We start from the raw sequence: 48,435 nt of genomic DNA, 5'->3' as shown, positions 1-48,435 counted from the left end.
AGAAGGAAGCAGAAGGGACTGGGGAAGTTGACCCCCATCGCCTACGAGGAGAAACTGCTCACACAGGCGCTGACATTAGCGGCCTGAACAGGAAACCCAACCTGTCACCAGTTCCTGCATCAGCCCCACTGATCGCCGCATACGCCTGTATCGTCCGAAGACAGAGCACCACTATCGCTACAAGCCGTCAACGCCAACGACACCGCCACAGCCAGAGCCGGCCCGAACTTCAGACGGTGCGAGTTCCTCATGGTCATCACCGCGCATCCTACTGAACCCCTCATGGCCGGAACTGAACGAAGTTCTTCTGCGACGGGCCCCGCTGCCTCGCCAGTCCCATCAGATCCCACGCTGAGAGCACGTCAGACAGGCCCGCGATACGGACCCTCAACCTCTTCGATCGTGCCCTGACCTGCCTCCCGTATGCATGCGTCGATAGCTTCGCGGTCCGCTGACGCCCCGAAATCCTCCAGGGTCGCCTCAATCTGATCGGCGCGCTCCCCAGCGACATTCGGTGAAGTTTCTGAGACATACAGGAGCACCGGTTCTCCGTCACGGGAGTCAGTGGTTGCCCAGTCCGGCAAAGACTCAACGAGCGTATCCAGGTCGATATCTTCTTCCACGATCACGCGGCGCGCATCCTCCACCAGGCAGAAGAGTGAACAGTGGTATCCCCCGTAGTAGGCGCCTTCGACCTCCCGAAGCGGCACCAGCCATCGAAGCAGTCAGCTTCAGTCCCGTCCGGCTCTGGTTCTGGCTGCCCCTCGCCGCATGCCACCAGACCAATCCCGAGCAGCACTCCGACAGCGACCCCTGTGTGCGATGACCGCGCATCACTCCACCGCGTCGAAGCGCTTGGGACTGGGATTACGCACTAAATTGACATCCAGGCAAGATCAAACACAATTATGAACCTTGGAGGTCCTTGCTAAATGATTTCGCTACACACAAGCACACTCTTCACTCACCACTACCATATCCAGGCAAGTGAGTAGGTGCATTCTCCTCCATTTGCTCGGCATGCTCATCGGCAAACTCCTGAAACTTATCCTGCATTGTCTGGTGATCTGAGCAGCGACCCTTATAGATAGCACTCAACTGACCACCTTCCGTAGTGACACTGAATAGTCGATCTTCGTCCAACCCAGCCCCATACAGCATGGGGCCGCCATCTGCCCCTTCACCGTTGTTCTCGTTCTCACTGAGACCTAGCTGATTAGCAACCGCCTCAGCTCGCTCATAAAGTTCCGAGTTATCCCGATCCTCAATATCAAAGCCAACGCGGTACCGATAATGATTGTCACCACAATCCTGTGGCCTGACCTCCGCCTCAAAGTCATCTATTCCGGCTTGGCTTCCGAGATCCACAAAATGCGCCTCGCCAAAATGCTCTTGCATTGCACTAAGAACGATCTCAACTTCACGCAGCTGCTCCTGCTGGGTGTAGCCTTCATCCGCTATTAGTTCCTGACCCTCTACGTCACCGTGGTAGGCCATCGAACCCTCCTGTTCAGCCTCGGGCATCTCGTCACTGCAACCAGATATGGAGGCAACCGACAAAATGATCAGGCAAGCCATCCAGCTTTGCTTCATTGACAAATCACTCACCACGGCCAATTCGGCCCATCTGGGCTATATTCATACGAAAAATCAATAGTATCAGCTTCACCTTGAGAGATCCTCAAAATCGAGTTGAAGGACTGAGAATCCTCATCCAAGTAGCCGAACTCGCCTGAGCCATTCAAAGTCTGCTCATGACCAGTAGTTGGGTAACCCATAACATTGCCTTCACCGTCTGAAGAAAAGACATAGGCCCCGAAATCTTCCTTCGTTGGGTCATTCCGGCCAGTTCCCCAAAGACGACCCCCCTGTGCATACCAGTCCTGGCTCGCCTCTGTCGCGTACACGGCAGGCCTACCTTCAGCCGTCTGAGCGACCTCCAGATCATCAGCAGTTTCTGCAACGTCCTCAGGAATGCCCGCTGACCCGAACATAGTCAAGCTATCTACAGCATTGCCCTCGGGGATGCGTGTCAACGCGTGCGCAGCCGTGTTAGTTCCATATGAATGAGCATTTATTCGAAGCTCAGGGTCACGCCCCTGCCCTTCTGCTGTGTTATTGAATCCATTGATAGTGTGCGCTAGGTGCCACCCTCCAACATCAGCATGTTGGTCACTCAGCACATCCCCCTTGCCGATTCTCTCATCCGACCACTGAGGCGCTTCATAACCCAGCCAAGACACTACTGCATGGTCATCTCCCAGCTCCCCCTGCATGTCGTCTGCGCGATCCACTTCAGCATTCGTGTTATGCGTTCCGCTGTCCATACCAGGCACGTTGACACTTGTCGTATCCGCCTCATCTGGATTTCCCACCGAGACTGCCGCAAGCGGATCAGGATTGTCCTCTGATCGCCTACTATCATAAGTGTTCAACGAGAGAAGCATCCGACCATCGCCTTGTTTTGAATCCCGAATATCCCTCAACGCTTCCTTTTGCTTATCAGTCATGGTGTGAGAGGTCAGCAAATAGGAGAGAGCGGCCGTGTTCGCGATATCCCTCTCGGTGTAAGGGACACCCTCCGTGTTTCCAGTCAGAAGCGGAAGATGCTCGACCATCGCATCCTGCTGGTCTTCATCGAGGGCGTTGTGCCACCAATCAGCACCGTCTGGCCAGTTATCAAGTTCTTCCTGGCTGCGCGGCATCTGTGGTGATTCAACGTGGATGCGAATACCTTCAGACGCGAATTCCTCAATTTCTTCTGGGGTCATTGTAGCGAGATGATCGTAAAACGCCTCCTGGGCTGCTGCCCCAGTCTCCTCATCGAGCGTCTCGTTGTATAGGTCCATCGCTTCGTCGACGGCGTCTTGATCGTAACCGTCGCCATCACCCTGATTAGCCATGAAGGTGAAGAGGTCTCCGTCGAACGAAGAACCGGTAGAAGCCTGCACGAAAGGCGGAGTCCCTGAACCCTCCGTCGACACGTCCGGAATATCGTCGTCCACTCCGGCAGACCCGTGGAGTGACTCCAGCCGCCCTGTGATGCGGGTCGTCAGGTTGCGCCAGTCCTGGTTGAACTGCCAGACAGCCTGGTTGTGCTGTGCAATGTCCTGCCGCAGCTGGGAGTCCTCATCGGTCTCATCTTCACTGATGATCCCGAGGAAATCGATACGGGAAAGGAGGAGCCGCCCCTGAAGCATGGTCGCCTGAGTCATCAGCTCTTGCGAGGTCGTCTGCAGAGGACGCCCCTCAGTGACGAAGTCCTGCAACGCAGAGCCAGCAGAATCCATGGTGTCGGCCCAGTCCTGCACCGAATCCGGCACACTGTTCATGGCCGACCACACCGTCTCCTGAGTGTCCGGCTGCTGATACGCCGATTCCAATCCGCCCCAGGTGCTGCGCACGTCGTTCATCGACGATTCCACATCCGAAGAAGCCGTCTTCAGGCCCGAGGCTGAGTCATCGAGGTCCTCCCACGGAACATCGACCTCAGTCGGATAGAGGATGTCAGTGCTCGAAGTATCCGGAGTTCCCCAGTCTTCCATCAGGCCGCAACCGCCTCCTGCGTCGTATCCATCCCACCGTCATAGGCCGTCGCCAGTGCACTGCCGGCGTTCTCAGCCATGAGGTCGTCCTCATTGCTGATCTGCACAGATGCGATGCCCACGGCATCCGCACATGCCCCTGCATAGTTGGCCGCTTTGGTCCCCACCTCGGACCGCGTCTGCCACAGCGTCGAGAAGGCACCTGCCACATCCGTGGCGGTTCCACACTGCCCTTCGATGGAATTGCCATCGGAGGTGGCCTTACTGCCCTTCTCGGACATCGTCTCAACCTCTGGCCGCACCGTCTCCAACACGCCACGGATGCCGTCGACGTCGATGTCGTAGCTGCTCATACCGTTCCCTCTTACTCCTGTATGCCCTCGAAGAGATTGCAGGGGCGCGCCCTCACCTACAGCGCGGACGCGCCCCTGCCGATGCTGCCTCTGCCTCTGCCTCTGCCTCTGCTCAGCGGATCCCCGAAACCGCGTTCAGCGCCTGCGACCGAGCAGTCTCAGCACTGGTGTCATTCTTCTCCAACGTGTCCTTCACCAGGCGGATGATGGACTCCACCTCATCCGCGGCGCTGTTCCAGGAAGTCTCAATCGTGCGGTACTCCTCGTCCACACCATCTGCCTGGAAATCACTCATCGCCTGCTCCACCTGAGTGCGGCGGGCACCGATCTGGGCCTGCAGCTGACCGGCGATCTTGTTGATGTTGCCCTCAACATCAGCGGAGACGTTGGTGTCATAGGAAATACGGTTCACATTAGGCATCTGTCAATCCTTCCCCAGCGGCGCTCAGCCGACTGCCTTACCGAAGTTGGCTGCACCGAACTGCGCCATCGACTGTGCACCCGAGGAGTTATCAGCCAACTCCTGATCCCCAGTCTGAAACGCCAGGTCCATACCGCCCTGACCCTCCACAATCTGGCCCAGACCACGGTTGAGCTCATTGGCGACCTCATCGGCACGCAGCTTGAACTCATCGAACTTGGCTCGACCAGAACCCTGGAAGACACCCTCCAGCGGCTCCACCGCAGACACGAACTCCCGGACCAGCTGACCCAGATCCTGCTGCTCATGCGAGGTCTGCTTAGTCAGACTTGAGAGGGTCTCAGCCCCCATATCAAACACTCCGCCCATAGCGGCACGCTCCCTTCGGATATCGACTGCTCGCCTGCTGGCAACACCCATCAGGTCGACTCAGAGACAGACACCTGACCAGCATCGCGTGCACCACCCTCCCAGACTTTGCAGCAGTCAAGTCAAGCCGAGAACAGCATCCTGGGCGAATTTCCACCTCAATACCAGCTCATGTTCAGGTTCACCGGGTGTCTGCAACGCGACATTCATCTCCGCAACACAATAAGTTCATCCGATCACGCTCAGTTCGCACTCATGCCGCCCTTATGGCTACCCTGATCCGGCGAACGGCTTTACTGAGCATGCAGGGAACAGCAACGGATGACGTCTGAACACTCGCAGCGTCGCCGACGTCGTGACGCTTCTGCCAGCTTCAACGACGCGGTGATCCGCCCCCAGGAGACCTCCTCCACCTCCCCTGCCCCGATCCCGCCGGAGCAGACGCCAGCACCACAGCAGCCGGCACCGCAGAACCCCGCAGGGCAGGACTTCACACCTCAGCCCCCGGGGTTCCTCCCGCCTCAGCAGGCCCCGCAGCCCGACGCCGACGCCGGCCTCTCCCCGGAACATCAGCAGCGCCGCCGCGCACGTCGCGCCGAGTCCACGCCGCTGACCGCTCAGCCCGGCCCTCAGACGCCCCCGCAACAGCCGGGCCAGCCGGCTCCGCAGACTCAGCCCCCTCACCAGGGACAGCCGTACCCGCCACAGGCCCAACCTGCCCCGCATCATCCGCAGCCGGGCCCGCACCAGCCCCAGCAGGCACCACACCAGCCTCCGCACCAGCAGCCCGGCCCGCCGCGGGACCATGCGGCACCCTCCCTGGCTGACACTGCGGTGCGCGGCCGGCGTCGTTCCTCCCGCGCGGAGCGCTCCACCGGGCGCCGGAAGTTCCCTGTGGCCGGAGCGGTGGCCGCCGCAACGGTGCTGGCCATCGCGCTGGGCGCCGGGCTGTGGGCCTGGCCCTTCGGCGGGGATGAGGCCAGCGAGCCTGCCTCCGAGCAGGAGAACTGGATCGCCTCGGCCCCGGCGCTGAACCCCGCTGAGACCTCCCTGACCGATGCTCACACTGAGGAGCTGTGGACCCACAGGCTCAGCACCGAAGATCCCGCCTACTGGTTCGCGGCAGGCACCGTCGTCATCGACGGTGAGGAGGGCGAGGTCGTCCTGCTGGACACCGAGACCGGGGACGAGATCGTCCGCATCCCGGTGGAGGGCGAGGTCCAGCACGTGGTGGAGTTCCTCCACGAGGACACCCCCGCAGCGGGGGTCTTCACCCAGGACCAGTTCGTGGCCGTCACCGCCGAGGGTGATGACCAGAGCTGGGATCTGGAGGAGGGCGAGGTGGTCCGCGCGCCGGGCACCACCCCCATGCTCACCACCGAGGACGGTGACACCTCCGCCCTGATCATCGGAGAGGAGGACCCCGTGGAGACCGAGGGCAACCCCTCCTATATCTCCGGCGCCATCGACGACAGCCTCATCCAGGTCATCCCGGGCGAACCCCGGGTGGCCCTGCTGCCGGTGACCGCCGATGAGGACTCCCCGCCGGCCTCCGAGGAGCTGCTGCAGGCACCCACCGACGGCGCCTCCTTCCTGCGCCACCTCAGCGTGGGCACCGGCCATTCACTCAGCCTCTGGGAGGTGGACGGCGGAGAGTACCTGGTGGTCCACAGCCTGGAGGAGGAGCCGGGCACGGTGACCTCCGCTGTGGCCGCCCCGGATGAGCCTGAGGCCTGGCAGGTGGGCCGCGGCATGCAGCTGGCCGTGACCGGCCCCTACGCCTTCAGCCTGGAGACCGGCGAGCTGACCGCCCGGCACCCGGACGCCACCTTCACCGGTGCGCTGGGCCCTGCCGCTCTGGCCGAGTCCGAGGGCAGCCGCAGCTTTGTCGTGGACGGCACGCAGCACTACGAGTCGGACCGGGTCACCGGCTACTCGGAGGACAGGATCGCCCTGATCCGCCGTCCCGATGGGACCTTGGCAGCGCTGAGCGGCGACTGAGCCGCAGCAGCTGCCCAGCACACAACAGACACCGACAGACCACATCCGTACCCACGACCACGAAGGAACAGACCAGGATGAATGAGACTCATCGCCGCCGCGCCCTTGCCGCAGCCGTAGTCGCAGGGATGACCTTCCCGCTGTCGATGTCCGCGGCCGTGGGCAATCCCGAAGAGGCCGAGGAGATCGAGCAGGCCGAGCTCGAGCCCCGCGACGAGGAGCAGCCCGCCCAGTCCGATGACGACCAGGCCGACGACGCCGAGCAGGACGCTCCCGCAGACGAGGCTCCTGAGGAGGGCGCCCCCGAAGATGAGGCTCCCGAGGACTCCGAGGGCGAAGAGGCCCCGGAGGAGGGTGCCCAGGGCGAGGACGCTGAGGAAGCTCCGGAGGAAGAGCAGCAGCCCGAGGACGAGTCGCCGGAAGACGGTGCTCCCGAGGACGAAGCCCCTGAGGATGAGGCTCCTGAGGACGACGCTCCCGAGCAGGACCAGCCTGAGCAGGAGGAGCCCGGCCACCCCGAGGATGAGGGCGATGTCGAGGACTCCCCCGAGCAGGAGGAGCAGCCTGAGGACGATGCACCCGAGGAGGGCGCTCCCGAGGACGAGGCTCCTGAGCAGGAGGAGGAGCGTCCCGAGGAGGACGAGGAAGAGGACCAGGACGAGGACTCCGACGAGGAGGAGAGCCTCTGGAGCGAGCTGCCGGAGTCCTTCGACTACTTCGACGATGAGGACTGGGCGTTCTTCTACAGCAATATGGGCGACCTCTTCGCTGAGGACCGCGAGAACTGGGCCGACCTGGGCACCGGTTCGGGCCAGGTCGACTTCACCGAGGACCACACCGGCTTCTCCGTGGATGAGGCGGAGGACGGCACACCGTACAGTGTGAGCATCATCGGTCCCGACGGCACGCCTTACGGCGACACCTTCTTCGTCGAGAACGGCAAGCTCTCCGTGGACTTCGTCGAGCACTTCGGCCTGGAGCCCGGCGACTACAGCGTGGCCGTGACGAGCTCCTCGATGCCCTTCGACTACGGTGACTTCACCGTCCCGGAGCCTGAGGACGACGACGAGAGTGACGACGAGGGCTCGGAGGACGAGGGCCCCGGCCAGGGTGAGCCCCCGCATGAGGACGGCGAGCACCCGGGCCAGGGCGGCCAGGAGGACGACTTCCCCGAGGACGACGGTCAGGATGACCAGCACCCGGGTGACCAGGACGGCGGCTACCCCGGCGATGATGACCAGGAGCTGCCTGACGAGGAGTACCCCGGCCAGCAGCCGGGCGAGCATGACCCGGGGCAGGACCTGCCCGAGGGTGAGTACCCAGAGGACGGCCAGTCCGGTGAGCAGGGGCCCGGCGAGCAGCCCGAGCAGCCGGGTCAGCAGGATCCGGTCCAGGAGACCCCCGGTCAGGAGCAGCCTGAGCATGAGGCTCCCGGCCAGGAGGAGACCCCGTCCGTGCCCGAGGAGGATGACGAGGACGAGGAGGATGCTGCCCAGGACACCCCTGAGCAGGAGGACTCCGCTCCCACTGAGCCCGGCGAGGCACCCTCTGACCTGGACGCCTCTGAGGACCCAGAGGCCCTCGAGCCCGGCCAGGACCCGGACACTGAGGATGCAGCCGCCCAGGACCCCGCCGCAGGTGAGAGCCTCGAGGACGAGCGTCCCGGACAGGGCGGTCTGGAGGGCGATGTCCCGGCGGAGTCCCTGGAGCCCGGTGAGGATGAGCTCGGCGAGGACGCCCTCGGCTCCGGCCAGGGCGGCATGACCGATATGGGCCTGGAGCCCAACGATCCCCTCGAGGGCGGCCAGCAGGACGCCGCTCAGCAGGAAGAGGATGAGGAGGACGAGGACGAGTCTCCGGCGAACGAGCCGCTGGAGGATGACGAGGCCGAGAACTCCACTCCCGCCGAGCGCGACGAGCAGTCCGAGCTGGCCGAGGAGGACGCCGAGGCCATGTCCGGCTGGGAGCGTGCCTCCAGCAATGTCGGCCTGACCGTGGCCATCGCTGCAGGAGCCACCCTCTTGGGCGGATTCGTGATCTGGTACTTCGGGCGCATGGCGGGCCGCGCTGGGAGCTGATCCCCGCTGAATCCCGCAGGCCGCTTCAGGTCTTGTGGTGCCCGGGCATAATGGTGCCCCGGGAATACTCTGGAGAACGGGTGGGCCCAGACACTCTCTGGGCCCTGAGAGGATCGTGCTTGTGAGCGTCGCCGAACGGACTGTCAGGTTCACCGCAGATGGGGTGCTGACCCTCGACGGCCAGACTGTCCAGATGCCTGAGGGCGTCACGGACCCCTATGAATACTGCCTGAACATCCTGATCCATCAGGCCCATGGCAGCGGGACGTCTGTATCGGTCCAGGCCATCGACGACCCCAGCGGCGAGTCCACGTTCTTCACGGTGATGCCCAACGGCGAGGTGCGCACCCACCAGCAGCCTGCCCACAATCAGCAGGCCCAGCAGCAGAGTCAGCACCAGCAGACGCAGCGGCCCGCGCAGCACAGCGCGGCGCCGCAGCAGTCTGCCCAGCAGCCGTCATCTGCCCGGGCACCACAGGAACAGGCCCACGACGCCGACCGGGAGCCTTCCGCTCCGCCGGCACCTCCGCCGTTCGAGCCTGCCCAGCCTGAGGCTGAGCGGCGCTCTGCTGATCAACACCCGGCTGAACAGAACGGCGCTGAGCAGTACGAGCCGCAGGTGGTGGAACATGCCTCGGCCGCAGCCGATTCGGAGGAGCAGCTCTCCGCCGAGGCCGCCCTTCCCACCAGCTCCGACCAGCCCGCCGAGGTTGAGGACACTGCGGAACCCGAACCATCTGAGGCCGCACAGAGCGCTGACCAGGTCTCTTCGGAGACCCCTGCACAGCAGCCTGCTGAGCAGGAGGCTTCCGCTGCGTCACCTTCGCCTGCCCGGGCAGCTGACACTGAGCAGACATTCGCAGCAGGACACACTCCGGAGGCTGATCAGGGCTCTGCCTCCGAACAGGCCCCTGCCGCAGAGCAGTCGCGGGCTGAGCAGCAGGACAGCCCTGCAGACCCGGCCCCCGCTGAGGCCGCTGCGCCGACGGCCTCTGCAGAGACTGCTCTTCCCGAAGACCTGCAGCACACCCAGCCGCAGGAGAATCTCGGCGAGCAGGCACCTGCCGCTCCCTCCCCTGCCGAGCCGGCTGCCGCTGCGGAGCAGGACCCGCACCGCGCTGCAGAACCGCAGCCTGCGGCGTCGGACCCTGATCTGGAGACCTCACCAACCCCCGAGGCACCGGCCCCCGAATCCACCTTCCCCACCCCTGCCCGGAACCTCCCGCCGGCCGACTTCACCTTCCCCGCCGCTGATGAGCCCCTTCCCGTCCAGCCGGTGGCCGGCCCGCCGCTGGACGCCTACGGCCAGGAACCGGAGCTGGACATGGAGCCCAGCCGCCGCGAGCGCCGGCTGCGCGCCGAGCAGGAGAACTTCCTGGAGCAGGAGCGCGAACCCGACCCGGGCACCTGGGCCAAGACCGTGGAGCTGCTCACCCTCGGGCTCAACAAGGCCGGCCCCTCCGCCGAGGAGCGCGAGCAGCAGGCCCGTGCCCAGCGCATCCGCCGGCGTCTGACCGGCAGCCACAACACCGCTGTCCTGTCTCTGAAGGGTGGGATCGGCAAGACCTCCACCACTGTGGGTGTGGGCCACGCGCTGGCCGAGCACCGCGGTGACATGGTCTGCGCCGTGGACGCCAATCCGGACAGCGGCGACCTCGTGGAGCGCGCCCTGGGCGAGGCCGAGCTGCACAGCCGCAACGGGCTGACCATCGCCGACGTGGTCAACGACGCAGACCAGATCAACAGCCTCACCGGGCTGCAGAACTACCTGGAGATCTCCGACCGTCTCTACGTCCTGGCCGGTGAGCAGGACCCCGAGCTCTCCGACTCGCTCACCGCTCAGGAGTACCGCCGGGTCCAGGACCTGCTCAGCCAGTACTTCGCGGTCACCCTGACAGACTGCGGCACCGGCGTCTCTCACCCGGCCATGGAGGCGGTGCTGGAGCGCGCCGACAACATCGTCATCGCCGCCGGCTACGCCATCTCCGGAGCCGAGCGCGCCCGCCGCGTGCTCACCTGGCTGGACGACCAGGGCTACAGCCACCTGGCCGATGAGGCGATCATCGTGATCACCGATAAGGACACTGTCTCCGACCGGGTCATCCCGGAGAAGATCAACGAGATCCTCGCCGGCCTCTGCCGCGGGCTCTACGTGGTCCCGCATGACCCGGCCGTGGCGGACGGCGACAGCGTCCGGGTCGACCAGCTGAAGCCGGCCACGCTGAAGGCCTACCGCGAGATCGCCGCGGCCATCGTGGACGGCTACCCCAGCCGGGACGGTGAACGGCATGGAGCTTGAACATGATGTACGGCTCCTGGAGTCGGAGAAGGTCCGCCGGCAGCGCCTGACCGATGCTTTCGTCTACGGGACCAACCCGCATGAGCAGATGCACCGGACCAATACGGTCCGGCTCATGTTCAGCATCCTGATCGCGGCGCTGATCGCCGCCGGCTGCGTGGGAGCCTCCTTCATCATGAACATGCTCGAACAGCGCCAGCAGGAGCGCGAGCAGCGGGAGAACCCTGCCGCCGTCGTCGTGGTGGACGACGACGCCGGCGCCGCAGCTGCGCTCCCCGCGCCCCACTCCCCCGCACGCCTGACCACTGCACCCGCTGCGGAAGGAGACCTTCGGTGAGCGAGATCCATGTCTCCATGTCACATATCCGTGTGGTCGCCGAGGATCGCCGGGCCGATCTGCGCGTCCCCACCGCCGCGCCCCTGGTGGACGTCTTCCCCACTGTGCTGGAGCTGCTGGAGATCCCCGCTGAGAGCCAGCGCCGCTTCACCCTGGTCACCGAGTCCAGCAAAGAGCTGGACATGGACGCCTCGCCCCACCAGGCCAAGCTGCGCGACGGCTCCGTGCTCTACCTTCAGGAGACCGAGGCCGTCTCCCCTCCCCCAGAGGTCTACGACGTCACCACGGTGGTGGCCTCGGACCGCGACTCCCACCCGTTGGCCTGGGAGCGCCACCGCGGATGGGTGTCCGCCCTCTGCGCCGCCGTGCTGCTGACCGTGGGCGGGCTGATGAGCATCCACCACTCAGAGACCCGCAACGAGACCATCGGCGTGGGTGTGGCCGCCGCACTGCTGGCCGCCGGCGGCATCATGCTGGGCCGGGCCTTCCCCACCATCTCCCTGTACCTGCTGGGCAGCGCAGTCATCATCGGCGGCGCCCTGAGCTTCGACACCCTTGGAGCCTGGGAGGGCTCGCTGATCGCCGGCGTCGTACTGGCCGCCGCCTTCCTCGGCGCGGCGGTGGCCGGGCACCTGGCCCGCCCGAACATCGTCACCGGATCGCTGCTGCTGGCCCTGCTGGGCTCGATCCATCTGCTGCACACCTCCGGAGTCTCCACCATGCTCTCGGCGGGGATCATCGGAGTGGTGGCCCTCTACCTGATGGGTTCGGCGCCCCGGATGGCCGTGGGGCTCTCCGGGATCGACTCGCTGGACACCTCCAAGCGCAGCGGCGAGCGCATCTCCATGGCCGAGGCCGGCCAGGCCCTGCTGCGCGCCCACGGCAGCGTGGCCGGAATCTACCTGGTCATGGCCCCGGCCATCGGCGTCAGTGCGGCGGTGCTCGCCCATGACACCGAGCAGCGCATCTGGACCTTCCCGCTGTGCCTGGTGCTGACCGTGGCCCTGGCCCTGCGCGCCCAGAGCGTGCCGATGCTGCCCGAACGCCTGGCGATCAGCTTCGCCGCAGTGGGTGCAGTGCTGGGCATCACTTCCGCCGAGCTGAGCGGGGACCACCATCACTGGGCCCTGGCAGCGTTGGTCGGACTGGCCGGCGTCGTGCTGCTGCTGACCTCTGTGAGCTGGAAGGCCACCCAGGGTGCGCAGTTCCGCATCTGGGTGCGCCGCGTGGAGCTGCTCTGCGCGCTGGCCAGCGTGCCCCTGGCCCTGGGCATGACCGGACTCTACGGCGACCTCTTGGACACCTTCTGATGACTGACCAGCACAGGCCACCCTCCTCCGGCTCCGCCCGCGCACTGATGGGCTTCGGCAGCGCCACAGACACAGCGCCCGACGCCGACCCCTCACCTGCCCAGCCCCCGGAGCCCGCCCCGACACCGGCGGCGGCACCGGTGCACCGCACGCTGTCTCCTCAGCGGCTGACCCATGAGATCTACGAGTTCCTCAGCGGATCCAAGCTCTCCCGGGAGCTGCAGACCCACTGGGAGACCATCCGGAAACCCGCCGTGAGCGGACGCCGGGTGGGGCTGCACGGGCTCCACGGCGGCGTCGGGACCACCACGGCCGCCACGCTGCTGGCCCAGGCGCTCTCCTCAGTGCGCGCCGAGCCGGTGCTGATCCTGGACCTGGCAGCCCATCGCTCCACCGCCGCCCAACGTCTGGGCGCTGAGGAGCGCTCCCTGGGCAAGGTGCTCGCCCAGCTGCTGAAGCTGCCGCCCAACTCCAACCCCGAGCGCGCCCGGGAGATCCTGGGCCTGGACCAGGGCGGAGTCAGCTGCCTGAGCCTGGGTCCTGACCAGCGGTTGAAGGAGGATCACTGGCGCCGACTGATGGGGACGCTGTCGCGTTCGGTGCCCTTCACCGTGATCGATCTGGGCAGCGGATATATGACCCCGAACGCCGCCAAGGCCGCCGGGCACTGCCACACCGTCATCTCAGTCTCCGCACCGGGACGTCAGGAGCCCCAGGAGGAGCCGGATGCACATCTGGCCGATCATCTGCAGCCACGCACCCCGGTGCTGAAGCTGCTGTCGAAAAACTCCACCCGGCGGCGTCTGCTCGGCGGTCATGCCGTGACCATGCCCTGGGATCCGCGGGCCGCCCTGGACAGTGAGTGCCGGGCCGAGAAGCTGCGACGCCGCAGCCGCACCGCCCTGCTCAGACTGACCGGCCGTGCCGCGGAGGCGGTGCTGTGACCAGACAGGTCATCCACCGCCCGGCCCGCAGCACCACCCCGCCGAATATGCCTCCGGAGCATACGGTGGCCGAGCCGCCCGCCCTCTCCGGGAACACCGGCATGAACGTGATCATGCTGATCCCCATGCTGGGCGCGGCCGCCTCGGTCACGGTGATGACCATGTTCCGCGGCTCCTCCATGGCCGGCATCGGGGCGATCATGATGGTCACCACGGTGATCGCCGGCATCGCGATGATGGTCTCCCAGCGCGGCAAGTCCGCGCGGAACCGGCAGAACCAGCGCAAGCAGTACATGGACTACCTCAAGCGGCAGCGGACCTCCATGGAGGCCGATGAGGAGCGGCTGCGCGCCGAGCACCACCACGCCTATCCCGACGCCCAGCAGCTGCACCGGATCATCATGGACCCGCTGCGGCTCTGGGAACGCCGGCGCGCGTCCCAGGACGCCTACGCCCCGCGGGTGGGCACCGCCCCGCTGCCGATCAGCGACTTCCGGATCCAGGGCGACGCCGACCAGGTGGAGGCCCCAGACGCCTTCATGCTCAATGAGGCGCATCTGCTCAAGGAGCGCTTCGGCTCCATCCCGAACATGCCCTTCCTGCTGCCGCTGCGGAACGCCGGAGTGATCAGCTGCCTGGGTGACCGCGAGTCCCAGCTGCTGACCGTGCGGAACATGTTGCTGCAGCTGTGCACCACCCACTCCCCCGAGGACCTGATGGTGGTGGTCCTGACCGATCGGGCCCACCAGCAGGACTGGGACTGGGTGAAGTGGCTGCCCCACGCCCAGGGCAAGGACGCGCCGCTGACCTTCACCACCTACTCCTCCCTGGTCCAGACCCTGGCCCCGGAGCGGGAGCGGCGGATGCAGACCGTCATCGAATCCCAACAGTCCTATACCAAGATCCCCGCCGACGCCCACTCCCGGCTGCTGATCATCAGCGACCAGCCCAGCCGCGAGGCGCACTCGGTGTGGGAGGATGCCCCGGCGGATCTGGGCGGCCTGCACACCACCCATATGCACCTGCTGGCCTCCCAGGAGCTGGAGCCCGAGCGGGTGGACATGCGGGTCCGGGCCGAGGACGGGTCCATCCGCGCCTGGTACCAGGGCGCACTCCGCGAGGGCGTGTTGGATACGGTCAGCACCGACTACGCCGAGTCCATCGCCCGGCAGCTGGCCCCGCTGCGGCTCTCCGCCGACAGCCACGAGCACTCGGAGCATAAGCGTATCCAGAGCCTCTCCTCCTCCTGGGGCGTCCCCGGCTTCACCCAGAAGGAGCTGACCTCGGTGTGGGGCAAGCGCGGCACCGCCGACTTCCTGCGGGTCCCGCTGGGCGTGGACGACGATCAGGCCCCGGTCCACCTGGACCTGAAGGAGTCCGCCCAGGGCGGTATGGGACCCCACGGGCTCTGCGTGGGTGCGACCGGCTCCGGAAAGTCCGAGCTGCTGCGCACCCTGGTGCTCGCACTGATGGCCACGCACAGCCCCGAGGACCTGACCTGCATCCTGGTGGACTTCAAGGGCGGCGCCACCTTCGCGCCCTTCAAAGACGCCCCGCAGACCTCCGGTGTGATCACCAACCTGGCCGATGACACCGCCATGGTGGCCCGTATGCACGACAGCCTCCAGGGTGAGCTGATGCGGCGCCAGGAGCGGCTGAAGGAGGCCGGGAACCTGGCCAATATCACCGAGTACCGCAGGCTGCACAAGGCAGGGCAGATCGAGGGCGAACCCATGCCGCATCTGTTCGTGTGCATCGACGAGTTCGGTGAGCTCATGGCCGCCTATAACGACTTCAACGATCTGTTCCAGCAGATCGGCCGCACCGGACGCTCCCTGGGCGTGCACCTGCTGCTCTCCTCCCAGCGCCTGGAGGCCGGTACCCTGCGCGGGCTGGAGAACCACCTGTCCTACCGGATCGCGCTGCGCACCTTCTCCGAGATGGAGTCCCGGACCGCGATCAACCGTCCCGAGGCCTTCAACCTGCCCTCCCAGCCCGGTTGGGGCTACCTGAAGGTGGACACCACCGTGTTCAGGAAGTTCCGCGCCTCCTACGTCTCCGGGCCCATGCCACCCTCCGACGACGACATCGAGGGTGAGGCCGAGGAGCTGGAGGCCGACCAGATCCGCGTGGCGTCCTTCGGGCTGTTCGCCGGGTCCGGAAAGTCGATCCTGGTCGGGGACGGCGCTGGGTCTGAGGATGGTTCTGGTGAGGCTGCCGAGCCGGCGTCGGGAGCTGCTGATCCGGCGTCGGGAAGTGTTGAGAAGGAGCCGGAGAACGATCCGGCCCCGCCAGTGCCCGAGCTGGACGAGCCGATGATGGTGGACACGATGGTCGGCGAGATGGCCCCGATCCCCAGTGCAGTCTCCCCGGTGTGGCTGCCGCCGTTGCCGGACTGGATGAGCTTCGCCCAGGTCGGCTATGAGCTCGAACAGCGCGAGAGCGGCCCGGCGCTGCCCGGAAAGGGTCCGCTGGGACCGGTGGTCGGCGTCCTGGACGACCCGGCCCACCAGTGGCAGGGCCCGTGGCATCTGGACCTGACCAGTCGAGGCGGCCACATCAGCATGCAGGGCGGACCGCAGAGCGGACGCTCCACCGCACTGCGCAGCATCGGTACTGGACTGGCGCTCTGCTGCACGCCGTCCGAGGTGGCGATCTACGGGATAGACCTGACCGGCTCCGCGCTGAAGCCGCTGGAGAACCTGCCACATGTGGGCGGCGTCGCGAGCCGCAAGGAGGCCGAGAAGGCGCGGCGGACCGTGGAGGAGATCCAGCAGATGCTCGATGAGCGCGAGGCGCTCATGGCCCGGCACGGCTGGGACAGCTTCGCCGAGGTGCGCCGGGCGCGCGGCACCGAGGAGATCACCACGGATCTGGGCTGCGACGTGGTGCTGCTGGTGGACGGGTTCATCCGCACCCGCGATGAGCGCGAACCGCTGGAGGCCGGGATGAAGGACATCCTCAGCCGCGGCGCCGCCATGGGCGTGCATGTGATCGTCACCGTGAACCGTCCCGGAGATCTGCGCGCCGATGAGCAGGCCGCCTTCGGCAACTCCATCGAGTTCGCGCTCAACGAGCCGCGCGACTCGCAGATCGACCGCAAGAAGGCCGAGCAGATCACCGGCGACCGGCCCGGGCGCGCGCTGACTCAGGACAAGCTGATCGGGCACTTCGCGCTGCCCAGCCTGGAGCAGGACGCCATGGGCACCGCCGCCGAGCAGACCACGCTGGTCAACAGCCTGGACTTCGGCGAGACCCCGGTCCGGCAGGTCCGCGTGTTGCCCCAGCTGGTGGAGCACACTGCGATGGAGGTGCCGAAGAAGCCCGGCACGGTCTCCCTGGGACTGCGCGACGGCGACCTGCGGCCCGAGGAGCTGGCGCTCACCGGCCGCGACCAGGGCCTGATCATCTACGGCGACACCCAGACCGGACGCACCTCGGTGCTGGAGTCGATCGTGGTCCAGCTGATGCAGCAGTACGATCCGGCGGATATGAAGCTGGCGATCTTCGACCCGCGCCGGCTGCTGGCCGATGTGGCCCCGGAAGAGTTCGTGGGCGGCTATGCGAACAACCAGGAGATGTACGAGCGCATCCGCGGCGGGCTGGCGGCACGATTGGCCGAGCGGCGGACCATGTCGGCCGAGGACCTGGCCGAGGAGCCCCACACCTTCCTGATCGTCGATGACTACGACATCCTCAACGCCGCGATGCCGCGCCCGCTGGAGCCGCTGATGCAGCATGTGCCCAGCGCCCCGGACATCAAGTTCCACGTGGTGCTGGCCCGCCGGTACTCCGGGATCATGCATGACCCGCTCTCCGAGGCGGTGCGTGCGGTGGGCGCGCCCTCGCTGATGCTCTCCGGCGATCCCTCTGAAGGGCCCGTGGTGGGCCGCGTCCGGCCTGAGCTCATGGGCCCGGGTCGCGGCAAGCTCATGCGCCAGGGCCGCAGACCGCGCTACGTGCAGACCTACCTCTCCGAGGGGGCACCGTCCCGGCACATCGATGCCTGATGTGCGGTCAGGTGAGGTGACCGTGCGTGCCTGAGATGAGCCGCCGGCGTCGTACCCTCACCCGCGTTTTACCAACCACTTCTCAGATTACCCCTGCGGATCCGCAGGGGTAATCTGAATCTGCCTTGGTAAAACGGGGGTGCGGTGGGATGGGGCACGGTGCCGTGCGGTGGGTGCGGAACGAGGCTGGGAGAACCCCGGGGCACGCCAAAGATCACCTCTTCATCACAGATCAGCCGGGATCCGCGCCTCCGATGGGACCCGATCGCTCTGGGTTGCTAGGCTGAGCCAGACGTCACGCTGCCCGCAGGGACGGAACGGGCAGCCGCAGGAATACAGGGGATCTTGAGCAGATGAGCCACCACGGATATCCATTCGGCGACGAACAGCCGCCGGGCCAGCCGGGTCCTGCGGGCCCGCCTGCCGGTCCCCCGGCGCCTCCTCATCACGCCCAGCCGCCCCATCCTCACCAACCTCCCTATGCCCAGCCGCCGGCGCCCACCCGGAAGAAGGGCAGTGGACTGGTCTGGGCCGCCTGGGGCACTGCCCTGACCGTCGCACTGGTGGCCGGCGGGATCATCGCCTGGCAGGTCGACGAACAGCTCTACACCACCGAAGCCTCCGCGGAGAACTACTGGGAGGCCCTGCGCTCAGGCAACGGCGCCGAGGCCCTGGGTCACCTGGACTCTGTGCCTGAGGACACCGGCGGCGACGCCGTGCTCCTCGACGGCGACCCCCTCTCCTACAGTGCCTCCCTCATGGAGGGCATGAGCTTCACCGAGGGAGCCGAGAGCGCCTCGGTGACCTTCACCGCTGACGGCGAGGAGTACGAGACCACTCTGCCCGTGGTCGACGCCGGCAACCACTGGCTGATCTTCGACGACTGGAAGGTCGGCTCCCAGGCCTACACCGACCTGGAGGTGGACGTCCCCGGTGCGGAAGCCGCCGGCGTCGGGCAGATCGAGGTCAACGGTGAGCCGGTGAACCTCGAGGACGAGACCGTCACGCTGAGCGCCTTCCTGCCCAGCGTGGTGGAGTTCGGCATCGACAGCCAGTGGCTGGCCGGCACCACCACTGAGGTCCTCCTGCCGGAGGAGGACGACGACGCCGACGCCGAGCCCGCCGCTCAGGAGCTCACCCTGGAGCTGGAGGCCTCCGAGGAGGCCGAGGAGCTCCTGCACAGCGAGGTCGAGACCTTCCTGCAGGAGTGCGCCGAGCAGGAGGTGCTCATGCCCTCGGGCTGCCCGATGGGCATCGAGACCCCGCACCAGGTGGACTCGGACACGATCAGCTGGGACATGCCTGATGCCGCCGACACCTCGCTGAGCTTCGACTCCGACGGCTGGGAGGTCTCGGGTCTGGACATGACCGCCACGGTCACCTTCGAGGCCCTGGACCACCACGACGGTGAGGAGCTCGACGAGAGCCACGACGTCCCGTTCCGGCTGGACGTGCAGGTCGGTGCCGACGGCGAGGAACTCATCATCTCCGTTGCAGGTGAATGACATCGGTGAGTGAGGCAGCCCCACCGCGCGACCCCGCCGAGTCGCGGTCCCCGGTGGACCCGGTCATCCTGGAGACCTATGGGCTCAATGCTGTCCAGGTGGCCGAACGGCAGCGTCTCGACCTGGACAACGTCCAGCCGCACACCACCTCGCGGTCCATCGCGGAGATCCTCCGCACCCACCTGATGACGCTGTTCAACCTGATCATCGGCGTCTGCGCGCTGGTGATCATCATCCTGGGCCGCTGGCTGGACCTGCTCTTCGCCGTGGCCGCAGTGGCAAACGTGATCATCGGCCTGGTCCAGGAGTACAGCGCCAAGCGCAAGCTGGACGCCATCGCGCTGCTGCATCAGGACCACATCCGGGTGCTGCGCGACGGAACCCTGATGAGCATCCACCGCGAGCAGATCGTGCTGGACGATGTGGTGGAGCTGCGCCGCGGAGACCAGATCCCCGCCGACGGCATCGTCATCTCCTCCCGCGGGCTGGATGTGGACGAATCCATCCTCACCGGTGAGGCGGAACCGGTGCCCAAGCGCCGCGACGACTACATCCTCTCCGGCACGGCCGTGCTGGCCGGCACCGGGCGCTTTGTGGTGACCGCCGTGGGCGAGAAGGCCCATGCGGTGAAGATCGCCACCGAGTCCAAGCGGTACCAGAAGATCAACTCCGAACTGCGCCGGGCCCTGGAGAAGGTGGCCTTCTGGCTGTCCATGGCGCTGCTGCCGATCACCGCTGTGGTCTTCAACGGCCAGATGCAGGCCCACGGCGGCTGGTCCGAGGCCATCTCCCAGGGCTGGAGCGACGGCGCCTGGCGAGACGCCATGGTCACCGCCGTCTCCTCGGTGACCGCAATGATCCCCGCCGGCCTGGCCCTGATGACCACCATCGCCTTCGCAGTGGCCGCGGTGAAGCTGGCCCAGACCCATGTGCTCATCCAGGAGCAGCCCGCCGTGGAGATCCTGGCGCGGGTGGATGTGGTCTGCTTCGACAAGACCGGCACCCTGACCGACGGCACCATCGCCTTCCACAGTGCGGCCCCGCTGGACCGCCGCGGACTGCCCACCACCTGGGGCCAGGACCCCAGCTCCACCGCCATCGCCGGCACCGAGCCCTGGCAGCAGGTGCTGGCCTGGTTCGGCAACGATGAGCTGGCCAACCCGACGGCGGCGGCGCTGCAGGTGCCCTTCAACGCGCTGCCCCGCCACCACGCCGCCTTCCAGGTGCAGTTCTCCTCGGCCCGGCGCTGGTCTGCGGTGACATTCGCCGACGACGCCGGCGATCTGGCCGGACACTGGGTGCTCGGCGCCCCGGAGATCCTGCTGGACCCGGTGGTGGCCGGCGGCATCGAGGCAGAACAGCTCTTCGCCCACACCGATGCGATCGCCGCCCAGGGGCTGCGGACCATGGTGCTGGCCCGGGCTCCGCTCTATGAGACGGTGGTGGACGGCGCCTCCGGGCCGCTGGGCCGCGGCGAGCGCCTGCCCAACGACCTCTACCCGGTGGCGCTGCTGACCTTCAAGGAGAACGTCCGCTCCGACGCTAAGCAGACCCTGGAGTACTTCCACAGCCAGAACGTGGGGCTGAAGGTGATCTCCGGGGACCACCCGCGCACCGTGGCCGCGGTGGCCCGCGAGGTGGGGATGCACGTGGAGGGCGACGGCGTCGACGCCTCCCGCCTTCCGCAGGATCCGGAGGCGCTGCGTTCGGTGATGGCCACCCATTCGGTCTTCGGGCGCGTGACCCCGGAGCAGAAGCGGGCCATGGTGGATGCGCTCAAGGCCAATGGGCATGTGGTGGCGATGACCGGCGACGGCATCAACGACGCCCTGGCGCTGAAGAAGGCCGACCTGGGCATCGCCATGGGCAACGGCGCCCCGGCCACCAAGGCGGTCTCCCGGATGGTGCTGCTGGACGGGAAGTTCGACCGGCTGCCCGATGTCCTGGACGAGGGCCGGAAGGTCATCGCCAACACCGAGCGTGTGGCCCACCTGTTCCTGACCAAGACCGCCTATGCGGTGCTGCTGGGACTCTTCTACGCGCTGCTGTTCTGGGAGTTCCCTTTCCTGCCGCGTCAGTTCTCCACAGTGGACTTCCTGATGCTGGGCTGTCCGGCGTTCTTCCTGGCGCTGATGCCCAACACCCGCCGCTACCGGCCCGGGTTCCTGCGACGATCGGTGCTCTTCTCCATCCCCGCCTCGCTGGCGATATGCCTGGCGGTGATCCCGGTGAGCTTCTTCGGGCGGCTCTTCGGAGACGCCCCGGCAGGGATCCAGACCGCGGCCACACTGTGCCTGACCGTCGTCGGGCTGTGGGTGCTCAATGTGGCCCTGCGCCCGCTGACCCTGCCGCGGATCGTGCTGATCAGCTCGATGTATGTGCTGCTGGCGCTGGTGCTGCTGGTGCCGATCTCCCAGCAGTACCACCTCTTCGCGATGCCGAGTGCCGAACTGCTGGCGGCCACCTTCGTGGCGGCCGTACTGGGCAGCGGCCTGGTGGAGCTGGGCTGGCGCTTCTACGCCGCCAAGGTGGAGACCCCCTCAGCTTCCGCTGCCTCTACCGCCGCCCCAGCTCGTGGGTGATCAGAGGCCGGGCCAGCCGTTGGCTCGCAGGGCGGCAAAGACTTTGCACACAGCCCGCCATCCGCCGTCGACCATATCCCGCCGAGTGACCCGCACCTCTGTCCAGCCCAGAGCCGCAGCCTTATCCGGCTCTTCGCATTTGAGGGTGTAGAGGCAGGGACGGGGAGCAGCGGCGTGGCGGTGGCTGGATAGAGGTCGAGGCCTTTTCGAAGATGGAGGTTCCTACGCCTTCCACTCGAAAGACCTCGACATGCCCAAGCCTACTTTCACCTGTCCTGACCTCAACCCTTTCTGCCTGCTCGACCAGCTCGGACTCGTCGTCACCGGCCAGCAGATCCGCCGCGACGGCTCGATCCTTGAATGCCGTCTCACCCAGGATGATCCATGGTGTCGAGACTGCGGCGGTGAAGGGACTCCTCGGGGCACGGTGGTGCGGAAGTTGGCGCATCTGCCACTGGGGTGGCGGCCCACCACCCTCTGGGTCAGAGTCCGCCGGTACCGATGCGCCGACTGTGCCAGGGCCTGGCGGCAAGATACATCCCAGGCTGCGGCCCCGCGATCGAAGCTGTCTCGGCATGCGGTGCTGTGGGCGCTGAAATCAGTGGTGATCGACAGGATGTCCATCGCCCGGGTTGCTGCCGCCCTGGCCAGTTCATGGCATACCGTCAACGACGCGGTGCTGGCCACTGGCAGGGACCTGCTGATCGAAGATCCCCACCGGTTCGACGGTGTGGCCGTCATCGGAGTCGATGAGCACTGCTGGCGCCACACCGGCAGGGGTTCTCACTACGTCACCGTGGTCATCGACCTGACCCCGGTCCGCGCCGGCACCGGGCCTGCCCGGCTACTGGACAAGGTGCCGGGCCGGTCCAAGGCTGTGTTCACCACCTGGATCGACGCCCAAAACGAGGACTTCCGCAACGGCATCGAGGTCGTGGCAATGGACGGGTTCACCGGGTTCAAGACCGCCACCGCCGAAGAACTCCCCGACGCCGTGGCGGTGATGGACCCTTTCCACGTGGTCGCCCTGCCCGGCGACGCGCTGGACCAGACCAGACAACGGGTTCAACCAGAGACCACCGGCCACCGCGGCCGCACCGGTGACCCCCTCTAAGGGGCACGGAAGACCCTGCGCACCGGAGTCGATCTGCTCACCACGCGCCAGGACCACAAGCTTCAGCGCGTATTCGCTGCTGATGAGCACGTCGAAGTCGAGGCCACCTGGAGTGTGTATCAGAAGATCGTCGCCGCCTACCGCCACCCTTCTAAGAAGGACGGCAAGCAGATGCTCCAAGAGGTCATCGCCGCTCTGCGCCGCGGAGTCCCGGCCAAGCTGACCGAGCTGAAGAAGCTGGGCCGGACCCTGAACAAGCGGGCCGGCGACATCCTGGCCTACTTCGAAAGGCCCGGCACATCCAATGGACCCACCGAGGCGATCAACGGCCACCTCGAACACCTCCGCGGCACTGCCCTGGGATGCCGGAACCTGACTAACTACATCACCCGAGCGCTGCTGGACACTGGAGGATTCAGACCCCTGCTACACCCGCATCTGCAATGAGCCGCTAATCCGCGCGGGCGACATCACGCTCCACCTGATCAGGACGCGAATGGTGCTATGTCGGCATCGATCACCGCCTGCTCCAGGGACTGGCCCACCGCACGGTCCACCCAGGTGCGCGCCGCGGCCACCGCGTCGCACCTGAGCCAGACTCAGCCCGCTGTCGAAGAGCTGGCGACGCCGCACACCCGCCTCGGGCACGAAGGGTGGGGAGTCGGCGTCGGGCGTCTGTGGGCAGAGGTTCTTCCACCTCCCCATCCCAGCGCATCGGGCCGACTCGCGGGAACGAAGATCAAAATCTGTGGATAACCTCCCTGCCCCAGCCCCTGGGGGATCAGAGAAACCCATGAAAACCCACTTTTCCACCCCTTTTGGGACAGAAAAGTGGGTTTTATCGATCACCCACGCGAAAGGGAGGAGAGCAGGAGGTCGAAGAAGCGGGTGCGGTCGGCGTTCAGGGCCACTCGGGCGTTGGGATTCTGACTGCTGCGGCCGCGCAGGTCCATGATGGTCCGGCCGAAGGAGGCACCTGGGGCGATCTCCGCTGCGACGTGCATCCGGTGCAGCTCCAGCACCTCGGGATCCAACAGATAGGCGATGCACAGGGCATCATGGACCGCCGCCAGCTCATCGGCCTGATCGCATCGCCGAGCTCACGGGTCTGGATCCGCATTCCCTGGAGGATCAGCTCTCGCTGGTGCTGGCCGTGCGCGGAAGCTCATCCCTGGGTCCTGACGGCCGATCACGCCCCTGAGACTCAGCTCCTCAGCCCAACCCCAGCTCACTGCTCCAGGGGCTCTCCGGCCTGTGCGCGGCGGTAGCCCTCGGCCAGGGTCTCGTCGGTGCCCAGGCGGAACATATCTCCCGGCCCGGTCCGCACCATGGTCCGGGCACCCGGGCTCGGCAGCTCATCGCGCACCACCAGATGGCCTGCCCCGCGGATCACGGCCACCGGCCGGCCGCCTTGCCTTTGACCAGGTCTCCCATGGCGGCGAGCTCATCGGCCACGGCGATCTGCGGGGCCTCCAGCGGCCGTCCGTGCCCGTCGATGCCGCCGCGGTGATCGTGCAGCACCCGCACCCCGGCCGCACCGATGGCCAGATCGGTCTGCCCCATCCGCCAGGCTCTACCCAGTGTGTCCGAGACGATCACACCCAGCCCGACGCCGAACCGGCGGCTCAGCGCGGCCCGGATCGCCTCCGCTGAGGCGTCCGGGTCCTCGGGCAGCAGCACCGTCCCCTCGGCCGTATTGCTGGCGTCCACACCGGCCGCGGCCCCGACGATGCCCAGCCGGTTCTCCACGATCCGGGTCATCTCGGGCCCCTCGGCCCGCGGTCTGCTGGCCACCACCCGCACCGTCTCCTGGGTGATGGTCTCCTCGCGGTCCTCAGCCCGGATGATCCGGCCCTCCGCCTTGGGAGGATCTTGCTGGTGATCACCAGGACATCCCCCTCCTGCGGCTCCCGCTCGGGGCGGGCCTCGGCATGCTCGGCCAGGGCGTCCCCGAGCAGCGCGGCGAGCTCGTCACCGGGGCTGATCTCAGGGGTCCCGGGCAGAGTCCAGGCGGAGAGCCCGGCATCGTCGGCGTGATGATCCATCGCTCAGCCGTCGGCCACAGATTCATCGGCGAGGGTCAGCACCTCGTCCAGCACGTCCAGGCCGAACTCCAGCTCCTCGGCGGTCACGCTCAGCGGCGGGCAGATGTGGAAGCGGTTCATGTTCATGAACGGCAGCACCCCGCGGCGCTTGGCCTCAGCCACCATCTGGTTCATCACCGGCGCGGTCTGCCCGTAGGGCGCCAGCGGCTCACGCGTGGTCTGGTCACGCACCAGCTCCACCGCCCAGAACAGCCCGACGCCGCGCACATCGCCCACGCTGGGGTGCTTATCCTTGATCTCCTCCAGCCGGGGTGCCACCACCTCCGCGCCCAGGCGCAGGGCGTTCTCCACCATCTGCTCATCCTTCATGGCGTTGATGCCGGCCACCGCCGCCGCAGCGGCCAGCGGATGCCCCGAATAGGTCAGACCGCCCGGGTAGACCTGCTGAGCGAAGGTCCCATAGATCGCATCATCCATGGCCACACCGCCCATAGGCACGTAGCCGGAGTTCACGCCCTTGGCGAAGGTGACGATATCCGGCTCCACATCGAAGTGCTGGTGGGCGAACCACATGCCGGAACGTCCGAAGCCGGCCATGACCTCGTCCATGATCAGCACGATCCCGAACTCGTCGCAGAGCTCGCGGATCCCCTGCATATACCCCTCCGGGGGCAGGTAGATGCCGGCAGTGCCGGGGATGGCCTCCAGGATGATCGCGGCCACCTGCCCGGGGCCCTCCAGGACCACCATGTCGCGCAGATGCTGCAGCGCGCGTTCGCCCTCCTCCTTCTCACTCCAGGACTCGTCCTGCGGGCCGAAGTAGGAGCGGTAGTGGTAGGCGGGCAGGAAATGGACCACGCCGGCGTCGTCGTCGTTGGGGATCCTGCGCGGGTCACCGGTGATGTTGACCGCCAGCTGGGAGCCGCCGTGGTACGAGCGGTAGGCGGAGAAGACCTTGCGCCGGCCGGTGTGCAGCCGGGCCATCCGGACCGCATGCTCGTTGGCATCGGCCCCGCCGCCGGTGAAGAAGACGTGGTTGATGTCTGCCGGCAGCAGCTCGGTGATCAGCCGGGCCGCCTCTGAGCGTGCGTCGTTGACGTGCTGCGGGGCCACTGTGCACAGCGCCTCCGCCTGGTCCTTCACCGCCTGGACGATCTTGGGATGCTGATGCCCGGCGTTGGTGTAGATCAGCTGGGAGGTCAGGTCCAGCAGCCGGTTGCCCTCCCCGTCCCAGATCCAGGAGCCCTCGGCGTCGAGCACCGTCATCGGGTCCAGGGGCTCCTGGGCGCTCCAGGAGTGGAAGACATGGGCGCGGTCCAGCTCATAGGCGCGGCGGCCGGCGTCGATCTGCTCGGCGGTGAACTCGCGTTCCGGGAAGGTCTCGGTCATCTCAGATCCCCTTTCGGATGACTTTGTGCTTGGCAGCCTCGGCCACCGGCCGGACGATGATCTGGTCCAGGTTCACATGATGCGGCAGCGTCACCGCCGAGGCGATGACCTCGGCCACATCCTCCGCCAGAAGCGGCTTCTCGATGCCGGCATAGACCTTCTCCGCGGCGGCGGTGTCCCCGCCGAAGCGCTTGGCGGAGAACTCCTCCGTCTTGACCATACCCGGGGCCACCTCGACCACGCGGATGTTGTTCTCGGCCTCCTCCAGGCGCAGCGCCCAGGTCAGGCCGTGCTCGCCGAACTTCGCGGCGTTATAGCCCGCACCGCCCTCATAGGCCACGAGGCCGGCGGTGGAGGTCAGGTTCAGGATGGTTCCCTCCCCATGATCGCGCAGCATGGGCAGGAAGGCCTGGATCATGGTCACCGGGCCCAGCACGTTGACCTCGTACATCCAGCGCCAGTCGTCGATGTCGCCGTCGGCCACCCAGTCCATGCCGATGGCGCCGCCGGCGTTGTTGATCAGAGTGTCGATCCCGCCCTCGGCGCGGATCTTCTCGGCTGCGGCGGAGACCTGCTGCGGGTCGGTCACATCGCAGACCAGGGGGATGATGCCCTCGTTCTCGGCGAGCTCCTCCAGCTTCTCCGCGCGGCGGGCGACGGCGTATACGCGCCACCCCTCCGTGGCGAGCCTGCGGGCGGTCGCCGCGCCGATTCCTGATGATGCTCCGGTCACCAATGCTGTGCGTGTCTGAGTCATTCTGAGATCTTCGCGGGGCTGACCTGCAGGAAGAAGATGCACTGTGTCAGAACTGCGGCCCGGATTCTTACATTCTGTAAATATGGCCTGGGTACACTCTGCTTCCATGCCCCTACCCCGTACTGCGAGCGCCGAATCCGCCGGCGCCTTCAACCTCCGCGACGCCCTGGAGCTGCCCTCCCTGGCCCTGGGCAGCCCTGAGCTGCTCACCCCAAGCGCCGGTCTCGACGCCGGCATCCGCTGGGCCCACATCATCGGCCAGGACCACCCCGGCACCATGCTGCAGGGCGGGGAGCTGGTGCTCTCCACCCTGCCCAAGTTCACCGAGGACCGGCAGGACCTCACCGAGATCCTGCGCGGCTATCTTGCCGATCTGGACGGCGTCGGGGCCGCCGCCCTGGCGGTGGAGATCCTGCCGGACCGTCCGCGGCTGATCGAGGCGCTGCGCACCGTGGCGGCCGAACGTGAGGCCCAGCCCGACGCCGAGCGCCGCTTCCCGCTGTTCCTGTTCAGTCAGGTGGTGCGGTTCGTGGACATCACCGAGTCCATCCACCGCGAGCTGGTGGCCCGGCAGCTGGGCATGCGTTCCGACGGCACCACCTGGGACCCGATCGTCAGCGCCACCACCAATCTGCTCGACGATCTGGCCGCGCCCGGGGGCCTGCCGGAGCCGGAGATCACCGCCCGCGCCACCGCCCTGGGCATGCCCTCGGACGCATTGGGCACTGAGCCCAGCTTCCTTCCGCTGGTGATCCGCACTGAGCCTGCGGGTGGCATGGGCTCCTCCTCCGGTTCCCAGCTGCAGTCCCTCTCGGTGCTGATCCGCGAGACCGCCGCCAAACTGCGCCTGCCCGCCTTGGTGGGGCACCGCTCGGAGGCTGAGCTGTCCGTGCTGATCGCCCAGGGCGACCCGGCCCGGCTCTGCCGAGAGATCGCTCGAGAGATCACCCGGCGCCGCGGCCAGGAGGCTCTGCCCCGCTTCACCGTGGGCACGGCCGAGACCGCAGGCCGGGAACGGACCCTGCTCTGCGAATCGCCGGCCGGTCTGGAGGCCGCCGCCGAGGTCGCCGCCTCCGCCGCCCTGCTGACCCGCCGCTTCTCCTCCGCGGAAGAGGTGCCGGAGTCGGTCACGCTGCAGGGCTTCTGGCGTCCGGCGGACCTGGGGCTGCGCGGGCTGCTGGTGCATCTGAGCGCCGGAAGCACCCCTCACGACGCCGGCTCCCCGGTGGGCTGGTTCCTGGAGCACCAGCTGGCGCCCTTCCGGGGCGAGGAGGGCCAGCGGATGCGCGACGTCGTGCTCGCCCTGGTCCGCACCGGCGGGAACAAGGCCGAGCTGGCCCGGGAGCTGAGCATCAGCCGGCCCACGCTGTACGCACGGATCGAACGCATCGAACGCGCCGTCGGCGCGCCGCTGGCAGGGGAGACGCTGTCCGCCCTGCACGTGGCCCTGCTGCTGGACGAGCTCCGGTATCGTTGACCCGTTGCAGATCAGATCCACCGCTGCAGCGGACCAGACACCGGCCGAAGGGAAGCACCGATGTTGAGGACAGTCATGGGCGGCAAGATTCACCGCGCGTCCGTCACTCAGGCGGATCTCCACTACGTCGGTTCCCTCACCGTGGACGCCGACCTTCTCGATGCCGCGGGCATGGTGGAGGGAGAGAAGGTTCAGGTCGTCGACATCACCAACGGAGCCCGGCTGGAGACCTACACCATCGCCGGTGAGCGCGGCACCGGGGTCATCGGCATCAACGGGGCGGCGGCGCATCTGGTCAGCCCCGGCGACCTGATCATCGTCATCTCCTACCTCATGGGCACCGAGGACGAGATCGCCGAACATCAGCCGCGCGTGGTGCATGTGGACGGAGAGAACCGCATCGTCCAGCTCGGCAACGACCCCGCCGAGCCCGTCCCCGGGGCCGAAGGCCAGCTGAATCCGCGCTTCGCCGACGCGTAGCCGAATCTCAGCGTCTCTCCGCAGGGCGCCTCAGCGGGAGGCGCGCTCCAGGATGTGCTCCATGATCGCGTCGGCCACGCGGCGGGGCTCCCCGTAGGCCGGGTAGTGGAACTCGGTGATGTTGGCATACGGGTTCACCTCGAGGGCCACGGCCCCCTCGGCGCTGTCCAGGCTGGGTACCAGCAGGTCCACCGCCGCAGCGTTCAGCCCGGGGATGGACCAGAGCCCGTCCACGGCCAGATCACGGATGTCATCGCTGAGCTGGTCGGTGATGTCCACGGCCAGTCCGCCGCCGCGGACGGTATCCGCGATGGGAGTGAGCGGCTGGATCTTCCCCGCCTCCACCACAGAGGCGCGGGTGAGGCCGACCGGGGCCAGGAACTCATCGGTGACCTCCGGCTGCCGGGCGGCCAAGTAGGCGTTGGAGCTGCGACGCTCGATCTCGGCGTCGGCCAGTCCGCCCACAGTCGTGAGCCCATCGCCGACGATGTAGAAGGGCACGCGCGCCACGGCACCGGCCACGGTCTGGCCCACCACGAACACCCGCACATCCAGTCCCGGGTGATGGGCTTCCATCACCATCTGATACTTGGTCTCCGCGGTGACCGACCGGGCCGCCATCGCCTTGGCCCAGGCCTGGCGCAGCTCCGTCTCCGTGGTCACGTTGGTGGTGATGCCCTTGCCGGTCCGTCCTGAGGAGGGCTTGACCGCAACCGGCTTGCCCAACGCCTTCATGTACTTCACCGCACGGGAGAACTCCGTGGTGTTGATGGCCTTGCCCTTCGGCGTCGGGACCTCCGAGGCCTCCAGGTAACGCTTGGTCATCTGCTTGGACCGAGAGATCCGCCGCGCCTGGTGGCTGACCAGGGAGGTGATCACCGCGTCCATCCCTCCGACCACCACATCGGAGAGGAAGAAGACCCGGTTGGATTCCGAGATCTGCTTCACCGTCATGGACTTCCGGTGCGCGGCGCGCTGGATCAGCACGTCATGGGCCAGCGTCCCGGTCCAGGTCCGCAGCTGCGCCCGCCGCGGCTCGACATAGTCAAGGATGAACCGTTCCGTGGCGGTGGGGCGGGCAGCAGAGCGAGGGGCCATGGAGCAACAATAACCTTCAGTCAGCGGGAGGCGCGGATGAGCAGCTGGTCGACGATCGCCCCGGCCACATCCCGGGCCTCACCCAGTGCTGGCAGGTGATGGGTGACCACGCTGGCCTCCACGTCCAGGCTCAGCACGACGGCCTCGGCGGCCGAATCCAGCTGCGGCACCCACAGATCCACCGCACCCGCGGCCAGACCGGGCACGGACCACAGCGCATCGGCGGCCAGCTCGGTCAGGGAAGGATCCAGCAGCTCGGTGACGTCGACTGCGATCCCGCCCTCCGGGTTGGCGGGGCCGCTGCGCAGCGAGGCGAGCTGTTCGGAGTCGAGGATCTCCTCCGGGGGGAGCTGCTCCTCCAGGGCGGCCAGCGGCACATAGGCCACGGCGGCCACCACCTGCGGACCGGCCACATAGGCGCGGATGTCCAGGCCGTCGGGCAGCGGCTGATCCTCCTGCGGAACCGGCAGGTTCTGCAGCTCCAGATGTCTGCGGGTCAGCGTCTCATCAGCGGCGACCCGCCGGGCATGGGAGCTGACCAGAGTGGTCACCCGGTGGTCCATCCCACCGATCACCGTGCCGCCGAAGACGAAGACATCGGTCTGATCCACGGTGCGGACCTCCACGGTCCGACTGCTCAGCGCCTTGCGGATCAGGGCGCGGTGAGAGGGAGCTTTCTGAAGGATCCGGAGCTCCTGCAGCGAGGGGGCGACATGTCCTTCTATGAACCCGCTCAGGGCCTCCTGATTCTCCGGCATGGGACCAGAATAGTAGAGTCGGGCGCGTACCCCATCCAGAGCGGCTGAGAGATCTGGCTCGACGACGCCGCAGCAACCCGAAACGATCCGTTCGCCGGGTGCTACCGCCAGAACCGATGGAAGAGGAGCCATCATCCTATGCCTCACGCCACCACACCTTCCGGCCAGCGCGAGATCCTGTTCAACGCCTTCGACATGAACTGCGTGGTCCACCAGTCCCCCGGACTGTGGCGCCACCCGGAGGACCGCGCACGGGACTACAACACCATCGGCTACTGGACCCAAGTGGCCCAGACTCTGGAGAAGGGCCTCTTCGACGGGCTGTTCATCGCCGACGTGCTCGGCCCCTACGACGTCTTCGGCGCCTCCCCCGACGCCGCACTGCGCTCCGGTGCGCAGATCCCGCTGCAGGATCCGTTCCTGCTGGTCAGCGCGATGGCCGCCGTCACCGAGAACCTCGGCTTCGGGATCACCGCAGGGACCGCCTATGAGCACCCCTACCCCTTCTCCCGCCGGCTGGGCACCCTGGACCACCTCACCGGAGGACGTGTGGGCTGGAACGTGGTCACCGGCTACCTGCCCTCGGCCGCCCAGAACATAGGCCAGGACGACCAGATGGAGCACGACCGCCGCTACGACCACGCCGATGAGTACATGGACGTGGTCTATAAGCTGCTCGAAGGCTCCTGGGAGGACGACGCCGTGGTCGCCGATAAGGAGTCCGGCGTCTTCACCGACCCCTCCAAGGTCCACCGGATCGAACACGAGGGCGAATTCTTCAAGACCCCCGGCATCGGTGTGGTCGAACCCTCCCCGCAGCGCATGCCCGTGGTCTACCAAGCCGGCGCCTCCACCCGCGGCCGCGCCTTCGCCGGCAAGCACGCCGAAGCCGTCTTCATCAATCCGCCCACCAAGGAGCTCGCCAAAGCCTCAGTGCAGAAGATCCGACAGGCAGCCGCCGACGCCGGCCGCGACCCCTACGATGTGCGTATCTTCGCGATGCAGACCATCGTCACCGGTGCCGACGAGGCCGCCGCCCAGGCCAGATATGACGAGCTCACCCAGTACATCGACCCCGAGGGCGGCCTGGTGCTGATGTCCGGCTGGATGGGCACCGACTTCTCCCAGTTCGACCTCGACCAGCCCATCGGCGACCTCGAGTCCAACGCCATCCAGTCCGCCGTCGAGACCTTCAAGAAGGCCTCCGGGCGCGAGGACGAAGTCTGGACCGTGCGCCAGCTCGCCGAGTGGGTGGGCGTGGGCGGCTTCGGTCCCGTCATCATCGGCGACGGACCCTCAGCCGCCCAGCAGCTGATCGAGTGGCAGGAGGAGACCGACGTCGACGGCTTCAACCTCGCCTACCACATCACTCCCGGCACCTTTGAGGACATCGTCGAGCACGTAGTCCCTGAGCTCCAGCAGGCCGGCCGGTACAAGACCGAGTACCGGCCGGGGACTCTGCGGAACAAGCTCTTCGAGAAGGGCGATCACCTCCCGGAGACCCACCACGGCGCACAGTTCCAGCTGCGGCGTCGCCGGTGATCGGAGGCAACGAGGTGTGATCAGATACGCGCGTTATGACGGCGGATTCGGCGGTCATAACGCGCGTATCTGATCACACTGGATAGGGTTCAGCAGTTTCCGGCGTCGGGGGCTGCGGGCGGAGAGACCTGGACAGAGAAGGGCCGCCTTCCGCTGGATGCGGCCCTTCTCGTGTGCCGGTGGGGTCAGGAGGTCTTTTCGTCGATCTTCTCTTCGGCTTCTTCGACTGTGTCCTCGGCCTTGGCGGCGGCTTCGTCGACCTTCTGTTCGGCGTCGGCGGCTGCGTCGGTGGCCTCAGAGAGGCCGTCCTTGATCGCACCGGAGGCTGCCGTGACGGCCTCCTTGGCGCGGCCGGCCACGTCGTGGGCGACACTGTTGGCCGTCTCCTCCGCCTTCCGCACAGCGTCCTGGACCTTGGGATCGTTCCACTTCTCCTCGGCGGTCCTCTTGAAGCTGTCGAAGCTCTTCTGGCCCGACTTCGTGCCGATCACATAGCCGATCGCCACACCGGCGCCCAGTGAAAGCAGTCCCATGATCATCTCCGTTTCCTCGACGGTTTCCGTATTAAGAACCTACTGGGCGCAGTGGATCCTTGTCATCAGCTCTGCACCCTGAATCGGCCCTGGTTCTCCGACCCTGACAGATCCCTGATGTCCGGCGTATTGCAGGGGGCTGAGCGGTGGATGTGGTGCGGGCACGGAAGTTTGATCAGATACGCGCGGAATAGAGGGCCGATTCGGTAGGAATGGCGGCACTATCTGATCAAACCTGTCCGGTGCCGGGGCGGCGGACGGTGGCACGCACCGCCAGGTGGTCCGAGGGGAAGGCATTGACCCGCTGGTCCGGGATATGACGGCAGGCCCCGCCGTAGGGGGTGAAGCCCCCGTCCTGGGCGGCGTCGTCGTCATCGGCGGCATCACCGAAGTGGTCGGCATCATCAACCTCCAGGCCCAGCAGATAGATGAAGTCGATCCGGTCCCGCGGCTCCTTCTCCAGGGGCTCGATCTGGGACCAGGTGCGGCCCGGGGCAGCGTCGGGGTCCGGGTGGACCGCACGGAAGGCATCGGTGTAGCCGGCGTCGATGAACCGCTGGGTGGCCGGCCACTGCACCTGCGGGCGGTGGCTGCCGTTCCAGTCCACCGAGGAGGGGACGTTGAAGTCCCCGGCCACGATCACCGGCAGCTCTCCCAGCTCGCCCCGCAGCCGCTCGGTCTCGGCCAGGATGGCTCCGGCCTGCTGGTCCCGTTCGCGTTCCCCGTACTGGCCGAAGACCGACGCCGACTGCTCAGGCAGCTCATCGGCTCGGTACGGCCCGTAGTCCCAGGGGCCCAGGTGCACCGACCAGGCGATCACCTCGCCGATCCGCGTCTGCACCAGCGCCGCGGTGGCATAGTGGGCGGTGTCCGTGGGCAGCAGGCGCACCGGGGCAGCGCTGAGCACGGCTGTGTCGAAGTCCTGCTGCGCCACGGTCATCCCGCTGGCACGGCCCAGCTCCAGCGCCGCATCCCCGAAGCACTCCTGGGCGAAGACGATGTCGGCGGGCTGGCCGCGCAGCACCTCGGCCTGCTTCTGGCGGCCCTGATCGATCTCCGCGCCGCCGTACCAGAGGTTCCAGCAGACGAGCCGGATGGTGCGCAGCTGACGGATGGTCTCCTGGACCTTGGTGTCCTCCGGCCGCGGCTCATGATCCGGAGTGGGTGCATCCGGAGTGGGGGTGTTCGTCATCGGGAGCTGCTCCTCACGCTGCTCATACGGGGGTGCTGATGCTGACCTGGCGCAGATGGTCCAGGCGGTGGGTGACCGGCAGCCGCACTGCCTGACTCTGGTTGACCCCGACGACGGTCAGCCCGGCGCGCCGGGCCGACTCCGCACCGGCCGGGGAGTCCTCGAAGGCCACCGCCCGCCCGGGCTCGATCCCCAGACGGCCGACGGCGGTCAGGTAGAGCTCCGGCTCCGGCTTGCCGCAGAGGACATCATCCAGTGTGCAGACAGTCATGACCTTGTCCAGGATGCCCACCTCCTCCAGCATGGCACGGACATCCTGGCGCAGGCCGTTGCTGGCCACTGCCACCGGGAAGCGGGAGGCCAGCTCGGAGATCAGCTCCACCGCCCCGGGCATTGGCTCCACGCCCTGAGCCAGCAGCGCCGAATAGCGCTCGGACATCTCGGCCACGATCTGATCCACGCTCTGCGGATCGGCCTGGGCGGAGTCATCAGCCGGGGCCCTGGAAGAAGCCTGATGCCCGGTGACCTCCTTCAGACGGGCAGCCGTGTCATGAACTGACAGGCCCAGGAAGTCCTGGGGCAGCACCGCCTGGGGCCCCTCCGAGGGAACGTCCCGCTCGGCCAGCCATTCGGCGAGCATCTGCAGCCAGATGGACTCGGAGTCCACCAGCAGGCCGTCGCAGTCGAAGACGGCTCCGGCCACCTGAACCTCGCGCGGGCCCTGATGGGTCTCCAGCCTCAGCGTCAGCCCGGCCGTCAGCCCGGCGCTCACCGGGCGGCTCCCGCCTGGACGGATGCGGCGCCTGCGGCCCTGAGGCCGCCCTCGCCTGCCTCCAGGGCCGCCTCACGCTCGGCGACGTGACGCTCGGCCGCGGTGACCCGCAACGCCGGGGAGGACATGACATAGGGGCTCACCCGGGTACCCGGAGTCAGATCCGCGGCCTCAGCGGCAGAGACCGAGGTGATCAGCTCCAACGGGTTGCCCTCGGCGTCGCGCTCCTGGCTGCTGGCCCGGATGGTGGTGCGTTCACCGGTGTAGATCTGGCTGACCACGGTGCAGTCGCCGTCGGGCTCCGGAACCAGGGTGAGGTCCTCGGGACGGATGAACAGAGTGTCCAGGTCCCCGCCGGGAGCGCGGACGGGCAGGCGCCCGCCCTGGTAGTCGGCCGCGGCGCCGAGCTCGGTGACCGATCCGACGAACCGCGCCACGAACTCGGTGGCCGGATTCTGGTAGACCGCACGGGGTACATCGATCTGCTCGATGACGCCCCCGCGCAGCACGGCCACGCGGTCGGCGATGGCCAGGGCCTCCTCCTGGTCGTGGGTGACGAACATAGTGGTGATCCCCAGCTGCTGCTGCAGCCGGCGGATCTCCTCACGGATCTGGACGCGCACGATGGCGTCCAGTGCCGAGAGCGGCTCATCCAGCAGCACGACCTCCGGCTGAGTGGCCAGAGCACGGGCCAGGGCCACGCGCTGCTGCTGACCGCCGGAGAGCTGAGCCGGGAAGCGTAAGGCGAACTCGCCCAGACCGCACATCTCCAGCATGTCCTGGGCGGTGCGGCGTCGCTTCTCCCGGTCGACTTTGCGCACGCGCAGGCCGTACTCCACGTTGTCCTGGACGGTCATGTTCGGGAAGAGGCTGTAGGCCTGGAAGACCATGCCGATGCCGCGGCGGTTGGGCGGCACCTGGGTCAGCTCCCTGCCGCCCACCAGCACACGGCCGTCGGTAGGCTTCTCAAAGCCGGCCAGGATGCGCAGGGCGGTGGTCTTGCCGCAGCCGGAGGGGCCCAGCACGGTGACCAGCTCACCGGCGCCGATGGTCAGGTCCAGGTCCTGCAGCACTGTGGTGGGGCCGAAGGCCTTGGAGACCCCCTCGAGGGTCACTTCATTGGAGGCGGGTGTGGTCGCGTTCATGAGGCGAGAGCTTTCTGGGTGGTCTTCTTCTGGAGCTTCTTCTCGGCGCGGGCCGCGCGGCCTGCCGGGGCGAACCGGCCGGCCGAGAGGGTGGCCACGAGCAGCAGCCCCCAGGTGGTCATGTTCAGCAGCACGGCGATGGCCACCGAGGCCCGGAAGTTGTTGGAGGAGACATCGTCCAGCCACACCGGGATGGTCTGCTGGCTCAGCGTGGCCGCCAGGGAGTACTCGCCGAAGCACAGGGCCACGGCGAAGAACACCGAGAACAGCATGGAGCCGCGGATGTTGGGGATGACCACGCGGAAGATGGTGCCGAAGGTGCTCGAGCCCAGGATGGCCGACCCCTCCACCATCGCCTTCAGCGGGATGGTGCGCAGTCCGGCGTCGATGGAGCGGAAGGTGAACGGCAGGCAGAGCACCACATAGGTGCCCACCAGGATCAGCGGCAGGTCCGGGTTCTGCAGGAACTGGCTGATCGCGTTGGGGACCGAGCCCCTCCCCTGCCGTGCAGCCATGCCGAGCAGGGCCATCACACCGGCGGCGATGGCGATCGGCGGGACCACCAGCGGCAGGGTGCAGAGGATCTCCAGGATCGGGCGCAGCTTGGGGGCCCACAGGTGCACCGCCACCAGGGCGGGCACCAGGGTCACCACCAGGGTGATCACGGTCAGCACGGTGATGGTCAGCGTGCGGGTGGCCGCGGCGGCCAGCGAGGCGTCCTCGGTGATCACCGAATAGGCGCGCAGCGAGAACTCGCCGCCGGGGAACACCGCATAGTAGATGCTGCACAGCACCGGGATCGCGACATAGAGCGCGACGGCGGCCACCGGCACCCAGCGGGAGTGCTTCAGTGCATCCATCGGGCACTCCTCCTCTGGAGTCGGTTGAAGGCGAAGAGGGTGATCACCGCGATGGCCACCATGGTCACGCCCAAGGCCATGGCCACCTGCTGGCTGTCGCCGGCCTGGCCGAGCAGGGCACCGATGTTCAGCGGGATCAGCGGGTAGCCGCCGGCGCCGATCAGCACCGCGGCGGAGGCGTGGGTGGCGAAGGCCGCGCCGAAGCACAGGATCCAGCCTCCCAGCAGGGCCGGCATCGCGATGGGCAGTCCCACGCGGTGCCAGAAGGTCGGTGCGGAGCCGCCGAGTGCGGCGTTGGCCTCGCGCCATTCCTTCCGCAGACCCACAAAGGTGGGCAGGGTGACCATGATCATCGTGGGGATCAGGAAGTACTGGTACATGACCACCAGGCCCTGCCAGGAGTAGAGCGAGAAGCCGGTGTCGCCCAGGTTCAGCAGGCCGTATACCACGCCGGCGTTGCCCAGGGTCACGATGAAGGAGAAGGCCAACGGGGCGCCGCCGTCGTTGGCCAGCACCGAGGTGAAGACCGCCACCACCGAGTCCAGCTTCTCCGAACGGATCTGCGAGATGCAGAAGGAGGTCAGCGTTCCGATCACCGCGGCGATGGTGGAGCCCACCAGGGAGACCTGGACCGAGTTCACGATGGCGGCCGAGTGGGAACCGCTGGTCAGGGCCATGAAGTTGTCCAGCCCGACGCCGGTGCTTCCGTCCTCGGCGGTGACGGTGAAGGCGATGATGGCCATGCCCACGATGGGCACGATGAAGAACAGCAGCAGCACCAGACTCAGCGGCAGCAGCGAGAGCGTGGCCGGGGAGCGCAGCGCGGAACCGACACCCTGCCACCGGGCGCGGCTGAACAGCGAGGGGCGCTGAGCGGGCGATGCGGCGGCACCGCCCTGCTCAGCGCCGCTCTGCGTGGGGGCCGGTGCGGCGCCGGCCTGGGTCACCGGGAGACTCACTGAACGGTGCCGTCCCACTGCTCGTTGACGATGGCCTGGTTGGCCTCACGCTGCTCCAGCGTGGGCTGCGGTGCCTCGATGCCGTCCTGGCTGGGCAGCTCGGCCAGGGCCTCCTCGTCCACAGTGCCCTCGTCGATCATGGCGTCCAGGCGCACCGGGGAGACGTAGCCCTCGAGCAGGATGTTCTGGCCCTCGTCGGAGAACATGAACTCGTAGAACAGCCGGGCCACGGCCGGGTTGGGGGCGTCCTCGTTGATGGAGGCGGCGTAGAAGGAGGAGACCTGGCCGTCCTCGGGCAGGTGGATCTCCATCTCGGCGCCGGTGTCCTCCTCGAGGTCGTTGGCGATGGGCTGGAGCAGGTAGTCCCAGTCGATGACGATCGGGGTGTCCCCGGTCTCCACGGTGCCGGCGTCGGCCTCCACGGGGATCAGGTTCCCCATCTCGGAGAGCTCTCCGAAGAATTCGATGCCGGGCTCGATGTCGTCGAAGCTGCCGCCGTTGGCCTCGGCCGCGGCGTGGACGATCATGAAGGATCCCTCGGAGGCGGTGGGGCTGGAGGGCAGGGCGATCTGGCCGGAGTACTGCGGGTCCATCAGGTCTTCGAAGTTCTCCGGGCAGTCGTCCACCCGCGAAGTGTCGCAGCCGATGGCGATGGTGCCACCCAGGTGGTTGATCCAGGTGCCGGACTCGGAGATGTACTCCTCGTCGATGTCGTCGATGGTCTCCGGGGCGTACTCGGCCAGCAGTCCGTCTTCGGCGGCCTCCTCGGCGTGGCTGACGCCGGTGTCCAGGTAGTCCAGGGAATTGTCCTGACCCTGGCGGTTGACCACGGCGTTGATCAGGTCCTGGCTTGAGCCGGTGGAGGTGTCGTTGGTGATCTCGATGCCGTATTCCTCAGAGAACGCGTCGAGCAGCTCACCGTAGTTCGCCCAGTCCTCGAAGAGGCCCATGGCGTTGAGCTGCCCCTCCGTCTGAGCATCCTCGATCAGCTGGTCCATGCCGCCGCCGTCCTCCACGGAGGTGGCCTCGCGCCAATTGGCGGAGGCCTCGGACTCCCCTGCGCCGTCTCCGCAGGCGGTCAGGCCGAAGGTCGCGACGCCGATGACGCCGAGCAGCTTGGGTGTGTGTGTACGAGTGCTCATCAGGGTGTGTGTCCTTCTGTGTCCAGTCCGGCCGACAGGCCCTAGCAATCTCTATCCTCACTAGTGACCTCTGGCGAGTCAAGTAAAAGGTCACTAGTGAAAGTCACAGCTTGTCGGATGCAGGGTGACACAGCGATGAACAGGAGTGGGCGGCGTCGGGAATTCTGGACAAGGCCGTAGACTGGAGCAATGGCAACGTTCGCCTTCTCCAACATCGCCCAGGCGCTGCGCGACGAGATCAGCGCGGGAACCTACCCTGTGGGTTCCTCTCTGCCATCAGAGCGTGAACTCAGCGCGCGCTTCGAAGTCTCCCCCGGGACAGTTCGTGTGGCCCTGAAGGAACTGGTGGCCGAGGGTACGGTGGACGGCATCCGCGGGCGGCCCAAGACGGTCATCCGCATGCCGCGCCGGCAGGCCTCCTTCGAGGAGTTCCGCAGCTTCGCCCAGTGGGCGCGGCAACAGAACCTGAACCCCGGCGGGCAGGTGATCACCTCAGAATGGCTGATCGCCTCACGGATGGATGAGGAGCTGCTGCGCGTGCCGTCCGGCCAGCGGATCTTCAGCGTGGTGCGGCTGCGCACTCTGGACGGCAGCAACGTGATGCTGGAGCACACCCACTACCCCGAGTGGCTGGGAGAGATCGTCGCGCAGATCCCGCATGACACTCCATCGGTCACCTCTATACTTTCAGACGAACATGACGTGCACTTCAGCCACGCCGAGCATGTCTTCGCCGCAGAGGGCGCGAGGTCCAAGGAGGCTGCACGGCTGGGCATCTCCCGCGGGACGGCGCTGCTGGTGCATCGTCGGATCTCCCGGGACCCCTCGGGCAGGCCGCTGGAATGGTCCACCGACCGCTACATCTCCGGGAAGATCATGCTCTCGGCCGGGTCCTCCTGGCATCACAGCCCGCTGCAGTGGACGGTGCCCGGCACCGAGCCCTGGAACACCTGAGGGCGACCCACCCCGGACACGAGTTGTGTGGGCACTTCGGCACGGAATGACGCCGGTCCGGCGCGGCATTCCGCCACAAAGTGCCCACACAACGGAAAACGAGCAGGTGCTTCCTCAGCCCAGCTGACGGGCCGGGTGGTCCTCGGCCAGGTGCGGTCCTGCGCCCAGCAGCTGCTCCCGCAGCGTCACCGGGGTCTCCGGGCGCTCCTCCAGCAGTCCGCGGCGCTTCAGCTCAGGGGTCACGAAGTGCTCAAACCGCTCGAAGTCGGCCGGACGCACCGCCGCGGAGATATTGAAGCCGTCCACGCCGGAGACCTGCTGGAAGTGCTCCAGCTGGTCCACCACCTGGGAGGGGTCGCCCACGATCAGCGGACCGCGCCCGCCGATCGAGATGAACTCGGCGACGTCGCGGACCGTCCACCGCTGTGAGGGATCCTTGGTGAACATGGCCAGCGCCGACTGGTTGGCCTCAGTCTGGACATCAGCCACATAGTCCTCATCCCTGAGATCGGAGAGGTCGACGCCGGTCCAGCCGCCGAAGAGCGTCAGCGCCGCCTCAGTGTCCACATACCTCTTATAGTCGGCCAGACGCGCCTGGGCCTCCTCCTCGGTCTCCGCGACGACGACGGTCACCATCGCCGAGAACTTCACCGACTGCGGATCACGTCCGGCCTCCTTCAGAGCGGCCCGGGTCTCCTGGACCTGCTCAGCCAGCTTCTTCGGCTTGGCATTGATGACGAAGATCGCTTCCCCGTGGTCCACAGCGAACTTCTGGCCGCGGGCCGAGGATCCGGCCTGGAAGAGCAGCGGAGTGCGCTGCGGACCGGGGTGGGTCAGCATCTGCCCCGGCACGGAGAACCAGGGCGAGCTGTGCTCGATGCCGTGGACCTTCTCCGGATCGGTGAAGACCCCGGTCTCGCGATCGGCGAGAACCGCCCCGTCCTCCACCGAGTGTTCGAAGAGCTTGTACATCACCTCGAGGAACTCATCGGCCCGGTCATAGCGCTCGTCATGGGGGATCTGGCCCTCCATCCCGAGGTTCCGCGCCGCAGAGTCCTGATAGCTGGTCACGATGTTCCACGCGATCCGACCCTTGGTCAGGTGATCGAGCGTGGCGAAGCGCCGGGCCAGCAGATACGGCTGCTCATAGGTGACCGATGCGGTCAGCCCGAAGCCCAGGTGCGTCGTGGCCCCGGCCAGAGCCGGGATGATCACCTGCGGATCCAGCAGCGGGTACTGCACTCCCCCGCGGGCCGCGGCATGGTGGCTGCTGCCATAGACGTCATAGACTCCGGGGATATCGGCCAGGAACAGGCTGGAGAAGCCGGCCCGCTCCAGCGTCTGCGCCAGAGAGGTCCAATAGTCCAGCTGGTCGAACTCATCGATCCTCGACTCCGGATGCCGCCACAGCCCCGGGGACTGGTGGACCGGTACGAGCATGTCGAAGGCGTTGAAGTGCATGCTCAGTTCTTCTCCTCAGTCGTCCCCTGGACCTCAGTCCCCGGGGTGTCAGTCTTCTGGGCATCTCCGATGGCGTTCAGCCCCTCCGGCAGCGTGCCGTTGATCTCGTAGTCGCCGATCGAGCGTGCGCGGAAGACGATCGGGTTATGCGTGGCGATGGTCTGGGCATTGCGCCAGTGCCGGTCCAGGGCCTTGGGCCGCATCGTGGCCGAGGCTCCCACGGTCTGGAAGAGCTCCTGGGTGACCCCGATGACCAGCTCCGGAACCGAGACGTGGGCCCTCTCCACAGCGATCTCGGCGTCGTAGACCTCCTCGGGCAGATCCCCGCTGAAGTCGCGCCGGTCGGTTCCTGCGGCCAGACCGGCCGCCAGGGCGCGGTCCTGGATGCGGGCCACTTCGAGCACTGTGGCCTCGGCGGCGAAGGTCTTGGCCGACATCGTGCCGATGATCTGCTGAATCAGCGGATCATCCTTGAACAGCTGCCCGCCGCCGGAGGTGTTGAAGGTGCGCTTGCGCTTGGCCACCAGTGCGGCGGCGTCGCGGACTGCGGCTTTGGCCACGCCCACCTGGGCCGCCAGCAGATAGAGCTGGAAGAAGGCTGCCTCATGGACGGCCTCATGGCCGCCCACCACGCGGTCCAGCACGCCGTGGGGTGCCACCTCCACGCGGTCGAACTCGGTGGTTCCGGTGCCGGTGAGCCGCTGGCCGAAGCCGTCCCAGTCGTCGTGGACGGTCACGCCCGGGGCATCCACGGCGACGACGGCGAACTTCCGTCCGCCCTCCGCGCGGGAGGCTGAGACCCGGGTGAAGTCGGAGAAGATCGTGCCGGTGCAGTAGAACTTCTCTCCGGTCAGCAGAGACTTCCCGTCCTCCTCGGTCAGCACCGTGTTCAGCTCGCCCAGGGCGTTGCCGCCCTTCTCGGTGGAGGCGTTGCCCACGGTCTTTCCGGCCAGCACCTGGGAGTACCAGTGGGCGCGGACCTCCTCGGGCTGGAAGCGGATGGCCTCCACGAAACCGAAGTGCCCGCGGTAGAGGTGGGCCACGTTGGAGTCCGCCTCGGCCAGACGGATCAGCTGGGCCACCAGCTGCTCGATGTTCAGCCCCGGGCCGCCGTATTCGGCCGGGACCCGCAGCGCACCGAAGCCGGCGGCGTCGAGCTTCTCGATGGGTTCGAAGGGAAGCTCGCGCTCCAGCTCCCGGTGGACCGCACCTGCGGCGATCTCCTCCAGCAGCTCCTCGGGGAGCTGGGTCTTCTCACTGCTCATTGACGTCCTCCCAGGCGGAATCGATGTCTCGGTCGAAGGCCGGGGTGAGCAGGCCGTCGAGATACTCGCCGTACCATTCCCGCACCTCATCGGAGTGATAGGCGGATCTCAGCGCCTCGTACTTCTCCGGCTCCTCCTCGCGGAATCCGGGGCGCGCGCAGACCGTCAGCGCGAAGGGCAGCGCCTCTTCCTCGGTCTCCATGATCAGGACCTCATCAGGCATGACGTCGATCTCGGCGAGCAGACGGGCGAAGCCGAAGACGGCGTCGACGTCGGGGTAGACCTGGCCCACCGACTGCTGGTCGACCTCCACGAACTCCAGGTTCCGCGGGTTCTCCGTGATGTCGCGGGTGCTGAGCTCGGCCACCCATCTGGACTCGTCGATCTCGATCAGCCCGGCTCGGGCCAGCAGCCGGATGCCGCGGCCGTTGTTGGCTGTGTCCACCGGAAGCGCCACCTGGGCGCCGTCGGGAAGATCCTCCAGGGAGTCGTACTGGGAGGAGTAGATGCCCGAGGGCTGCTCGAACATGAAGAAGATCGGCTCCAGATCGAGGTCGTTGTCCTCATTGAACTGGCGCAGATAGCTGATGTTCTGGAAGAAGTTGACGTCGTACTCGCCGTTGTCCACCACTGTGTTGGGCTGGATGATGTCGGTGACGTAGGTGGCCTCGAAGGTCCAGCCCTCATCTTCGAGGATCCGCTCGGCGATCTGAGTAGGCTCCTGGAACGGGGCGTTCTCGGTGACGATGATGCGGATGCGCCGGTCATCACCGACCAACCCGCAGGAGGTGAGGCTCCCGACGCCGGCCATGACGCTCAGTCCGAGCACCCCGCGGCCGAACTGCCGCCGGGAGAGCACCGCGGAGCCGGCCGCACCGGATGCGCTGCGGCTCATCCCTGGAACTCCTGCCAGGTCTCCTCGGCGTTGTCGATGGCGATGGAGCCGTCATAGTCCACGACGCCGCCCTGATAGTCCTCGAACCACTGCTCGACCTCCTCAGACTGGAAGGCCTCCTGCAGCAGCTCGGCCTCCTCGCTGGTGACGTCATCCGGGTTCACCGCCACCACGCAGGTGAAGGGGGTGCGGACCTCGTCGCGGCCGTCCTCGATGGCCAGCTCGGTGTCTCCGACGTCGTGGCCTGCCTCGGCCACCAGACGGACGAAGGCGAAGCCGGCGTCGACGTCGGAGAGTGCGCGGGCGCCCTCCTGCTGGTCGGTCTCGACGAAGTCGAGGTTCTTGGGGTTGGACGTGATGTCGCCCTGGGTGAGCTCGATCACCGGGACGTCCTCATCGATCTCGATCAGACCCTCATCGGCCAGCAGCTGCAGGGCACGGCCGTTGTTGGAGGGGTCCACCGGCAGGTTCAGCTGGGCGCCGTCGGGCAGATCCTCCAGGGAGTCATGCTCCAGGGAGAAGATGCCGGCCGGGGCGTAGTAGACCGAGAAGGCTGGGGCGATGTCGGTGTCGTTGGACCGGTTGAAGTTCTCCAGGTAGGCCAGGTGCTGGAAGTAGTTGGCGTCGTATTCGCCGTCCTGCACCGACTGGTTGGGGATGTTGATGTCGGTGACGTAGCGGATGTCCAGCTCGTAGCCCTCCTCGGCCAGCAGCTCCGCGGCGATCTCCGTGGGCTCCTGGAAGGGGGCGGATTCGGTGACGATGATGCTGATGGTGTTCTCATCGTCACCGGCCAGCCCGCATCCGGAGACAGCCATCAGGGCGGCGGCGCCGGCCGCGGTCAGCTTCAGGCGGGCAGGGGCGTACGAGTGATCGCTCATGAGGTTCTGCTTTCGTGTTGGGCTTCGGTGCGCCGCAGCCGGTGAGCAGACTGGGCGTGGGTGAGAAGTGGGGAGAGGCGCGTCTCAGACACGCTTGTCGGTGAGGCGGGCCACGCGGGTGCCGCTCCACTGGACCAGAGTGACCAGCAGGACCATCAGCACGATGGCCACCAGCATCACGTCGGTCTCATACCGGTAGTAGCCGTAGCGGATGGCGAAGTCGCCGATGCCGCCGCCGCCCACCAGGCCGACCATGGCCGAGTAGGAGATGAAGCTGACGGTGGTGATGGTGATCGAGCCGATGATCGCCGGCTTGGCGTCCACCAGCAGGACGTTGCGGATGATCTGTCCACGGGTCGCCCCCATGGCGCGGGATGCCTCCACCGCACCGGTGCCGAGCTGGGTGATGTTCTGCTCCACCAGTCGGGCGAAGTAGGGGATCGCGTTGATGGTCAGCGGGACGATGGCCGCTGCGGTCCCCACTGTGGTGCCCACCAGCAGGCGGGTGAAGGGGATGATCGCGATCAGCAGGATCAGAAAGGGGAACGACCGGATGGTGTTGACGATCCCGCTGACCACCGCATGGGTCTTGGGCAGCGGGGCGATCCCGCCCGGGGCGTGGATGAACAGCCAGATCCCCACAGGCGTGCCCAGCAGCACGGCCAGGGGGATGGCGACGCCGATCATGGCGAAGGTCTGGAGCATCGCCTCGGTGAGCTCGGGCAGCAGTTCGACGACGCGTTCCATCAGCGGGCACCTCCTGCTGCGCTCAGGCCGCGGTCCACGCTGATGCCCTCACTCATCAGATAGCGCCCGATGGAGGTCTCCGGGGTGAAGTCCTCGCGGTGCAGGTCGGCGGAGGGGAACTTCTCCACCAGCCTTCCGCCCTCCATCACGGCCACGTCATCGGCCAGGGCCTTGATGACCTCCATCTCGTGGGTCACGATCACCACGGTGATGCCCAGGTCCCGGTTCACATCGGCCAGGTACTGCAGGACAGTGGCGGTGGTGAACGGGTCCAGCGCGGAAGTCGGTTCGTCGCAGAGCAGCACCTCCGGACGGGTGGCCAGGGCGCGAGCGATGGCCACCCGCTGCTTCTGACCGCCGGAGAGCTGGGCCGGGTAGGACGTGGCCTTCTCGGTGATGTCCACGATTTCAAGCGCCTCGGCCGCACGGACCTGGCGGACGCTCCTGTTCCGCTCGCCGGCGAACTTCAGCGAGAGCTCCACGTTCTGGAGCACCGTCAGGTTGTTCACCAGGTTGAAGCCTTGGAAGATCATGCCGATCTGGTGCCGGGCCTGACGCAGCTCCTCATCGTCCAGGGAGGTCAGCTCGATGCCGGCCACTTCGACCTCGCCCACTGTGGGGCGCTCGAGCAGGTTGATGTTGCGCAGCAGAGTCGACTTGCCGGCGCCGGAGAAGCCGATGATGCCCTGGATGCTCCCCTGCGGAATCTCCAGACTCACGTCCTCGACGGCGATCACCGGATCCTTGCCGCGAGCGGCGAAGGCGGTGGTGACATTGCGCAGAGAAATCATGAACACTCTCCATCGTTCCTGGCGTTAGCACCGGGCCCCGCGGGGTGGTTGCTGCGACGTCTTCGAGCCAGATCTCTCAGTCGCTCTGGATGGTCTCGGCCGAACATCTGCATGATCAGCCGGTGTCCAACTCTAAGGCCCAGGAGGCGCAGAGCGCCAAATCGTCAGGTCGCTCCCGTCACAGGAGGTCACATGCACAGCCGTCATGTCCGCGGGTCAGACGTCACACGGGCGATATGGAGGGCGAGGTAGGCGACTTCGTCTGAAGAGATGGTGGTGTCCAGACGCAGCTCGAGCAGAGTCGCCACCCGTTCTGCGCAGCGGTACGCCTGAGGATCACCGTCCATGATCGCTGTGGCCACGGCCGAGGCGTTGTCCTCGAGCTGCTTCCCTGAGGCGATGCGCACGAAGAGATAGCGAAGATGTGTGATGAACCGAGCCACAGAGATGCTCGATGTCTCCAGCGTGCAGCCGTACGTGTCCCCGACCACCTCGAGGAGCTGATGCAGCAGGCCGGTCATCGTGTAGGTGTAGGACAGGTCCCCGCTGGTGAACCCGGCGTTGACGATATGCATGGCGATGGCGACCACCTCCCCGTCGGGGAGTTCCACCTCAGCGGCTCTGTTGAGCGCGGTGAGCACGTGGCGGGCCTGCTCCAGCTCCTTCGGATACAGATGAGCGACCTCCGCCTCCAGGGGATAGGTCACCTGTATCCCATCTCTGATCCGCCTGATCGCGAAGCTGATGTGGTCCGCCACCGTCACCACCAGCGAGGGACTACTGTCGATCAGCCGGCTGAGTCCCGCGGCGGCGAAGGCCTCCACGCTGAGCTTCATGTGCTCAGGAGGCACCGCGGCCACGAGCTGGCCCAGATGGTCAGGATCACGGCCGTCCACCGGCGCGAAGACCTGGACGATCTTCGACTCGTCGACCTTCTGACCAGGTTTGGCTTAGAAACCCAGTCCTCGCCCGGTCAGCACCACGTCCTGACCCTGCGGAGACCGCGCAAGGATGACGTTGTTGTTGAAGGTCCTCAGGACTTCCATGATTGCCGCCTCTCTCGACTGACCCGGATCAGACCGAGCCGGAACAGACCGGGCCGGCCGCCGCTGGAGCTGCGTCCTCTGACAGCGGCCCGTCCAGCCCGGCCTGAGCTCTCAACCGGTCAGATTCGCTCCACCAGCGGCGATGGTCTCTTTGTACCAATGGAAGGACTTCTTCCGGTACCGCTGGAAAGTCCCGCTGCCGTCCTCGTTCCGGTCCACATAGATGAATCCGTATCGCTTCGAGATCTGGGCGGTGCTTGCGCTGATCAGGTCGATGCACCCCCAGCTGGTATAGCCGAGCACGTCGACTCCGTCCTCAAGAGCCTGCCCCACCTGGTAGAGATGATCGTTGAGGTAGGCGATCCGGTAGTCATCCTCCACGGTCATCACTCCGTCGACCTCGACCAGCCGGTCCTGGGCTCCCAGCCCGTTCTCGACGATGAACAGCGGCTTCTGCCACCGATCCCAATAGTCGTTGAGTGCGATCCGCAGACCCACCGGGTCGATCTGCCAACCCCATTCGGAGGCTTCCAGGTGTGGATTGGGCACTCCTCCGATGACATTGCCCCGGCCCGGTATCCGCTGGGACTCATCGGCGGTCTCGCAGGCACTCATGTAATAGCTGAATGACACGAAGTCCACCGTGTTCCTCAGGTCCTGACGATCGTCATCGGTGATCTCCAACTCGACACCCTGCTCACGCAGGACGCGCAGGAAGTATCCCGGATACTCTCCTCGACAGTGCACGTCGCCGAAGGCGTAGTTCGCCTGTTCGGCACCGAGGGCGGCCAGGACATCATCCGGACGAGGACTCAGCGGGTAGGTGGGCATGGCGATGATCATGCAGCCCACCTGAGCCTCCGGCATCATCTGGTGAGCCAGCCGGGTCACCCGGGCCGAGGCGACCAGCTCATGGTGGATGGCCTGGTAGAGGTCCTGACTGCGCAGCTGGTCCTTCGGCGTGAGGATGCCTCCTGCCTGCAGCGGCATATGGAGGATCGCATTGATCTCGTTGAATGTCAGCCAGTATCTGACCCGCGAACCGTACCGCTCGAAGAGCACCTGAGCGTACCGCTCGAAGAATCCGATCATCCGCCGGTCCGTCCAGCCGTCGTACTCACGGGCCAGATGCAGCGGAGTCTCGTAGTGGGAGATGGTGACGACTGGTTCGATGCCGTGCTTCTCGAGTTCGTCGAGCACCCGATCATAGAAGGCGAGCCCCTCCTCGTTGGGGCTCTCCTCATCGCCCTGGGGGAAGATCCGGCTCCAGGCGATCGAGAAGCGATAGGCCGAGAAGCCCATCTCCGCGAACAGCGCGATGTCTTCGGCATAACGGTGGTAGAAGTCGATGGCCTCCAACTTCAGGTTATCCGGCGTG

Annotated in this window: 42 protein-coding genes, 1 pseudogene and 2 riboswitches (1 of these 45 only partly in view); of the genes and pseudogenes, 14 read left to right on the top strand and 29 right to left on the bottom strand. The window is 66.8% G+C overall.

The window, feature by feature from the left end:
• Window positions 1-362: 362 nt before the first annotated feature.
• The 6 genes from IEW85_RS02255 to IEW85_RS02230 all read right to left on the bottom strand — a co-directional run bounded on the left by IEW85_RS02255 (window position 363) and on the right by IEW85_RS02230 (window position 4,670).
• On the bottom strand, window positions 363-629 hold the full coding sequence (locus IEW85_RS02255) for a hypothetical protein (protein WP_188682443.1): 267 nt from the start codon (window positions 627-629) through the stop codon (window positions 363-365).
• 331 nt (window positions 630-960) lie between these two features.
• Window positions 961-1,608, bottom strand: coding sequence for a hypothetical protein (locus tag IEW85_RS02250; protein WP_188682441.1), 648 nt, complete (start codon window positions 1,606-1,608; stop codon window positions 961-963).
• Window positions 1,605-3,545 carry an alpha/beta hydrolase gene (locus IEW85_RS02245; RefSeq protein WP_188682440.1) on the bottom strand — a complete coding sequence of 647 codons (1,941 nt, stop codon included), beginning with the start codon at window positions 3,543-3,545 and terminating at the stop codon, window positions 1,605-1,607. The genes IEW85_RS02250 and IEW85_RS02245 overlap by 4 nt, the downstream gene beginning before the upstream one ends.
• The gene (locus tag IEW85_RS02240; protein WP_188682438.1) at window positions 3,545-3,898 is read right to left on the bottom strand and encodes a DUF6507 family protein; all 354 of its coding nucleotides are present in this window, start codon (window positions 3,896-3,898) and stop codon (window positions 3,545-3,547) included. The genes IEW85_RS02245 and IEW85_RS02240 overlap by 1 nt, the downstream gene beginning before the upstream one ends.
• Window positions 3,899-4,010: 112 nt before the next feature.
• Window positions 4,011-4,319 (bottom strand): pore-forming ESAT-6 family protein, encoded by a 309-nt coding sequence (locus tag IEW85_RS02235; RefSeq protein ID WP_188682436.1) that lies wholly within the window; start codon window positions 4,317-4,319, stop codon window positions 4,011-4,013.
• A gap of 24 nt (window positions 4,320-4,343) precedes the next feature.
• A complete protein-coding gene (locus IEW85_RS02230) occupies window positions 4,344-4,670 on the bottom strand; it encodes a hypothetical protein (protein WP_188682434.1) in 327 nt (108 codons plus the stop codon).
• Between the two features lie 339 nt (window positions 4,671-5,009).
• Here IEW85_RS02230 and IEW85_RS02225 point away from each other — a divergent pair, with 339 nt between their 5' ends.
• From IEW85_RS02225 to IEW85_RS02180, 10 genes and pseudogenes are all read left to right on the top strand, one after another.
• The gene (locus tag IEW85_RS02225; protein ID WP_188682432.1) at window positions 5,010-6,689 is read left to right on the top strand and encodes a hypothetical protein; all 1,680 of its coding nucleotides are present in this window, start codon (window positions 5,010-5,012) and stop codon (window positions 6,687-6,689) included.
• Between the two features lie 77 nt (window positions 6,690-6,766).
• A complete protein-coding gene (locus IEW85_RS02220) occupies window positions 6,767-8,767 on the top strand; it encodes a hypothetical protein (RefSeq protein WP_188682431.1) in 2,001 nt (666 codons plus the stop codon).
• A 121-nt stretch (window positions 8,768-8,888) separates the two neighbouring features.
• Complete coding sequence (locus IEW85_RS14265; RefSeq protein ID WP_229658718.1) at window positions 8,889-11,066, top strand: MinD/ParA family ATP-binding protein; 2,178 nt, start codon at window positions 8,889-8,891, stop codon at window positions 11,064-11,066.
• The gene (locus IEW85_RS02210) at window positions 11,056-11,403 is read left to right on the top strand and encodes a hypothetical protein (RefSeq protein ID WP_188682429.1); all 348 of its coding nucleotides are present in this window, start codon (window positions 11,056-11,058) and stop codon (window positions 11,401-11,403) included. Before IEW85_RS14265 ends, IEW85_RS02210 begins: the two co-directional genes overlap by 11 nt.
• Entirely contained in the window at window positions 11,400-12,713 is a 1,314-nt protein-coding gene (gene eccD, locus IEW85_RS02205) for a type VII secretion integral membrane protein EccD (protein ID WP_188682427.1), read from the top strand. The genes IEW85_RS02210 and eccD overlap by 4 nt, the downstream gene beginning before the upstream one ends.
• Complete coding sequence (locus tag IEW85_RS02200) at window positions 12,713-13,657, top strand: MinD/ParA family ATP-binding protein (RefSeq protein ID WP_188682425.1); 945 nt, start codon at window positions 12,713-12,715, stop codon at window positions 13,655-13,657. Before eccD ends, IEW85_RS02200 begins: the two co-directional genes overlap by 1 nt.
• Window positions 13,654-17,667 (top strand): type VII secretion protein EccCa, encoded by a 4,014-nt coding sequence (gene eccCa / locus IEW85_RS02195; RefSeq protein ID WP_188682423.1) that lies wholly within the window; start codon window positions 13,654-13,656, stop codon window positions 17,665-17,667. Before IEW85_RS02200 ends, eccCa begins: the two co-directional genes overlap by 4 nt.
• A 353-nt stretch (window positions 17,668-18,020) precedes the next feature.
• Window positions 18,021-19,172 (top strand): zinc ribbon domain-containing protein, encoded by a 1,152-nt coding sequence (locus IEW85_RS02190; protein WP_188682421.1) that lies wholly within the window; start codon window positions 18,021-18,023, stop codon window positions 19,170-19,172.
• A complete protein-coding gene (locus tag IEW85_RS02185) occupies window positions 19,169-21,754 on the top strand; it encodes an HAD-IC family P-type ATPase (protein ID WP_188682419.1) in 2,586 nt (861 codons plus the stop codon). The genes IEW85_RS02190 and IEW85_RS02185 overlap by 4 nt, the downstream gene beginning before the upstream one ends.
• A gap of 250 nt (window positions 21,755-22,004) precedes the next feature.
• Window positions 22,005-23,315: pseudogene (locus IEW85_RS02180) on the top strand (ISL3 family transposase).
• Between the two features lie 398 nt (window positions 23,316-23,713).
• Here the strand turns inward: IEW85_RS02180 and IEW85_RS02175 are convergent.
• From IEW85_RS02175 to IEW85_RS02160, 5 genes are all read right to left on the bottom strand, one after another.
• Window positions 23,714-23,941, bottom strand: coding sequence for a nucleoside hydrolase (locus IEW85_RS02175; protein ID WP_188682517.1), 228 nt, complete (start codon window positions 23,939-23,941; stop codon window positions 23,714-23,716).
• 155 nt (window positions 23,942-24,096) lie between these two features.
• Entirely contained in the window at window positions 24,097-24,267 is a 171-nt protein-coding gene (locus IEW85_RS14620) for a hypothetical protein (RefSeq protein WP_308420856.1), read from the bottom strand.
• Window positions 24,258-24,662: a coenzyme F420-0:L-glutamate ligase gene (locus IEW85_RS14615; protein ID WP_308420855.1), complete on the bottom strand. Its 405-nt coding sequence runs from the start codon at window positions 24,660-24,662 to the stop codon at window positions 24,258-24,260. The genes IEW85_RS14620 and IEW85_RS14615 overlap by 10 nt, the downstream gene beginning before the upstream one ends.
• A 254-nt stretch (window positions 24,663-24,916) precedes the next feature.
• Window positions 24,917-26,302, bottom strand: coding sequence for an aspartate aminotransferase family protein (locus tag IEW85_RS02165; RefSeq protein ID WP_188682417.1), 1,386 nt, complete (start codon window positions 26,300-26,302; stop codon window positions 24,917-24,919).
• A 1-nt stretch (window position 26,303) separates the two neighbouring features.
• Window positions 26,304-27,059, bottom strand: a complete 756-nt coding sequence (locus IEW85_RS02160) for an SDR family oxidoreductase (protein WP_188682415.1) — start codon at window positions 27,057-27,059, stop codon at window positions 26,304-26,306.
• Between the two features lie 106 nt (window positions 27,060-27,165).
• On the opposite strand from IEW85_RS02160, the gene IEW85_RS02155 reads away from it, so the two are divergent.
• Together IEW85_RS02155 and panD are read left to right on the top strand one after the other, a co-directional pair.
• Window positions 27,166-28,536 carry a PucR family transcriptional regulator gene (locus IEW85_RS02155; protein WP_188682413.1) on the top strand — a complete coding sequence of 457 codons (1,371 nt, stop codon included), beginning with the start codon at window positions 27,166-27,168 and terminating at the stop codon, window positions 28,534-28,536.
• A 60-nt stretch (window positions 28,537-28,596) separates the two neighbouring features.
• Window positions 28,597-29,016: an aspartate 1-decarboxylase gene (panD, locus tag IEW85_RS02150; RefSeq protein WP_188682411.1), complete on the top strand. Its 420-nt coding sequence runs from the start codon at window positions 28,597-28,599 to the stop codon at window positions 29,014-29,016.
• A gap of 30 nt (window positions 29,017-29,046) precedes the next feature.
• Here the strand turns inward: panD and IEW85_RS02145 are convergent, their stop codons facing one another.
• Both IEW85_RS02145 and IEW85_RS02140 read right to left on the bottom strand, forming a co-directional pair.
• Window positions 29,047-30,114: an ATP-binding protein gene (locus IEW85_RS02145; protein WP_188682409.1), complete on the bottom strand. Its 1,068-nt coding sequence runs from the start codon at window positions 30,112-30,114 to the stop codon at window positions 29,047-29,049.
• A 20-nt stretch (window positions 30,115-30,134) separates the two neighbouring features.
• Window positions 30,135-30,872, bottom strand: a complete 738-nt coding sequence (locus IEW85_RS02140) for a hypothetical protein (protein WP_188682407.1) — start codon at window positions 30,870-30,872, stop codon at window positions 30,135-30,137.
• A gap of 28 nt (window positions 30,873-30,900) precedes the next feature.
• A riboswitch (SAM riboswitch) is annotated at window positions 30,901-30,995 on the top strand.
• A gap of 15 nt (window positions 30,996-31,010) precedes the next feature.
• On the opposite strand from IEW85_RS02140, the gene IEW85_RS02135 reads away from it, so the two are divergent.
• Window positions 31,011-32,414 carry an LLM class flavin-dependent oxidoreductase gene (locus IEW85_RS02135; RefSeq protein ID WP_188682405.1) on the top strand — a complete coding sequence of 468 codons (1,404 nt, stop codon included), beginning with the start codon at window positions 31,011-31,013 and terminating at the stop codon, window positions 32,412-32,414.
• Between the two features lie 185 nt (window positions 32,415-32,599).
• On the opposite strand, the gene IEW85_RS02130 is transcribed toward IEW85_RS02135, so the two are convergent.
• From IEW85_RS02130 to IEW85_RS02100, 7 genes are all read right to left on the bottom strand, one after another.
• Window positions 32,600-32,947 carry a hypothetical protein gene (locus tag IEW85_RS02130; RefSeq protein ID WP_188682402.1) on the bottom strand — a complete coding sequence of 116 codons (348 nt, stop codon included), beginning with the start codon at window positions 32,945-32,947 and terminating at the stop codon, window positions 32,600-32,602.
• A 229-nt stretch (window positions 32,948-33,176) separates the two neighbouring features.
• On the bottom strand, window positions 33,177-34,139 hold the full coding sequence (locus tag IEW85_RS02125; protein WP_188682400.1) for an endonuclease/exonuclease/phosphatase family protein: 963 nt from the start codon (window positions 34,137-34,139) through the stop codon (window positions 33,177-33,179).
• Between the two features lie 22 nt (window positions 34,140-34,161).
• Window positions 34,162-34,911, bottom strand: a complete 750-nt coding sequence (locus IEW85_RS02120; protein ID WP_188682398.1) for an HAD family hydrolase — start codon at window positions 34,909-34,911, stop codon at window positions 34,162-34,164.
• The gene (locus tag IEW85_RS02115) at window positions 34,908-36,056 is read right to left on the bottom strand and encodes an ABC transporter ATP-binding protein (protein WP_188682396.1); all 1,149 of its coding nucleotides are present in this window, start codon (window positions 36,054-36,056) and stop codon (window positions 34,908-34,910) included. Before IEW85_RS02115 ends, IEW85_RS02120 begins: the two co-directional genes overlap by 4 nt.
• On the bottom strand, window positions 36,053-36,916 hold the full coding sequence (locus IEW85_RS02110) for an ABC transporter permease (protein WP_188682394.1): 864 nt from the start codon (window positions 36,914-36,916) through the stop codon (window positions 36,053-36,055). The genes IEW85_RS02115 and IEW85_RS02110 overlap by 4 nt, the downstream gene beginning before the upstream one ends.
• Entirely contained in the window at window positions 36,904-37,863 is a 960-nt protein-coding gene (locus tag IEW85_RS02105) for an ABC transporter permease (RefSeq protein ID WP_229658715.1), read from the bottom strand. The genes IEW85_RS02110 and IEW85_RS02105 overlap by 13 nt, the downstream gene beginning before the upstream one ends.
• Window positions 37,864-37,871: 8 nt before the next feature.
• Window positions 37,872-39,017 (bottom strand): ABC transporter substrate-binding protein, encoded by a 1,146-nt coding sequence (locus tag IEW85_RS02100; RefSeq protein WP_188682392.1) that lies wholly within the window; start codon window positions 39,015-39,017, stop codon window positions 37,872-37,874.
• Between the two features lie 189 nt (window positions 39,018-39,206).
• Here IEW85_RS02100 and IEW85_RS02095 point away from each other — a divergent pair, with 189 nt between their 5' ends.
• Window positions 39,207-39,971 carry a GntR family transcriptional regulator gene (locus IEW85_RS02095; protein WP_188682390.1) on the top strand — a complete coding sequence of 255 codons (765 nt, stop codon included), beginning with the start codon at window positions 39,207-39,209 and terminating at the stop codon, window positions 39,969-39,971.
• Window positions 39,972-40,085: 114 nt separating this feature from the next.
• Here IEW85_RS02095 and IEW85_RS02090 read toward each other — a convergent pair whose 3' ends face one another.
• The 9 genes from IEW85_RS02090 to IEW85_RS02055 form a co-directional block, all read right to left on the bottom strand.
• Complete coding sequence (locus IEW85_RS02090; protein ID WP_188682388.1) at window positions 40,086-41,432, bottom strand: LLM class flavin-dependent oxidoreductase; 1,347 nt, start codon at window positions 41,430-41,432, stop codon at window positions 40,086-40,088.
• A 2-nt stretch (window positions 41,433-41,434) separates the two neighbouring features.
• On the bottom strand, window positions 41,435-42,697 hold the full coding sequence (locus IEW85_RS02085) for an acyl-CoA dehydrogenase family protein (RefSeq protein ID WP_188682386.1): 1,263 nt from the start codon (window positions 42,695-42,697) through the stop codon (window positions 41,435-41,437).
• Window positions 42,687-43,592, bottom strand: a complete 906-nt coding sequence (locus IEW85_RS02080) for a MetQ/NlpA family ABC transporter substrate-binding protein (protein ID WP_188682384.1) — start codon at window positions 43,590-43,592, stop codon at window positions 42,687-42,689. The genes IEW85_RS02085 and IEW85_RS02080 overlap by 11 nt, the downstream gene beginning before the upstream one ends.
• Window positions 43,589-44,473 carry a MetQ/NlpA family ABC transporter substrate-binding protein gene (locus tag IEW85_RS02075; RefSeq protein ID WP_188682382.1) on the bottom strand — a complete coding sequence of 295 codons (885 nt, stop codon included), beginning with the start codon at window positions 44,471-44,473 and terminating at the stop codon, window positions 43,589-43,591. Before IEW85_RS02075 ends, IEW85_RS02080 begins: the two co-directional genes overlap by 4 nt.
• A gap of 84 nt (window positions 44,474-44,557) precedes the next feature.
• Window positions 44,558-45,220, bottom strand: coding sequence for a methionine ABC transporter permease (locus IEW85_RS02070; RefSeq protein ID WP_229658714.1), 663 nt, complete (start codon window positions 45,218-45,220; stop codon window positions 44,558-44,560).
• Complete coding sequence (locus tag IEW85_RS02065; protein ID WP_188682380.1) at window positions 45,220-46,011, bottom strand: methionine ABC transporter ATP-binding protein; 792 nt, start codon at window positions 46,009-46,011, stop codon at window positions 45,220-45,222. Before IEW85_RS02065 ends, IEW85_RS02070 begins: the two co-directional genes overlap by 1 nt.
• 6 nt (window positions 46,012-46,017) lie before the next feature.
• Window positions 46,018-46,107, bottom strand: a riboswitch (SAM riboswitch).
• 107 nt (window positions 46,108-46,214) lie between these two features.
• Window positions 46,215-46,862 (bottom strand): PRD domain-containing protein, encoded by a 648-nt coding sequence (locus IEW85_RS02060; RefSeq protein WP_229658713.1) that lies wholly within the window; start codon window positions 46,860-46,862, stop codon window positions 46,215-46,217.
• A gap of 99 nt (window positions 46,863-46,961) precedes the next feature.
• On the bottom strand, window positions 46,962-47,057 hold the full coding sequence (locus tag IEW85_RS14260) for a CAT RNA binding domain-containing protein (RefSeq protein WP_229658712.1): 96 nt from the start codon (window positions 47,055-47,057) through the stop codon (window positions 46,962-46,964).
• A 111-nt stretch (window positions 47,058-47,168) separates the two neighbouring features.
• Window positions 47,169-48,435 carry the 3' portion of a glycoside hydrolase family 1 protein gene (locus tag IEW85_RS02055; RefSeq protein WP_188682378.1) on the bottom strand. The gene runs 143 nt beyond the window's last position, so 1,267 of the gene's 1,410 nt are visible here — the last part of the coding sequence; the start codon falls outside the window, past its right edge; its stop codon occupies window positions 47,169-47,171.

The sequence above is a fragment of the Nesterenkonia cremea genome (assembly GCF_014642675.1).
Taxonomy (GTDB): domain Bacteria; phylum Actinomycetota; class Actinomycetes; order Actinomycetales; family Micrococcaceae; genus Nesterenkonia; species Nesterenkonia cremea.
Note: the sequence above shows the minus strand (reverse complement) of the source record. Positions and strands in the feature narration are given on the sequence as shown.

What these genes read in the sequence shown, in the direction of transcription:
- IEW85_RS02135 (WP_188682405.1), top strand. Translation starts at nt 31,011, where the DNA reads ATGCCTCACGCCACCACACCTTCCGGCCAGCGCGAGATCCTGTTCAAC.
- IEW85_RS02110 (WP_188682394.1), bottom strand. Translation starts at nt 36,916, where the DNA reads ATGGATGCACTGAAGCACTCCCGCTGGGTGCCGGTGGCCGCCGTCGCG.
- IEW85_RS02100 (WP_188682392.1), bottom strand. Translation starts at nt 39,017, where the DNA reads ATGAGCACTCGTACACACACACCCAAGCTGCTCGGCGTCATCGGCGTC.
- IEW85_RS02155 (WP_188682413.1), top strand. Translation starts at nt 27,166, where the DNA reads ATGCCCCTACCCCGTACTGCGAGCGCCGAATCCGCCGGCGCCTTCAAC.
- IEW85_RS02075 (WP_188682382.1), bottom strand. Translation starts at nt 44,473, where the DNA reads ATGAGCGATCACTCGTACGCCCCTGCCCGCCTGAAGCTGACCGCGGCC.
- IEW85_RS02240 (WP_188682438.1), bottom strand. Translation starts at nt 3,898, where the DNA reads ATGAGCAGCTACGACATCGACGTCGACGGCATCCGTGGCGTGTTGGAG.
- IEW85_RS02140 (WP_188682407.1), bottom strand. Translation starts at nt 30,872, where the DNA reads ATGCCGGAGAATCAGGAGGCCCTGAGCGGGTTCATAGAAGGACATGTC.
- IEW85_RS02230 (WP_188682434.1), bottom strand. Translation starts at nt 4,670, where the DNA reads ATGGGGGCTGAGACCCTCTCAAGTCTGACTAAGCAGACCTCGCATGAG.
- IEW85_RS02125 (WP_188682400.1), bottom strand. Translation starts at nt 34,139, where the DNA reads ATGACGAACACCCCCACTCCGGATGCACCCACTCCGGATCATGAGCCG.
- IEW85_RS02220 (WP_188682431.1), top strand. Translation starts at nt 6,767, where the DNA reads ATGAATGAGACTCATCGCCGCCGCGCCCTTGCCGCAGCCGTAGTCGCA.
- IEW85_RS02065 (WP_188682380.1), bottom strand. Translation starts at nt 46,011, where the DNA reads ATGATTTCTCTGCGCAATGTCACCACCGCCTTCGCCGCTCGCGGCAAG.
- IEW85_RS02210 (WP_188682429.1), top strand. Translation starts at nt 11,056, where the DNA reads ATGGAGCTTGAACATGATGTACGGCTCCTGGAGTCGGAGAAGGTCCGC.
- IEW85_RS02070 (WP_229658714.1), bottom strand. Translation starts at nt 45,220, where the DNA reads ATGGAACGCGTCGTCGAACTGCTGCCCGAGCTCACCGAGGCGATGCTC.
- IEW85_RS02200 (WP_188682425.1), top strand. Translation starts at nt 12,713, where the DNA reads ATGACTGACCAGCACAGGCCACCCTCCTCCGGCTCCGCCCGCGCACTG.
- IEW85_RS02190 (WP_188682421.1), top strand. Translation starts at nt 18,021, where the DNA reads ATGAGCCACCACGGATATCCATTCGGCGACGAACAGCCGCCGGGCCAG.
- IEW85_RS02115 (WP_188682396.1), bottom strand. Translation starts at nt 36,056, where the DNA reads ATGAACGCGACCACACCCGCCTCCAATGAAGTGACCCTCGAGGGGGTC.
- IEW85_RS02130 (WP_188682402.1), bottom strand. Translation starts at nt 32,947, where the DNA reads ATGGGACTGCTTTCACTGGGCGCCGGTGTGGCGATCGGCTATGTGATC.
- IEW85_RS02245 (WP_188682440.1), bottom strand. Translation starts at nt 3,545, where the DNA reads ATGGAAGACTGGGGAACTCCGGATACTTCGAGCACTGACATCCTCTAT.
- IEW85_RS02145 (WP_188682409.1), bottom strand. Translation starts at nt 30,114, where the DNA reads ATGGCCCCTCGCTCTGCTGCCCGCCCCACCGCCACGGAACGGTTCATC.
- IEW85_RS02080 (WP_188682384.1), bottom strand. Translation starts at nt 43,592, where the DNA reads ATGAGCCGCAGCGCATCCGGTGCGGCCGGCTCCGCGGTGCTCTCCCGG.
- panD (WP_188682411.1), top strand. Translation starts at nt 28,597, where the DNA reads ATGTTGAGGACAGTCATGGGCGGCAAGATTCACCGCGCGTCCGTCACT.
- IEW85_RS14260 (WP_229658712.1), bottom strand. Translation starts at nt 47,057, where the DNA reads ATGGAAGTCCTGAGGACCTTCAACAACAACGTCATCCTTGCGCGGTCT.
- IEW85_RS02095 (WP_188682390.1), top strand. Translation starts at nt 39,207, where the DNA reads ATGGCAACGTTCGCCTTCTCCAACATCGCCCAGGCGCTGCGCGACGAG.
- IEW85_RS02085 (WP_188682386.1), bottom strand. Translation starts at nt 42,697, where the DNA reads ATGAGCAGTGAGAAGACCCAGCTCCCCGAGGAGCTGCTGGAGGAGATC.
- IEW85_RS02165 (WP_188682417.1), bottom strand. Translation starts at nt 26,302, where the DNA reads ATGACCGAGACCTTCCCGGAACGCGAGTTCACCGCCGAGCAGATCGAC.
- IEW85_RS02235 (WP_188682436.1), bottom strand. Translation starts at nt 4,319, where the DNA reads ATGCCTAATGTGAACCGTATTTCCTATGACACCAACGTCTCCGCTGAT.
- IEW85_RS02160 (WP_188682415.1), bottom strand. Translation starts at nt 27,059, where the DNA reads ATGACTCAGACACGCACAGCATTGGTGACCGGAGCATCATCAGGAATC.
- IEW85_RS02090 (WP_188682388.1), bottom strand. Translation starts at nt 41,432, where the DNA reads ATGCACTTCAACGCCTTCGACATGCTCGTACCGGTCCACCAGTCCCCG.
- IEW85_RS02225 (WP_188682432.1), top strand. Translation starts at nt 5,010, where the DNA reads ATGACGTCTGAACACTCGCAGCGTCGCCGACGTCGTGACGCTTCTGCC.
- IEW85_RS02185 (WP_188682419.1), top strand. Translation starts at nt 19,169, where the DNA reads ATGACATCGGTGAGTGAGGCAGCCCCACCGCGCGACCCCGCCGAGTCG.